At 64.5% G+C, this 54,401-nt stretch carries 58 protein-coding genes (1 of these 58 running past the window's edge); 29 read left to right on the top strand and 29 right to left on the bottom strand.

The features are described from left to right. The 3 genes from rdgB to rph form a co-directional block, all read right to left on the bottom strand. A protein-coding gene (rdgB, locus tag LB577_RS24620) for an RdgB/HAM1 family non-canonical purine NTP pyrophosphatase (RefSeq protein WP_224689282.1) crosses the window boundary here: on the bottom strand, window positions 1-236 show its 5' portion. Its footprint begins 427 nt before the window's first position; the window shows 236 of its 663 coding nt (coding positions 1-236); it begins with the start codon at window positions 234-236; the stop codon falls past the left edge of the window. Beyond that, complete coding sequence (locus LB577_RS24615; RefSeq protein WP_224689281.1) at window positions 236-646, bottom strand: VOC family protein; 411 nt, start codon at window positions 644-646, stop codon at window positions 236-238. Before LB577_RS24615 ends, rdgB begins: the two co-directional genes overlap by 1 nt. A 179-nt stretch (window positions 647-825) precedes the next feature. Further along, a complete protein-coding gene (gene rph, locus LB577_RS24610; RefSeq protein ID WP_013892034.1) occupies window positions 826-1,542 on the bottom strand; it encodes a ribonuclease PH in 717 nt (238 codons plus the stop codon). Between the two features lie 208 nt (window positions 1,543-1,750). On the opposite strand from rph, the gene hrcA reads away from it, so the two are divergent. The 6 genes from hrcA to LB577_RS24580 all read left to right on the top strand — a co-directional run bounded on the left by hrcA (window position 1,751) and on the right by LB577_RS24580 (window position 7,277). Continuing rightward, window positions 1,751-2,833 (top strand): heat-inducible transcriptional repressor HrcA, encoded by a 1,083-nt coding sequence (gene hrcA, locus LB577_RS24605; RefSeq protein WP_023765306.1) that lies wholly within the window; start codon window positions 1,751-1,753, stop codon window positions 2,831-2,833. 69 nt (window positions 2,834-2,902) lie between these two features. Then, complete coding sequence (locus tag LB577_RS24600; protein WP_013892036.1) at window positions 2,903-3,100, top strand: hypothetical protein; 198 nt, start codon at window positions 2,903-2,905, stop codon at window positions 3,098-3,100. A gap of 72 nt (window positions 3,101-3,172) precedes the next feature. Then, window positions 3,173-4,549, top strand: a complete 1,377-nt coding sequence (locus LB577_RS24595) for a PQQ-dependent sugar dehydrogenase (RefSeq protein ID WP_224689280.1) — start codon at window positions 3,173-3,175, stop codon at window positions 4,547-4,549. A 146-nt stretch (window positions 4,550-4,695) separates the two neighbouring features. After that, a complete protein-coding gene (locus LB577_RS24590) occupies window positions 4,696-5,313 on the top strand; it encodes a LysE family translocator (protein ID WP_224689279.1) in 618 nt (205 codons plus the stop codon). 181 nt (window positions 5,314-5,494) lie between these two features. Continuing rightward, a complete protein-coding gene (cysK, locus tag LB577_RS24585) occupies window positions 5,495-6,475 on the top strand; it encodes a cysteine synthase A (protein WP_224689278.1) in 981 nt (326 codons plus the stop codon). 175 nt (window positions 6,476-6,650) lie between these two features. Beyond that, on the top strand, window positions 6,651-7,277 hold the full coding sequence (locus LB577_RS24580) for a glutathione S-transferase family protein (protein WP_224689277.1): 627 nt from the start codon (window positions 6,651-6,653) through the stop codon (window positions 7,275-7,277). A 3-nt stretch (window positions 7,278-7,280) separates the two neighbouring features. Here LB577_RS24580 and LB577_RS24575 read toward each other — a convergent pair whose 3' ends face one another. Both LB577_RS24575 and LB577_RS24570 read right to left on the bottom strand, forming a co-directional pair. Then, the gene (locus LB577_RS24575) at window positions 7,281-8,540 is read right to left on the bottom strand and encodes an RNA polymerase sigma factor (RefSeq protein ID WP_224689276.1); all 1,260 of its coding nucleotides are present in this window, start codon (window positions 8,538-8,540) and stop codon (window positions 7,281-7,283) included. A 25-nt stretch (window positions 8,541-8,565) separates the two neighbouring features. After that, entirely contained in the window at window positions 8,566-8,934 is a 369-nt protein-coding gene (locus LB577_RS24570) for a YciI family protein (RefSeq protein WP_013892042.1), read from the bottom strand. A gap of 258 nt (window positions 8,935-9,192) precedes the next feature. On the opposite strand from LB577_RS24570, the gene LB577_RS24565 reads away from it, so the two are divergent. From LB577_RS24565 to LB577_RS24555, 3 genes are all read left to right on the top strand, one after another. Next, on the top strand, window positions 9,193-10,152 hold the full coding sequence (locus tag LB577_RS24565) for a TAXI family TRAP transporter solute-binding subunit (RefSeq protein ID WP_140572346.1): 960 nt from the start codon (window positions 9,193-9,195) through the stop codon (window positions 10,150-10,152). 227 nt (window positions 10,153-10,379) lie between these two features. After that, entirely contained in the window at window positions 10,380-12,482 is a 2,103-nt protein-coding gene (locus LB577_RS24560) for a TRAP transporter permease (RefSeq protein ID WP_224689275.1), read from the top strand. A gap of 61 nt (window positions 12,483-12,543) precedes the next feature. Next, complete coding sequence (locus LB577_RS24555) at window positions 12,544-12,927, top strand: DUF1850 domain-containing protein (RefSeq protein WP_224689274.1); 384 nt, start codon at window positions 12,544-12,546, stop codon at window positions 12,925-12,927. Between the two features lie 38 nt (window positions 12,928-12,965). Here LB577_RS24555 and LB577_RS24550 read toward each other — a convergent pair whose 3' ends face one another. Both LB577_RS24550 and LB577_RS24545 read right to left on the bottom strand, forming a co-directional pair. Continuing rightward, a complete protein-coding gene (locus tag LB577_RS24550; RefSeq protein ID WP_411969332.1) occupies window positions 12,966-13,451 on the bottom strand; it encodes a thiol-disulfide oxidoreductase DCC family protein in 486 nt (161 codons plus the stop codon). 194 nt (window positions 13,452-13,645) lie between these two features. Then, complete coding sequence (locus tag LB577_RS24545) at window positions 13,646-13,786, bottom strand: hypothetical protein (RefSeq protein WP_013892047.1); 141 nt, start codon at window positions 13,784-13,786, stop codon at window positions 13,646-13,648. A 387-nt stretch (window positions 13,787-14,173) separates the two neighbouring features. Here LB577_RS24545 and LB577_RS24540 point away from each other — a divergent pair, with 387 nt between their 5' ends. Together LB577_RS24540 and ligD are read left to right on the top strand one after the other, a co-directional pair. After that, on the top strand, window positions 14,174-15,043 hold the full coding sequence (locus LB577_RS24540) for a Ku protein (protein WP_023768709.1): 870 nt from the start codon (window positions 14,174-14,176) through the stop codon (window positions 15,041-15,043). A gap of 47 nt (window positions 15,044-15,090) precedes the next feature. After that, the gene (gene ligD, locus LB577_RS24535; protein WP_224689273.1) at window positions 15,091-17,649 is read left to right on the top strand and encodes a DNA ligase D; all 2,559 of its coding nucleotides are present in this window, start codon (window positions 15,091-15,093) and stop codon (window positions 17,647-17,649) included. 217 nt (window positions 17,650-17,866) lie between these two features. On the opposite strand, the gene LB577_RS24530 is transcribed toward ligD, so the two are convergent. Continuing rightward, the gene (locus tag LB577_RS24530) at window positions 17,867-18,541 is read right to left on the bottom strand and encodes an ArsR/SmtB family transcription factor (protein WP_224689272.1); all 675 of its coding nucleotides are present in this window, start codon (window positions 18,539-18,541) and stop codon (window positions 17,867-17,869) included. Between the two features lie 173 nt (window positions 18,542-18,714). Here LB577_RS24530 and LB577_RS24525 point away from each other — a divergent pair, with 173 nt between their 5' ends. Then, complete coding sequence (locus LB577_RS24525) at window positions 18,715-19,047, top strand: NIPSNAP family protein (RefSeq protein WP_031258607.1); 333 nt, start codon at window positions 18,715-18,717, stop codon at window positions 19,045-19,047. Continuing rightward, the gene (locus tag LB577_RS24520; protein WP_023768713.1) at window positions 19,044-19,388 is read left to right on the top strand and encodes an antibiotic biosynthesis monooxygenase family protein; all 345 of its coding nucleotides are present in this window, start codon (window positions 19,044-19,046) and stop codon (window positions 19,386-19,388) included. Before LB577_RS24525 ends, LB577_RS24520 begins: the two co-directional genes overlap by 4 nt. 198 nt (window positions 19,389-19,586) lie before the next feature. On the opposite strand, the gene mbfA is transcribed toward LB577_RS24520, so the two are convergent. Continuing rightward, window positions 19,587-20,570 (bottom strand): iron exporter MbfA, encoded by a 984-nt coding sequence (gene mbfA / locus LB577_RS24515; RefSeq protein ID WP_224689271.1) that lies wholly within the window; start codon window positions 20,568-20,570, stop codon window positions 19,587-19,589. A 174-nt stretch (window positions 20,571-20,744) separates the two neighbouring features. Between mbfA and LB577_RS24510 the strand changes: the two genes are divergently transcribed. Together LB577_RS24510 and LB577_RS24505 are read left to right on the top strand one after the other, a co-directional pair. Next, a complete protein-coding gene (locus LB577_RS24510) occupies window positions 20,745-21,065 on the top strand; it encodes a hypothetical protein (protein ID WP_013892054.1) in 321 nt (106 codons plus the stop codon). A gap of 295 nt (window positions 21,066-21,360) precedes the next feature. Then, on the top strand, window positions 21,361-22,338 hold the full coding sequence (locus LB577_RS24505) for a threonine/serine dehydratase (RefSeq protein ID WP_224689270.1): 978 nt from the start codon (window positions 21,361-21,363) through the stop codon (window positions 22,336-22,338). 233 nt (window positions 22,339-22,571) lie between these two features. Here the strand turns inward: LB577_RS24505 and LB577_RS24500 are convergent, their stop codons facing one another. From LB577_RS24500 to LB577_RS24485, 4 genes are read right to left on the bottom strand one after another with little or no spacing between them, the layout of a single operon-like run. Then, window positions 22,572-23,708, bottom strand: coding sequence for an ABC transporter permease (locus LB577_RS24500; protein ID WP_224689269.1), 1,137 nt, complete (start codon window positions 23,706-23,708; stop codon window positions 22,572-22,574). Beyond that, window positions 23,705-24,625 (bottom strand): ABC transporter ATP-binding protein, encoded by a 921-nt coding sequence (locus tag LB577_RS24495; protein WP_224689268.1) that lies wholly within the window; start codon window positions 24,623-24,625, stop codon window positions 23,705-23,707. Before LB577_RS24495 ends, LB577_RS24500 begins: the two co-directional genes overlap by 4 nt. Then, window positions 24,622-25,575 (bottom strand): HlyD family secretion protein, encoded by a 954-nt coding sequence (locus LB577_RS24490; RefSeq protein ID WP_224689267.1) that lies wholly within the window; start codon window positions 25,573-25,575, stop codon window positions 24,622-24,624. Before LB577_RS24490 ends, LB577_RS24495 begins: the two co-directional genes overlap by 4 nt. Window positions 25,576-25,594: 19 nt before the next feature. Then, on the bottom strand, window positions 25,595-26,275 hold the full coding sequence (locus LB577_RS24485) for a CerR family C-terminal domain-containing protein (protein WP_224689266.1): 681 nt from the start codon (window positions 26,273-26,275) through the stop codon (window positions 25,595-25,597). A gap of 91 nt (window positions 26,276-26,366) precedes the next feature. Here LB577_RS24485 and LB577_RS24480 point away from each other — a divergent pair, with 91 nt between their 5' ends. Genes LB577_RS24480 through LB577_RS24470 form a run of 3 tightly spaced genes read left to right on the top strand, consistent with a single transcriptional unit; the run spans window position 26,367 to window position 28,628 of the window. Next, window positions 26,367-26,840, top strand: a complete 474-nt coding sequence (locus LB577_RS24480; protein ID WP_224689265.1) for a CYTH domain-containing protein — start codon at window positions 26,367-26,369, stop codon at window positions 26,838-26,840. Beyond that, entirely contained in the window at window positions 26,837-27,775 is a 939-nt protein-coding gene (locus LB577_RS24475) for a CHAD domain-containing protein (RefSeq protein ID WP_224689264.1), read from the top strand. The genes LB577_RS24480 and LB577_RS24475 overlap by 4 nt, the downstream gene beginning before the upstream one ends. Window positions 27,776-27,821: 46 nt before the next feature. Then, on the top strand, window positions 27,822-28,628 hold the full coding sequence (locus LB577_RS24470) for a lipo-like protein (RefSeq protein ID WP_224689263.1): 807 nt from the start codon (window positions 27,822-27,824) through the stop codon (window positions 28,626-28,628). Between the two features lie 5 nt (window positions 28,629-28,633). Here the strand turns inward: LB577_RS24470 and LB577_RS24465 are convergent, their stop codons facing one another. Continuing rightward, a complete protein-coding gene (locus LB577_RS24465) occupies window positions 28,634-29,428 on the bottom strand; it encodes a helix-turn-helix domain-containing protein (protein ID WP_224689262.1) in 795 nt (264 codons plus the stop codon). A gap of 113 nt (window positions 29,429-29,541) precedes the next feature. Between LB577_RS24465 and LB577_RS24460 the strand changes: the two genes are divergently transcribed. Next, window positions 29,542-30,402: an SMP-30/gluconolactonase/LRE family protein gene (locus tag LB577_RS24460; RefSeq protein ID WP_224689261.1), complete on the top strand. Its 861-nt coding sequence runs from the start codon at window positions 29,542-29,544 to the stop codon at window positions 30,400-30,402. Between the two features lie 138 nt (window positions 30,403-30,540). Continuing rightward, on the top strand, window positions 30,541-31,140 hold the full coding sequence (locus LB577_RS24455) for a DNA-3-methyladenine glycosylase (RefSeq protein ID WP_224689260.1): 600 nt from the start codon (window positions 30,541-30,543) through the stop codon (window positions 31,138-31,140). A gap of 129 nt (window positions 31,141-31,269) precedes the next feature. On the opposite strand, the gene LB577_RS24450 is transcribed toward LB577_RS24455, so the two are convergent. The 3 genes from LB577_RS24450 to LB577_RS24440 all read right to left on the bottom strand — a co-directional run bounded on the left by LB577_RS24450 (window position 31,270) and on the right by LB577_RS24440 (window position 32,552). Beyond that, the gene (locus tag LB577_RS24450) at window positions 31,270-31,413 is read right to left on the bottom strand and encodes a hypothetical protein (RefSeq protein ID WP_224689259.1); all 144 of its coding nucleotides are present in this window, start codon (window positions 31,411-31,413) and stop codon (window positions 31,270-31,272) included. Between the two features lie 70 nt (window positions 31,414-31,483). After that, the gene (locus LB577_RS24445) at window positions 31,484-32,185 is read right to left on the bottom strand and encodes a phosphatase PAP2 family protein (protein WP_224689257.1); all 702 of its coding nucleotides are present in this window, start codon (window positions 32,183-32,185) and stop codon (window positions 31,484-31,486) included. 28 nt (window positions 32,186-32,213) lie between these two features. Beyond that, window positions 32,214-32,552, bottom strand: coding sequence for a hypothetical protein (locus LB577_RS24440; RefSeq protein ID WP_010912538.1), 339 nt, complete (start codon window positions 32,550-32,552; stop codon window positions 32,214-32,216). 168 nt (window positions 32,553-32,720) lie between these two features. Here LB577_RS24440 and LB577_RS24435 point away from each other — a divergent pair, with 168 nt between their 5' ends. Beyond that, entirely contained in the window at window positions 32,721-34,112 is a 1,392-nt protein-coding gene (locus LB577_RS24435) for a sensor histidine kinase (RefSeq protein WP_224689256.1), read from the top strand. A gap of 2 nt (window positions 34,113-34,114) precedes the next feature. Further along, complete coding sequence (locus tag LB577_RS24430) at window positions 34,115-34,777, top strand: response regulator (RefSeq protein ID WP_023779941.1); 663 nt, start codon at window positions 34,115-34,117, stop codon at window positions 34,775-34,777. 264 nt (window positions 34,778-35,041) lie between these two features. On the opposite strand, the gene LB577_RS24425 is transcribed toward LB577_RS24430, so the two are convergent. Then, window positions 35,042-35,539 carry a hypothetical protein gene (locus LB577_RS24425; protein WP_224689255.1) on the bottom strand — a complete coding sequence of 166 codons (498 nt, stop codon included), beginning with the start codon at window positions 35,537-35,539 and terminating at the stop codon, window positions 35,042-35,044. 459 nt (window positions 35,540-35,998) lie between these two features. Between LB577_RS24425 and LB577_RS24420 the strand changes: the two genes are divergently transcribed. Together LB577_RS24420 and LB577_RS24415 are read left to right on the top strand one after the other, a co-directional pair. Continuing rightward, on the top strand, window positions 35,999-38,002 hold the full coding sequence (locus tag LB577_RS24420; RefSeq protein WP_224689254.1) for a PhoX family protein: 2,004 nt from the start codon (window positions 35,999-36,001) through the stop codon (window positions 38,000-38,002). 131 nt (window positions 38,003-38,133) lie between these two features. Next, a complete protein-coding gene (locus tag LB577_RS24415) occupies window positions 38,134-38,358 on the top strand; it encodes a hypothetical protein (protein ID WP_023779944.1) in 225 nt (74 codons plus the stop codon). A gap of 83 nt (window positions 38,359-38,441) precedes the next feature. Here the strand turns inward: LB577_RS24415 and LB577_RS24410 are convergent, their stop codons facing one another. From LB577_RS24410 to LB577_RS24400, 3 genes are all read right to left on the bottom strand, one after another. After that, window positions 38,442-39,122, bottom strand: coding sequence for a GNAT family N-acetyltransferase (locus LB577_RS24410; protein WP_224689246.1), 681 nt, complete (start codon window positions 39,120-39,122; stop codon window positions 38,442-38,444). Further along, window positions 39,119-39,604 carry a MarR family winged helix-turn-helix transcriptional regulator gene (locus LB577_RS24405; protein WP_224689243.1) on the bottom strand — a complete coding sequence of 162 codons (486 nt, stop codon included), beginning with the start codon at window positions 39,602-39,604 and terminating at the stop codon, window positions 39,119-39,121. Before LB577_RS24405 ends, LB577_RS24410 begins: the two co-directional genes overlap by 4 nt. A gap of 101 nt (window positions 39,605-39,705) precedes the next feature. Further along, window positions 39,706-40,893 (bottom strand): flavin-containing monooxygenase, encoded by a 1,188-nt coding sequence (locus LB577_RS24400; RefSeq protein ID WP_224689242.1) that lies wholly within the window; start codon window positions 40,891-40,893, stop codon window positions 39,706-39,708. 408 nt (window positions 40,894-41,301) lie between these two features. Between LB577_RS24400 and LB577_RS24395 the strand changes: the two genes are divergently transcribed. After that, window positions 41,302-42,339: a phosphatidylglycerol lysyltransferase domain-containing protein gene (locus LB577_RS24395; protein WP_224689241.1), complete on the top strand. Its 1,038-nt coding sequence runs from the start codon at window positions 41,302-41,304 to the stop codon at window positions 42,337-42,339. Window positions 42,340-42,672: 333 nt separating this feature from the next. Here LB577_RS24395 and LB577_RS24390 read toward each other — a convergent pair whose 3' ends face one another. Together LB577_RS24390 and LB577_RS24385 are read right to left on the bottom strand one after the other, a co-directional pair. Further along, window positions 42,673-43,434 carry an ABC transporter permease gene (locus tag LB577_RS24390; RefSeq protein WP_013892077.1) on the bottom strand — a complete coding sequence of 254 codons (762 nt, stop codon included), beginning with the start codon at window positions 43,432-43,434 and terminating at the stop codon, window positions 42,673-42,675. After that, window positions 43,431-44,357 (bottom strand): ABC transporter ATP-binding protein, encoded by a 927-nt coding sequence (locus LB577_RS24385; RefSeq protein ID WP_224689239.1) that lies wholly within the window; start codon window positions 44,355-44,357, stop codon window positions 43,431-43,433. Before LB577_RS24385 ends, LB577_RS24390 begins: the two co-directional genes overlap by 4 nt. Window positions 44,358-44,886: 529 nt before the next feature. Between LB577_RS24385 and LB577_RS24380 the strand changes: the two genes are divergently transcribed. Next, window positions 44,887-46,248, top strand: a complete 1,362-nt coding sequence (locus tag LB577_RS24380) for a cytochrome ubiquinol oxidase subunit I (protein WP_023768740.1) — start codon at window positions 44,887-44,889, stop codon at window positions 46,246-46,248. Window positions 46,249-46,252: 4 nt separating this feature from the next. Continuing rightward, window positions 46,253-47,257 carry a cytochrome d ubiquinol oxidase subunit II gene (locus tag LB577_RS24375; RefSeq protein WP_224689232.1) on the top strand — a complete coding sequence of 335 codons (1,005 nt, stop codon included), beginning with the start codon at window positions 46,253-46,255 and terminating at the stop codon, window positions 47,255-47,257. Window positions 47,258-47,282: 25 nt separating this feature from the next. Here the strand turns inward: LB577_RS24375 and LB577_RS24370 are convergent, their stop codons facing one another. Continuing rightward, on the bottom strand, window positions 47,283-49,871 hold the full coding sequence (locus LB577_RS24370) for an ATP-binding protein (protein WP_318013558.1): 2,589 nt from the start codon (window positions 49,869-49,871) through the stop codon (window positions 47,283-47,285). A gap of 225 nt (window positions 49,872-50,096) precedes the next feature. On the opposite strand from LB577_RS24370, the gene LB577_RS24365 reads away from it, so the two are divergent. Together LB577_RS24365 and LB577_RS24360 are read left to right on the top strand one after the other, a co-directional pair. Next, window positions 50,097-50,369 carry a DUF4242 domain-containing protein gene (locus LB577_RS24365; protein WP_224689230.1) on the top strand — a complete coding sequence of 91 codons (273 nt, stop codon included), beginning with the start codon at window positions 50,097-50,099 and terminating at the stop codon, window positions 50,367-50,369. A 342-nt stretch (window positions 50,370-50,711) separates the two neighbouring features. After that, complete coding sequence (locus LB577_RS24360) at window positions 50,712-51,215, top strand: hypothetical protein (RefSeq protein WP_224689229.1); 504 nt, start codon at window positions 50,712-50,714, stop codon at window positions 51,213-51,215. A 232-nt stretch (window positions 51,216-51,447) separates the two neighbouring features. Here the strand turns inward: LB577_RS24360 and msrA are convergent, their stop codons facing one another. The 5 genes from msrA to LB577_RS24335 all read right to left on the bottom strand — a co-directional run. Further along, a complete protein-coding gene (gene msrA, locus LB577_RS24355) occupies window positions 51,448-52,173 on the bottom strand; it encodes a peptide-methionine (S)-S-oxide reductase MsrA (RefSeq protein WP_224689228.1) in 726 nt (241 codons plus the stop codon). Between the two features lie 191 nt (window positions 52,174-52,364). After that, entirely contained in the window at window positions 52,365-52,709 is a 345-nt protein-coding gene (locus LB577_RS24350) for a hypothetical protein (RefSeq protein WP_224689227.1), read from the bottom strand. A gap of 107 nt (window positions 52,710-52,816) precedes the next feature. Beyond that, complete coding sequence (locus LB577_RS24345) at window positions 52,817-53,521, bottom strand: DUF1223 domain-containing protein (RefSeq protein WP_224689226.1); 705 nt, start codon at window positions 53,519-53,521, stop codon at window positions 52,817-52,819. Window positions 53,522-53,806: 285 nt separating this feature from the next. Then, entirely contained in the window at window positions 53,807-54,133 is a 327-nt protein-coding gene (locus tag LB577_RS24340) for a hypothetical protein (RefSeq protein WP_224689225.1), read from the bottom strand. A 34-nt stretch (window positions 54,134-54,167) separates the two neighbouring features. After that, window positions 54,168-54,401 (bottom strand): hypothetical protein (locus LB577_RS24335; RefSeq protein ID WP_224689224.1); only part of this gene is annotated, 234 nt, incomplete at its 5' end.

Below are 54,401 nucleotides of genomic sequence, written 5' to 3'. Positions count from 1 at the left end.
ACGCACAGGCCGGAATCGTCGGACAGCGCCGGCAGGCCGGTCGCCTTCGCGGCGGCCAGCGCCTTGATGTAGGCGTTTTCCTCGAATGTGGTGCCGGTTTCGTCGGGTTCCGGCAGGCCATAGTCCTTGGCCGACTTCGCCTCGAAGCCGAACGGCCGCATCAGGTCGGCGAACTCGCGCAGCTTGCCGGCATTGTGGCTGGCAACGACGATCTTCTTGCCGTCAAGATTATGCATCAAAGGCCCCAGATTCTTGGCTCGGCAAACTCGATCGAATTGCCCGAGGGGTCGCGTATATAGATCGAACGGCCGCCTTGCGGCCATTCGAATTCGCTTTCGATGGCGATCTTTTTGGCCTCCAGAAGCGCTTTCCAGCCGGCGAGTTCGTCAGCGGTCGCCGCAAAGCAGAGATGGCCTTCGCCGACCGTGCCATGCGGCGGCACCTTCAGCTTGGTATCGGGCGCGGGTGGGATCTTGGTTGCCTCGGCGTTGAAGATGAGCAGCACACCGGGTCCGCAACGGAAGAAGAGGTGGCGGCCTTCGAGCTTGCCGAGGAGGTGAAGGCCGAGGGTGTCGGAGTAGAAGGCTTCGGCCGCCGCCAGATCGGTGACGTAGAGGGCTGATTCAAGAATGGCGGAGGGCGTCACGAGGCGCCCCCCTCTGGCCTGCCGGCCATCTCCCCCTCAGGTGGGGAGATTGGCAGTTTCAACGCCTCGCATCTCACGCCGCCGGAAATTGGCGAAACCCAACCGGATAGCTGATCTCCCCCCTTGAGGGGGAGATGGCCGGCAGGCCAGAGGGGGGCGCTCAAGCTCGCCATTTGGCCCTAAGCCACCGCCATCTGCTGCAAACTCACCAGGCGCTGGATGCCTTTCTTGGCCAGGCCCATCAAATCCGCGAACTGCCCTTCGGAGAACGGCTCGCCCTCGGCGGTGCCCTGGATCTCGACGATGCCGCCCTTGCCGGTCATGACGAAATTGGCGTCGGTGCCGGCCGATGAATCCTCGATGTAATCGAGGTCGATGACCGGCTGGCCGTCATGGATGCCGCAGGAAATCGCCGCGACATGGTCCTTCAGCACCTTGGAAACGCTGGTCATCTGCCGCGCTTCCATCCAGCGCAGGCAGTCGTACAGCGCCACCCAGCCGCCGGTGATCGAGGCGGTGCGGGTGCCGCCATCGGCCTGGATGACGTCGCAGTCGACGGTGATCTGCTGTTCGCCCAGCGCCTGCAGGTCGACCACGGCGCGCAGCGAACGGCCGATGAGACGCTGGATTTCCAGCGTGCGGCCGCCCTGCTTGCCGGCGGATGCCTCGCGGCGCATGCGCTCGCCGGTCGAGCGCGGCAGCATGCCATATTCGGCCGTCACCCAGCCCTTGCCGGAATTGCGCATCCAGCCCGGCACCTTCTCCTCGAGGCTCGCCGTGCACAGGACATGGGTGTCGCCGAACTTCACCAGGCACGAGCCTTCGGCGTGCTTGGAGACGCCGCGCTCGAAGGAGATGGCGCGCATTTCGTCGAATTGGCGTTTGGAGGGGCGCATTCAGGCTTCTTTCCCGTTATTTCTTCAAAATCGGCATTTTTTCGGATTCGTGGCCGGCTTGTAGCCTCACCAAGCCTAGGGCGCAAAGGAAAATGGCCGTACACAGACGCCGGGCGATCTGACGCAGACGCCGGGCGATCTGATGCAGACACCGGGTTGCGCCCACCGTGCCGAAGTCTATATCCTGAACAAGGAGGTTTTTGGCCGTATGACCAAGGCAGTCGATCCGAGTTCGCAATCGCCCGCACTTCAATCACTCGACATGCGCTCACGCGACATCTTCCGGCGCATCGTCGATTCCTATCTCAGGGATGGCGAGCCCGTGGGCTCGCGCAGCCTGTCGCGCATCCTGCCCTCCTCGCTGTCGCCGGCTACCATCCGCAATGTGATGAGCGACCTGGAACATCTCGGGCTGATCTATGCGCCGCACATCTCGGCCGGCCGGCTGCCGACGCAGGCCGGCCTGCGTTTCTTCGTCGATGCCTTCATGGAACTTGGCGACCTCTCCGACGAGGAGCGCCGCACCATCGAGGCACAGGTGCGGGCCTCGGGCTCGGGCGCGACGCTGGAGCATATGCTGACCGAGGCCAGCCAGATGCTGTCGGGCATGTCGCGCGGCGCCGGCCTGGTGCTGGCCGCCAAGAACGAGGTGGCGCTGAAGCACATCGAATTCATCCAGCTGGAGCCGACCAAGGCACTTGCCGTGCTGGTGTCGCAGAATGGCGACGTCGAAAACCGCGTCGTCGAGCTGCCCGCCGGCATCACCGTCTCGCAATTGCACGAGGCCTCGAATTTCCTCAACGCGCATATTCGAGGCCGCACGCTGGCCGAGGCACGGACCGAGATCGCTCGCATCAAGGAAGAGACAAGGGCAGCGCTGGACACGCTGTCGCAGGATCTCGTCGAGAAGGGGCTGGCGGTATGGGCGGGCGCCGAAAGCGGCCTGCCGGCGCGGCTCATCGTGCGCGGCCGGGCCAACCTCCTCGAAAACGTCACCGCGCAGGCCGATATCGAACTGCTGCGGCACCTGTTCGAGGACATGGAGACGCAGGATGGGCTGATCCAGCTGCTTGACCTGGCCGAGCAGGGATCAGGGGTGCGCATCTTCATCGGCTCGGAAAACAAGCTGTTCTCGCTGTCGGGCTCGTCGCTGGTGGTCGCGCCCTATCGCGACAAGGATGCCCGCGTCGTCGGCGCGCTCGGCGTCATCGGCCCGACCCGGCTGAATTACGCGCGCATCGTGCCGATGGTGGATTACACGGCACAGCTGATATCGCGCATGCTGCGCTAGGTGTATTGATATTCAGCCGGCCTGCGAGCGGCGACTTCCTGCGCTTCCTGGCCGCCAAGGAGAAAAAGAATGGCGCTCGAAGAGTTCAAGGCCCGGATCAGCCTGCTGCTGGAGGAAATGGTCAACCAGCCGGAAGACCAGCACGAAATCCAGGAACAGCTGCGCGAGAAGCTGCGCGAAATGCGCGCCATGGGCCTGCCGCTGCCGGCGGATCTCGTCGCCTTGGAAAAGCGCCTCGACGACGATTTTTACGCCGCCGGGACCTGAACCCGGAAGCAAGACGGAACCCAGGGACAAACCGGCCGTTGATTTCCTTCGCGACCAGGTGGAGGGACGACAATGATCGCTGGGACCCGAATGGCCGGACTGGGGCTTTCCGCACTGCTCCTCGCGACCGCGGCGTTCGCCCAGCAGGCCGATCAGCCGGTGCTGAAGGGTCCGGCCGCCTTTGGCGACTGGCGCGCCGACAAGCCCGGCGTGCGCCGCCTGATCAAGCCGGAAGACCTGCCGAAGCCCAATGTCGCCAAGTCGGCCTCGAACAGCGCCGGCCTTGCCGAAAGGCCGGCGGACGCCAAACCCCAACTGCCGGAAGGCTTTTCAGCCGAGCTGATCGCGTCGGGCATCGACAATCCGCGGGTGGTGCGCACAGCACCCAATGGCGACCTGTTCGTCGCCGACAGCGAAGCCAACCAGGTCCGCGTCTACCGCCTGACCGAGGGCAGCGCCAAACCCGCCGAGAAAAGCATCTTCGCCGGCGATCTCAACCAGCCCTACGGCATTGCCTTCTACCCGCCGGGCAGCGACCCGCAATGGGTCTACGTCGCCAACAGCGACAGCATCGTGCGCTTTGCCTACCGCAATGGCGACCTCAAGGCATCCGCCGACCCGGAAACCATCGTCGACGACATTCCCTCGAACCATCACTGGACGCGCGACATCGCCTTTTCGCCTGACGGCAAGACGCTCTATCTGTCGGTCGGCTCGGGCTCGAACGCCGCCGGGGAAATGGGCAAGAACCCGAGAGGCGGACTCGAGGCATGGGTCAAGTCAAAGCCGCTCGGCGCCAGCTGGGGCTCCGAAGAGGGACGCGCCGACGTGCAGGCCTTCGACCCCGACGGCAAGAACGGCCGCACCGTCGCCACCGGCCTGCGCAACTGCTCGGGCATGACCGTCCAGCCGGCGACCGGCGCGCTGTGGTGCGTCGTCAACGAGCGCGATGCGCTCGGCGACAATGTGCCAGCCGAATACGCCACATCGGTCAGGGAAGGCGCCTTCTATGGCTGGCCCTGGTACTATATCGGCAACAACGAAGATCCGCGCCACAACGGCGAGCGCCCCGACCTTGCCGGCAAGGTCGATATTCCCGATGTGCTGATGCAGGCGCATTCGGCGCCGCTCAACATCGCCTTCTACGACGGCAAGGACCTGCCCGCGGACGCGGGATTTCCGAGGGAATACCGCGGCGATGCCTTCGTCGCCCTGCACGGCTCCTGGAACCGCGGCAACAGGACCGGCTACAAGGTCGTGCGCCTGCTGTTCAGGGATGGCAAGCCGACCGGCGAATACGAGGATTTCATGACCGGCTTCGTCGTCTCCAACGGCGAGGTGTGGGGCCGGCCGGTCGGCGTGACGGTGGCCAAGGATGGCGCGCTGATCGTGACCGAAGACGGCAACGGCACCATCTGGCGCGTGACCTACGATGGCGGCCGTTCCTGATCCTGCAGGGCGGCGCAGCCCCTTCACCCGGATGAGGGGGCCAGCGCGACGTATCTCGGATGTCTGGTGCAATGGATTCCGACCCCAGAGAATTCAATTCTGGCCCGTTCCATGCGACAAGGCAGGCCAATCCGGGACCACCAGCCATGACCCTCACCGGCTTTCTCGCCTACAGTGCCGCCCTCGGCATCGCCGCCGCCATTCCCGGTCCCGGCGTCACCGCGCTGGTCGCGCGGGCGCTCGGCTCCGGCTTCCGTTCATCGCTGGCCATGTCCTTTGGCCTGATGCTCGGCGACCTCACCTACCTGACCGCCGTGGTGCTCGGCCTCGCCTTCGTCGCGCAGACTTTCGGCATGGTGTTCCTGGCGATCAAATGGGCCGGCGTCGCGTATCTGGCTTTTCTCGGCTGGCGTTTCTGGACCGCCGGTATCACCGCTGAAACCGTCGAGGCGAAGAAGGGCAAGGGCGGGTTGGCGTCGAGTTTCGTCGCCGGGCTGACCGTCACGCTCGGCAATCCGAAGACGATGATCTTCTACCTGGCGATCACGCCCACCATCGTCGACCTGAAGACCATCACGCTGGCCGATTACGGCATTCTGGTCGCGCTGACGATCGTCGTCCTATTCGTCGTGCCGGTGCCCTACCTTGCGCTGGCCGCCAAGGCGCGCTGGTTCCTGAAATCGCCGCGTGCGCTGAAGGTGCTGAACCGCACCGCCGCCGGCTTCATGGTCGGCGCCGCGGCGGCGATCGCCGCCCGCCAATAGCCTCTGCTCGGCCAAAATATTCCAGATATCGGCCTTTTCGGAAAACGGTTTTCCGAGACGGAGGCGCTTTAGACATGCGCCCCACTCGGATATTCTTCGCTGACGGTCTATCTTGCGCGACCGAAGGCCCTTTGCCGCCAATTGCCTGAAATTACTTGCCTGACTCCTGGGAGCGAAACCAATGAACAAGCCTGTCACCTCCGCCCGCGCCCCCGGCCGCGGCCGCATCTATAATTCCATCACCGACACGATCGGCGACACACCCCTGGTGCGGCTCGACAAATTCGCCAAGGAAAAGGGCATCGTCGCCAAGCTCGTCGCCAAGCTCGAATTCTTCAACCCGATCGCTTCGGTCAAGGACCGCATCGGCGTGGCGATGATCGAGGCGCTGGAGGAGGCCGGCAAGATTTCTCCCGGCAAGACCACGCTGATCGAACCGACCTCCGGCAACACCGGCATCGCGCTCGCCTTCGCCGCCGCCGCCAAGGGCTACAAGCTGATCCTGACCATGCCGGAAACGATGTCGGTCGAGCGCCGCAAGATGCTGGCGCTGCTCGGTGCCGAACTGGTGCTGACCGAGGGCCCGAAAGGCATGAAAGGCGCCATCGCCAAGGCCGACGAGCTGGCCGCGACCATCCCCAACGCGATCATCCCGCAGCAGTTCGAAAACCCGGCCAACCCGGAGATCCACCGCAAGACGACGGCCGAGGAGATCTGGAACGACACGCATGGCGGGGTCGACATCTTCGTCGCCGGCATCGGCACCGGCGGCACCATCACCGGCGTCGGCCAGGTGCTGAAGAAGCACAAACCCTCGCTGCATGTCGTCGCCGTCGAGCCGGAGGCATCGCCGGTGCTGTCGGGCGGCCAGCCCGGTCCGCACAAGATCCAGGGCATCGGCGCCGGCTTCGCGCCGAAAATCCTCGACACCACGATCTATGACGAGATCGTCAAGGTCTCGAACGAGGATTCCGTCGCCAATGCCCGTCTCGTCGCCCGCCTCGAAGGCGTGCCGGTCGGCATTTCATCGGGTGCCGCGCTGCAGGCGGCAATCGTCGTCGGCTCGCGGCCGGAAAACAAGGGCAAGACCCTGGTTGTGGTCATCCCCGACTTCGCCGAACGCTACCTGTCGACGATCCTGTTCGAAGGGCTGGGGGCGTAGGCGCGCGGAACTTAAGCGCCGAGATCCTTCGCCCGACAGCATAGAAAGTTCTGCATCGACCAGCCATCTGGCCCGCTGAAAAACCAGCCGTGGCGACCGCCGCCCGCTTGAGCATAACCCTGCTTCCGGTCCATATCGCCTACGGCCTGATTGGTGCGGGCCGGGGGAGAATCCGATGTACAAACTCTACACACGGCCCGGCAGCGGCGGCTTCGTCGTCGAGGCGGCGCTGGCGCTGGCGAACGCGCCGTTCGAGCAGATCGACGTGCCGAAGACCGACCGGCCGGACCCGGCCTTCCTCGACATCAGCCCGCTGAACCAGGTGCCGGTGCTGACCTTGCCGGACGGGCAGTCGATGACCGAATCGGCGGCGATCTGCATCCTGCTGGCCGAGCGCCATCCCGAGGCCGGCCTGGCGCCGGCGATCGGCGCGCCGGCTCGCGTCGATTTCCTGCGCTGGATGGCCTTCATGTCTTCGGTGCTCTATCCGGCGGTGCTGCGTTTCTACTACGCGCCTCGCTACACGTCCGATGCCGACGGCACGAAGGCCGTCAAGCAGGCCGCGGTCGCCGAGATGGATCGTGGCTTCGCCGTTCTCGACAACGCGCTCAAAGGCCGTGACTGGCTGGTCGGCGACGGCCTGTCGCTGGCCGACATCTATCTCATCATGCTGGTGGCCTGGCATCCAGACATCGAGAGCGCGCGGATGGCATGGCCGAACATCGAACGCTTATGGGCGCGACTGCGCGGCCATCCGCTGATGAAGACGCTCAACACCTCGCACGAGATGTGGCCGGGCTGAAGGTCAATTTCGCAGCGCTGCCCGTTTGCCTTGCAGGAAGCGCCGTACCGCCGGGTCGCGCTCGAGGCCGATCGCCCGGTCATAGGCTTGGCTCGCCTGCGGCACTTGCCCGAGCCTGGCCAGAAGCCCGGCGCGCGCGGCCCAATAGGGCTGATAGTCGTCAAGGCGCTTGTCGTCACCCAGCACGTAAAGGGCCGCCAGTCCCGCCACGGCGCCCTCGGCCTCGGCGATCGCCACCGCACGGTTGATCGCCACGACGGGCGATCCGGCGATCGAAAACAGCGCGTCATAGAGCTCGCGGATCGCCACCCAGTCGGTGCGACCGGTCAGCCGTCGCGCCGCGTGCGCCGACTGGACTGCGGCCTCGAGCTGGTAACGGCCGATGACGCCACTCTGCGCGGCGCGGGACAGCAGCGCCTCCGCCTCATTGATGAGGGCACGGTCCCACAGCTCGCAATCCTGTTGCGCCAACGGCACGAAGTCGCCTTCGGCATCGCGCCGGGCAGCCCGGCGGGCCTCGGCAAACAGCATCAGCGCAAGCAGACCCAGCGCCTCCGGCTCATCCGGCATCAGCGAGGCCACCAGCCGGCCGAGCCAGATGCCTTCGATCGCCAGGTTGCGGCGTTGTGTTTCGGTGCCGGCCGGGTCCGACCAGCCTTCGGCGAAGGCGGCGTAGATGGCTTCCAGCACCGCGTCCAGCCGCTCGCCGAGTTCGGCCCGCTCCGGCACGCGGAACGGAATGCCGGTTTCACGGATTCGGGTCTTTGCACGCACCAGGCGCTGACCCATCGTCGCCGGCGAGACCAGGAAGGCGGAGGCGATGGTCGCGGCATCGAAACCCAGAATGGTCTGCAGGATCAGCGGCGCGCGGACGCTCGATTCGATCGCCGGATGGGCACATGCAAACATCAGCCGCAAGCGTTCGTCGGGCATGTCTTCGTCGGGCAAGTCTTCGTTGGTCATGCGCGCCTCCGCTTCCTCGGCGATCAGCCTGAGATGCTCGCGGCCGGCTTCGCTGGTCAGCCGCCGCCGCACCGCATCGACACGCCGCCGGCGCGCCACCGCCAGCAGCCAGGCTTCCGGCTTGTCGGGCACGCCGGTGCGCGGCCAGCGTTCGAGCGCCGCGGCAAAGGCATCGGCCAGCGCGTCCTCGGCGGCGGCTACGTCGCGCGTGCGCGCCGACAGCCAGGCGACCAGCTTGCCATAGCTTTGCCGGGCGGCCGCTTCCGCCGCCGCCCGGACGATCTCCGGACGACTGTCCATCACATCGCTATTTCCCGGCACATCGTCATTTCTTGGGCATGTAGTCGGCCATTTCCCAGATCGGCCGCAACTCGACGGTGCCGGTGCTGGCCGCCGGACAGCGCGCCGCCCATTCGATGGCGGTATCGATGTCGGCCGCCTCGATCATGTAGAAGCCGGCAAGCTGCTCCTTGGTGTCGGCATAGGGGCCGTCGATGACGTTGGTCTTGCCGTCGGCGATCCGCACCGAGGTGGTTGCCTGGGTCGGACGCAACCTTTCGCCGGCCAGCCAAGCACCGGACTTCTTCAACGCTTCGGTGTAGGCGGCATAGGCCGCGCTCATCTGTTGGGCCTTCTCGACCGGCGTGTTCGCCAGCGCGGCTTCGTCATTGTTGATCAAAAGCATGTATCGCATGGGTTTTCTCCCGTGGTTTGGAAGGCCGCGTCTTGCGGGGCCAGACGTATGTCGTGCGGTGTCGGCCGATTTCGACAGGTGCCGTGAAAATCTTTCGGCCGTGGCCGCGCCTAGCGCAAGCCGGAAGGTGTCACGCATCCACTCAACCGTTCGTCTAATGGGTAGAATTGCGGGTTGGCATTTGCGTCTCGCTGTCTAAACTCGGCCCGGTCGCATCGAGGAGGTGGTGCGGTGTCGATATTTCAGGGAGGAAACCAGATGTTCCATTTCAGGACGAGATTTGTTGCAGCCAGCGCGGTGGCGCTTTCGCTTGGCCTTGGCGTTGTTTCTGCCGGCGCGCAAGAATTCATCAACGTACTGACAGGCGGCACTTCGGGCGTCTACTACCCGCTCGGCGTGGCGCTGTCGGAGATCTACGGCAAGGGCATCGCGGGCGCCCGCACGCAGGTGCAGGCGACCAAGGCGTCGGTCGAGAACCTCAATCTGCTGCAGCAGGGCAAGGGCGAGATCGCGTTTGCCCTTGGCGATTCCGTCAAGCTCGCCGCCGAAGGCAATGCCGAGGCCGGTTTCCCCGGCAAGCTCGACAAATTGCGCGGCATCGCCGCCATCTATCCCAACTACATCCAGATCGTCGCCAGCCAGGAGTCCGGCATCAAGACGCTTGCCGACCTCAAGGGCAAGAGCCTGTCGGTCGGCGCGCCGGCCTCCGGCACCGAACTCAACGCGCGCGCCATCTTCGCCGCCGCCGGGTTGAAATACGAGGATCTCGGCCGGGTCGAATATTTGCCCTTCGCCGAATCCGTCGAACTGATCAAGAACCGCCAGCTCGACGCCACGCTGCAGTCGGCGGGACTCGGCGTCGCCTCGATCCGCGACCTCGCCACCTCAGTGCCGATCAACGTCGTTGCCGTGCCGGCCGAGGACGTCGCCAAGATCGGCGCGCCCTATCTGTCGGTGGTCATTCCCAAGGGCACCTATGAAGGCCAGAGCGAGGACGTCGCCACCGCCGCCGTCGGCAATTTCCTCATCACCCGCGCCGATGTCTCCGACGAGACCGCCTACCAGATGACCAAGCAGATGTTCGACCATCTCGACCAGCTTGCCGCCGCGCACGCCGCCGCCAAGGGCATCGATCCGGCCAAGGCGCTCGACGGCATGCCGGTGCCGCTGCATCCGGGCGCGGAGCGGTATTACAAGGAGAAGGGGCTGGTGAAGTAGCAAGGTTCGCTCGGCTTATCTGAGATGTCTTCGCTAAGCGCCCCCCTCTGCCCTGCCGGGCATCTCCCCCTCAAGGGGGGAGATTGGCCGTTGTTATGTTCTTCGCCAAACTTTGCAAAACCTGCGCCGACATCGATGCCGCTGATCTCCCCCCTCGAGGGGGAGATGCCCGGCAGGGCAGAGGGGGGCGCCTCGCGCTGCAGTTCGCTTGCTTGGGAGTGCGTCGGATGAGCGAACCAGCCGACAGCAAATCCTCCAGTACTTTCCATCTCCCTGTCGCCGAAGAGCAAGTCGAAGGCCTGCCGCCGGAGTTCGGCGATGGCATCACCGGCAAGGCGGCGTTTGTCATCGCCGTCGGCTTTTCCGCTTTCCAGATCTACATCGCCGCCTATGGCAGCCTTCCTAGCCAGGTGGTGCGGGCCATGCATGTCGGCTTCCTGCTGCTGCTCGGCTTTGCCCTGATCGCCAATCTGCGCGCCAAAAGCATGGCAGCCAAAACAATGTTCTGGACGCTCGGCGCGCTCGGCTTCGGCACCGGCCTTTACAACTGGGTGTTCTATACCGACCTCATCCGGCGCTCCGGCTTCCTGACCACGCCGGACCTGATTGTCGGCGCGGTGCTGGTGGTGCTGGTCTTCGAGGCGGCCAGGCGACTGATGGGGTTGCCGCTCGCGACAATCGCCTTCATCTTCCTTGCCTATTGTTTCTTCGGCAACCATTTGCCGGCGCCCTTCATCCATCGCGGGTACGACTTCGCCCAGCTCGTCGATACCTTCGCCTACGGCACGGAGGGCATCTACGGCACGCCGATCTACGTTTCGGCGGCCTATATCTTCATCTTCGTGGTCTTCGCCGCTTTTCTCGAACGCGCCGGCATGATCGCGCTATTCAACGATTTCGCGCTCGGCCTCGTCGGTTCATGGCGCGGCGGCCCGGCGCAGGTCTGCGTTTTGTCGTCGGCGCTGATGGGCACGATTTCCGGTTCCGGCGTCGCCAATGTGGTGGCAAGCGGCCAGTTCACCATTCCGCTGATGAAGCGCTTCGGCTTCCGCCCGGCCTTCGCGGGCGCGGTCGAGGCGACGTCCTCGATGGGCGGCCAGATCATGCCGCCGGTAATGGGCGCGGTCGCCTTCATCATGGCCGAGACGCTGAACATTCCCTATGCCGACGTCGTCAAGGCGGCGATCATCCCTGCAATGCTCTATTTCGGCGCCTGCTTCTGGCAGGTGCATCTGGAGGCCGGCAAGGCCGGCCTGCACGGCATGGCCAAGGCGGACCTGCCCAACCCGTGGGACGCGGTGCGGCAGCACTGGCCGCTGGTGCTGCCGCTGGCCGCGCTGATCTATCTGTTGTTCGCCGGCTACACGCCGGTCTTCGCCGGCACGATGGGGCTGGCGCTGACCATCGTGCTCATCCTCGGCACGCCATTGGCGGCGGCGATCGGGCCGCTCGCCTTCCGCATCGTCTTCTGGCTGGCGCTCGGGCTTGCTGCCGCCTCGTTCATGAAGTTCGGCGTCAACGTCCTAAGCCTGGTCATCGCCGCACTGATCATCGCCTGCGCCACATTCAAGGGTGGGCGCGAGACGCTGCGGATCTGCTTCGATTCGCTTGCCGAAGGGGCGAAAAACGCACTGCCGGTGGGCATCGCCTGCGCCATCGTCGGCATCGTCATCGGCACGCTGACACTGACCGGCATCGCCTCGACCTTCATCGGCTGGATCATCTCGATCGGCGAGAACAACCTGTTCCTGTCGCTGGTGCTGACGATGCTGACCTGCCTGGTGCTGGGCATGGGCATCCCGACCATCCCCAACTACATCATCACCTCGTCGCTGGCCGGGCCGGCGCTGCTGTCGCTCGGCGTGCCGCTGGTGGTCAGCCACATGTTCGTCTTCTATTTCGGCATCATGGCCGATCTGACGCCACCGGTGGCGCTGGCCGCCTTCGCGGCGGCACCGATGGCCAAGGAGAGCGGCCTCAAGATCGGCATCCAGGCAACCAAGCTGGCCATCGCCGGCTTCGTGGTGCCGTTCATGGCTGTCTACACGCCGGCGCTGATGCTGCAGGACGCCGGGGCGATCGCCGCTGAGTTCGGCTATCCCGTCGAGGTCGCCTATATCGTCGTCAAGGCGTGCATGGGCATCGTGCTGTGGGGGGCGGCCGCCGTCGGTTTCCTCGTCACCCGCATGGCATGGTGGGAACGGCTGGTCGCCTTCGCCGCCGGCGTGCTTCTGGTCGCGGCGCTGCCGCTCACCGACGAAGCCGGCTGGGCGCTGTCGCTTGCCTGGATCGGCTGGCACTGCTGGCGGGCGCGACGGGCCAGAGCATGATCCCGAAAAGTGGAATCCCGTTTTCGGAAGAGATCATGCTCAAGCAAAGAAATAGCACCACATGAGCCTGTGCATCCTCGCCGCCGGCAAGACGGTGACGCTGGCGGTCGCCGCCTTCACGCTGTCCTGGACGCATTCGGTGGAACGGACGCGATGGGAGGAAGACTGGAAGGTGACGCCGTCCGGCCTGCAAGTGGTCGAGGCGCGCATCAAGGGTTCGGGCGCCGGCATGGAGCCACCGGAGGGCGCGGTGCTGAAAGACGGCTGGTGGGCCTATGCCCCGAAGGTTGGGCCGCAGCGTCACGTCTCTCTCGCCGCCTCCGGCGCAACTGGCAACGGCTGGACACTGTGCACGGTTCAGGGCTGTCGGGAACTTGGCAAGGAGGCCGGCGGCTCCATCGCGCTGGAGCCGTGCGCGGCGGATGGCACGAGCCAGCCGCAATAGCGTGTCAGGCGACGCCAATTGCGCGGCGCGATCGCCGTCTAGCCAAGGAACCGCCCACGCAGTTCGGCGGATGGGACGTCGCAGCTGTCCTTCCTGCCGAACAGGGCGTAGCGATTCTTGGCGACGCGCTCGTAAAGCCAGTCGCGCAGCGGGCGCGGCAGCAGCAACAGCGCCTTGGCCGCACGCCACGGCCAGCCGAGTTCCGCCATGACGGCGACAAAACTGTCGAGCCGCGTGAAGGCGGCACCGTCGACAAGGACGAGATTGGTTTCGTAAGCGTCAGTGCGCAGCCCGTGCTTCCTGAACAGCGCTTCGCCGATAGGCGACTGGGCGGTGGCGAAGCGGAAGCGGCTTTTGCGGTCGAGCCTGACCACCATGCGCACGAAGCCGGAGCAGAGCACGCAGACGCCGTCGAAGACGATCAGCTGACGGCTTGTACCTGACGGCTCAGAGGGGCTGGATTTGGGTCTCTGGACTTTGGGTCGATTGAACGGGGGCAGACTTGACTGGGGAAGATCGGTCACGCTGGCCTCGGCTGCTCGTGTTCCCAGACACTAAGCCAGCCGCAGGCGGGATCAAAGACGCGGCGATGTCGCACGCCGTCCGTCACTGAGGACCCGGTCACCCAGAACGGGGCGCTCGGCGCGATAGGTGGTGGCACGCGCGTTGGCACCGGGCCTGCAGATGCGGCTGTTGTGGCGGCTCTCGAACGTCATGGTCAGTGAGCGCCCAGCGACGTGCCGCGACGGGCGCAAGCCGGACCGGGGCCGCGCATGTAGTAGCGCTCGGGCCGGTAGGTCGGCGCGACGAATTCGCGGATGGCGGCGGCATAGCCGATGAGGTGCGTGAGGAAGTTCATTTACCCTGTCCCTGTCCCGATTTTCGGATGTCCCTTCCGAATTGCGAGAATGATAGCATCGAGGCGTGAATAGTCGGTGAACGTGATGTTAATTTCTGGTCGAAAACCCGTTGCTTCGTGGCCGGAATGCGGCTGATTCGGGGTGTTTCGGTGCCTTTTGTCGCCATTTCACCCAGTGTGACTTTTGCATCACATATGTTTCGTTTGAATGTCGCCCGCGCGCGGTTCTGTTTCAATTTCCGCCACGCCTGGGAAATTTCCGTTCGGGACGCTTCGATGCGGGCCCGACCTCAAGGTGCTCGAACATCAAGCAATCAGGAACTGGCAAAGGAACTGGAGCGCGCGCCATCCGTTCTCACCTTCATCGCGTTCCTAAAGGGAGTTGTCATGGCGCCGCGTCCTGCCTGGAGGGGCTATCTGAAGCTGTCGCTGGTCACCTGCGCCGTCGAACTGACCAATGTCGTCACCCACACCGAAAGGGTGTCTTTCCGCATCCTCAACCGCAAGACCGGCAATACGGTGAAGCGCATTTATGTCGACGCCGAGACCGGCGAGCCGCTTGGCGACGATGACGAGATCAAGGGTTATGAACTCGACGACGGTGAATTCATCCATATCGAGGAAGACGAGATCGAGGCGGTGCAGATCGAATCCTCGCACACGATGAGCCTCGACGGTTTCGTCGACAAGGCCTCGATCCAGCAGGTCTATCTCGATACGCCCTATTATGTCGCGCCGGGCGACAAGGTGTCGGAAGAAGCGTTTGCCGTCATTCGCGACGCCATGGCGGGCAAGAAGATGGCCGGGCTGGCGCGCATCGTGCTTTACCGACGCGAACGTCCCGTGGTCATCGAGCCGCTCGGCAAGGGCATGGTGCTGACCACGCTGCGCTATGACAACACAGTGCGCCAGCCCGATACCGTGTTCGGCGAGATCGAGGCGGTGAAGACCGACCAGGAGATGACCGATCTTGCCGAACTCATCATCGACAAGAAGAAGGCGAAGTTCGACCCGTCGAAATTCGACGACAAATATGAGGACGCGCTGCTCGAGCTGATCCGCGCCAAGAAGGCCGGCCACAAGGCGCCGAAGGCAAAGGCCGCGCCAAAACCTTCCAATGTCATCAACCTGTTCGACGCGTTGAAGAAGAGCTTGTCGGACTCCGGGTCATCGAAAGCATCTTCGTCAGCGAAACCCAAGCCGGCAGCCAAACGCGCCAAGCCGAAAACGGCCGCGCCCAAACGCAAATCGGCCTGAGGACCAGAGAAGCCTGAGGACCAGGGAAGCTTGAGGACCAGGGAACAATGGCCGGACTCGAACAGTATCATTCCAAGCGCGACTTCAAGAAGACGTCCGAACCGGCCGGCAAGGTCGCGCGCGGCAAGAAGGGCGAGGTCGGTGGCGGTCTCTTCGTAATCCAGAAGCATGCGGCGACCAGGCTGCATTACGATTTCCGCCTCGAGCATGACGGGGTGCTGTGGAGCTGGGCGGTGACGCGCGGCCCGAGCCTCGATCCGCATGAAAAGCGGCTCGCCGTCCATGTCGAGGACCACCCGATCGACTATGCCGGGTTCGAAGGCACCATTCCCAAGGGCGAATATGGCGGCGGCTCTGTCATCGTCTGGGACGAGGGGACATGGGTTCCCGAGACCGACCCGGCCAAGGCGATGAAGAAGGGACATATCAACTTCGAGCTCAAGGGCCATAAGCTGCATGGCTCATGGCATCTGGTGCGGCTGAGGCCGCGCCCGGGGGAGAAGCGCGACAACTGGCTGCTGATCAAGTCGGACGATGCGGCGGCGCGTCCGGGCGAGGATATCCTCGAAGAGGCACCACAATCGGTGAAGTCGGGCCTGACGATCGAGGAGGTGGGCGCGGGCAAGGCCGCCAGGGGCGAGAAACCGAAAGTCTGGCATTCCAACAGGCCGGCCGCCAGCAAGGCGAAGGCCGCGGGCCAGAAACTCGACTTTGTCGAACCGCAGCTTGCCACGCTGGAACGGGAAGCTCCGTCGGGCGAGGACTGGCTGCACGAGGTGAAGTTCGACGGCTATCGCATGCAGGCACAGATCGCCGGCACGGAGGTGCGGCTCTTGACCCGCGCCGGCCTCGACTGGACGGAGAAATTCGGCGGCGAGATCGTTGCCGAACTCGCTCGCCTGAAGTGCAGCGACGCCATCATCGACGGCGAGGTCGTCGTGCTGGCCGACAGCGGTGTCTCGTCCTTCGCATTGCTGCAGCAGGATCTGTCGGCGAAACGGACAAACCGCTTCATCTACTATGTCTTCGACCTGATGCGCCTCGACGGCAAGGATTTGCGCCGCGAGCCGCTGGTCGAGCGCAAGCAGGCCCTGCAGGAACTGCTCGGCAAGCTATCCGAGAATGCGGCGGTGCGTTTTTCCGACCATTTCACCGAGCCCGGCAAGATCATGCTGGAACATGCCTGCCGCATGGGGCTGGAGGGCGTCGTCTCCAAACGCGCCGATGCGCCCTATCGCAGCGGGCGCGGCCCTAGCTGGGTGAAGTCGAAATGCACGGCGCGGCAGGAATTCGTCATCGGCGGCTATTTGCCGTCGGACAAGACCGGGCGCGGGCTGCGCTCGCTGCTGGTCGGTTATTACGAGGGCGGCAAACTGCACTATGCCGGCCGCGTCGGCACCGGCTTCTCCACCAGGGGTGCCAACGATCTGAAGAAGAAACTCGATGAGCTGAAGGCGAATACCTCGCCGTTCGACGCAGCCGTTCCCAAGGGCAAGGGGCTGGTCTGGGTCAAACCCGAGCTTGTCGGCGAAGTGGAGTTCCGCAGCTGGACATCGGACCGTATAATACGCCATGCCTCGTTCCAGGGGCTGCGCGAGGACAAGCTGGCGGAGGAAGTCGTGCAGGAAAAGCCCAGGGCGGCGACACCCAAGGAACCAGAGGGCAAGACATCAGGGGGCAAGGAACCAGGAGGCAAGAGCTCAGCCAGGGCGAAATCCGCGCCCAGCGGCGCTGGCAAACCTGCCGGGGAGATGACAACCACGGTAAAACTCTCCCATCCCGACAAGCTGCTGTGGCCCGACGAAAAAATCTCCAAGCAGGGCCTGCTTGATCACTACGCGCAGGTTTGGCCGCGCATGGAGCGCTTCGTGATCAACCGGCCGCTCAGCCTGGTGCGGGCGCCCGATGGCGTCGGCGGCCAGCGCTTCTTCCAGAAGCACGCCTCGGCCGGGATGAGCGACAAGATAGCCCGGATGAAGGACCCGACGGACGGCGAGGAGATCCTGTTCATCCGGGATTTCGACGGCATCGCCGCGCTGGTCCAGTACGGCGTCGTCGAAGTTCATATCTGGGGCTCTACCGTCGACGAGATCGAGAAGCCCGACCAGATCATCTTCGATCTCGATCCCGACGAAGGCGTCGACGTCAAGAAGGTGCACGAGGCGGCGCTCGACATCAGGGGCAAGCTCGACGAGCTGTCGCTGCCGAATTTCGTCAAGACATCGGGCGGCAAGGGTTATCATGTGCTGGTGCCGCTGAAGCCCTCGGCGGACTGGGACGAGGTCAAGAATTTCGCCCATGATTTCGCCAGGGCGCTCGAGCAGGCCGCCCCCGACCGTTATACGGCGACACTGTCGAAAAAGGCGCGCACCGGGAAAATCTTCGTCGACTATCTGCGCAATGGCAGGGGCGCCACAACAGTCGCGCCCTATTCCTCGCGCGCCAAGAAGGGCGCCACCGTGTCGATGCCGGTGACCTGGGCCGAAATCGAGGCCGGACTGGCGCCCAACGCCTTCCCGATCGGCGACAGGACGACAACGAAGCAGTTGAAGGAAGCCGACCCGTGGAAGGAGTTCAAGAGGGGGAAGGTGTTGAAGCGGGGGTGATCCATCCGCAATTTGCAACCGTTGCGATCCTTGGCGCCCCCCTCTGGCCTGCCGGCCATCTCCCCCTCAAGGGGGGAGATTACGCGCTCAAGCGCTTTCGCCAACTATCGACGCTTAAAGGTGAGCGAGACAATGAAGCCGCCAATCTCCCCCCTTGAGGGGGAGATGCCCGGCAGGGCAGAGAGGGGCGCTGTCCCGCCGACGTCTCCGTATAACATCAACCCAGAAACACCCTCTCGAACGCCTGCTTGCCCGGCGGCGAAAACACCACCGCGCGGCTGTCCTTCTCGCGGCGGGCCCATTTCTCCGAAAGGATCTTGTCGAGGATGGCGGCGCCCAGCGTGCCGGCTAGGTGCGAACGGCGCACGCTCCAGTCGAGGCAGGCGCGGCAGACCGGGCGGCGTGGCCTGGCGCCGACATCGATGCCTATTGCCGCGAAATGCGATGCGGCCGACGGCCCGAGCCTGATTTCCTTGTCGTCGCGGATCAGTATGTCTTTTTCGACCAGACGATCGAGCATCGCCACGGCCTGCTCGCCGGCGAGGTGATCGTAGCAGACACGGGCCACGCGCATGGCGCCGTCGCGCGGGCCCGGCCGAACGCGCTTCGGGCCGACGGCTTCGGCGACCCCGGTGATGGCCTCGATCATGCCGGCCACCTGCGGCCCGGCGAGGCCGTAATAGCGATGGCGGCCCTGGCTGGCCAGGGTCAGCAGGCCACCCTCCATCAGTTTCGACAGATGCGAGGAAGCGGTCGGCAACGAGACACCGGCTTCCAGCGCCAGTTCGCTCGCGGTCAGCGCGGTGCCGCCCATCAGCGCGTTCAGCATGTTGGCGCGGGCCGGATCGCCGACCAGGCTGGCGATGCGGGCAATGTCGGGTCCTTCACGCATAGTTCGTTCCTCATCGAAGCATTCTCGTCAGATAAGCATTATTCTCCGATCGGCTCAAGGAGGCGGCGAAGCACGCCACGACGGCTCCTGACACGAAACGGCCTAGCATAACCCAAGTGCGCGACGTTTCGACCGGGCTCGAACTATTGATGCAACGATCCGAGGAGACGACCATGACCATCACCTGCTTCATCCGCTATGAGATCGACCCGTTCGGCAAGGCTGCCTTCGAGGAGTATGCCCGCAACTGGGGCCAGGCCATTCCGCGCTGCGGCGCCGACCTGATCGGCTATTTCGCGCCGCATGAGGGCTCGGCCACGACGGCGTACGCCGCCTACAACATTGAAAGCCTGGCGGCCTACGAAGCCTATCGCGCCCGGCTTGCGGCTGATCCCGCCGGCAAGGCAAACTACGCGTTCGCCAAGCGTGAACGATTCATCCTCAAGGAGGACCGCATGTTCCTGAAACTGGCTTCCGGCCCGCATGCGAAGCTGGTGTTGCCGTGATCGCGGTCATCTTCGAGGTCGAGCCGGCGGAGGGCAAACGCGATGTCTATCTCGGCATCGCCGCCAAGCTGCGTCCGCTGCTCGATGGCATCGATGGGTTCATCTCGATCGAGCGCTTCCAGAGTTTGGCCGACCCCGACCGCATCCTGTCGCTGTCGTTCTGGCGCGACGAGGAAGCGGTCAAGGCCTGGCGCAATACGGAAGAACACCGGCAGGCCCAGAAGGCAGGCCGTGGTGGCATCTTTGCCGGCTATCGGCTGCGCATCGCGCATGTGGTGCGGGACTATGGGCTGACGGAAAGGGACGAGGCGCCGGTCGATAGCCGGGCGGTGAATGGGTAGCGGTTTTTCCTTCCCCCTTGTGGGGAAGGTGGCCGCGCGAAGCGCGGTCGGATGAGGGATGCTCCAGCTTGGCGATACTCCTCATCTAGACTGTAGGCCTAAATCGCCGACGTCTCACTCCGCTGGAACACCCCTCATCCGTCTCGGCGCTATGCGCCGATCCACCTTCCCCCACAAGGGAGGAAGGGAGAAAGTCGCTCAGGCATTCCCGATCAGCACGCCCGCGGCGAACACCAGCGCGCCGCCCAGCACCACCTGGAAGGCAGCGCGCAGGAAAGGCGTCTGCATGTAGCGGTTCTGGACGAAGGCAATGGCCCATAGCTCGAAGAACACCACCACGGCGGCAACGCCGGTCGCCGTCCAGAAATGCGGGATGAGATAGGGCAGCGCGTGGCCGAGGCCGCCTGCGGCCGTCATGACGCCGGTCGTGACGCCGCGCTTTATCGGTGAGCCGCGTCCCGAGAGCTTGCCGTCGTCGGAGGCGACTTCGGTGAAACCCATGGAGATGCCGGCGCCGATCGAGGCGGCAAGTCCGACCAGGAAGGTCTGCCAGGTATCATGTGTGGCAAAAGCCGCGGCGAAGATCGGCGCCAGCGTCGACACAGAGCCGTCCATCAGGCCGGCAAGGCCCGGCTGCACATAGGTGAGGATGAATTGGCGCTGCTCGGCCGCCGCTTCTTCGTCCTTCACTTCGCCAGGAACGTGCTTCTGCTCCAATTGCTGAGCCAGCGTCTTGTGGCCTTGCTCGACCGCCGCCAGATGGTCGAGCAGTTTGCGCGTCGAAGCGTCGGTGGTGCGCTTTGCCGCCTCGACATAAAACAGGTAGGCTTGCCGCTCCATCACCTCGGCCTGGCTGCGCACATTTTCGATCCCGAGCGGCCGGACAAGCCAGTCGGGCTTGCGCTCGTAGTAGCCTTTCACATGTTCGCGCCGGATCAGCGGAATGCGCTCGCCGAAACGCTTGCGATGAAGCTCGATCAGCGCATCGCGGTGGCCATCCTCCTCATGCGCCATCTCCTCGAACATCTTCGCCGATTGCGGATACCTATCCGCCAGCCCATCGGCATAGGCCCTGTAGATGCGTCCGTCGTCTTCCTCGGATGAAATGGCCAGCGCCAGGATCTCCTGTTCGGACAGCGATTCGAAGGGACGGCGGCCGAAGCCGAAAACGCGGGAAAGCATGAGGAAATCACCCTAGTTTAGAATGGTTCTAAACTAGGGTTTGACGGACCCCGGGTCAATCGCGCGCTTGCTCACGGCTCAAGAATTGTTGAAGCCGGCGCCGGAGCGCGCCCTTCATTATTGGCAAAGGTTAACCTATATAATTGAACCCAAGACAAGGATGAGGATCAACGCATGACGAAGCCGCACGCAGAGCATTTCGACCCAAAGCCCGTTCTCGACCTCATTGCCAGCATCGAGGCCGACCTGCAGCGCCTGAAGGGCCTGGTCGAGCAGCAGGTCGAGAAGTTCGACCCCGCCAATCCGCACAACAAGGCCCCGGACGGCAAGCTGACCGAGGAAGGCGTCGAGTGCTGCTACCGCATGTTCGACGAGGGCAAGTCGCGCTATTCGGTCGCCCAGCAGATGAAAATCTCCTTCGCCGCCGCCACCCACCGCTTCAACAACTGGCGCAAGCTGGGCGGGACCAAGAGGCAGCGGACGCTGTTGGGATGAAATTGCGATAGGTTGGCTGGACAGCGCCCCCCTCTGGCCTGCCGGCCATCTCCCCCTCAAGTGGGGAGATCGACGGTTGTCTTTGCTTTCGCCAATCTCCAACGCAGGAGAAGAAACGCCGCGCATGAAACAGCCAATCTCCCCCCTTGAGGGGGAGATGTCCGGCAGGACAGAGGGGGCGTGCAGCCGTGACGTTGGTGACCATCCGCCAAATTTTGTGACGGTCACATCTTTTCGTTGGCGTCGCGCCGGCCTTTGCGTGCACCATGACGGGCCACATTTCGCAGGATCCGTCATGACCACCCTTCCCGGCATCGCCGACATCCACGCCGCCGCGGCCCGGCTCTCCGGCTTGATCGTCGAAACACCATTGATCGAATCACAGGAACTGAACAAACGCTTCGGCGCGCGCATCCTGTTCAAGCCGGAGACGCTGCAGCGCACCGGTTCGTTCAAGTTCCGCGGCGCCTACAACAAGCTGTCGTCGCTGAGCGAGGCGGAACGCAGCCGGGGCGTCGTTGCCTTCTCCTCGGGCAACCATGCGCAAGGCGTCGCCGCTTCGGCCGCCATGTTCGGCGTCAAGGCGGTCATCGCCATGCCCGCCGACGCGCCGGCGATGAAGGTCGGCAATGTCCGCAAGATGGGCGCGGAGGTGGTGCCGTTCGACCGTTTTCGCGATGATCGCATGGCCGTGGTCCGGCCTTACATCGAGAAGGGCATGGTGCTGGTGCCGCCCTTCGACGATCCAGCCATCATCGCCGGCCAGGGTACGATCGGCCTCGAACTGATGCGCCAGGCGAGAGCGCTTGGCGTCGGCCTCGACGCGGTGATCGTTCCCTGCGGCGGCGGCGGCTTGTCGAGCGGCATCTCCGTCGCCGTCAAGGATGCTTCGCCCGACACCGCCGTCTGGGCGGTCGAGCCCGAGCATTTCGACGACACGCGCCGCTCGCTGGCCGCCGGTACCAGGGTTTCGAATGAGCCGGGCCATGATTCCATCTGCGACGCGCTGCTGACCGCCGAGCCCGGCGTGATCACCTTCGAGATCAACCGCCGGAACCTCGCCGGGGCCATCGCCGTCTCGGACCAGGCGGCGGCGCAGGCGATGCGCGACGCCATGGCCTATCTCAAGCTGGTGGTCGAACCCGGCGGCTGCGTCGGGCTGGCGGCGCTGTCGTCGGGCGAGATCGAACTGGCCGGCAAATGCATCGCCGTGGTGCTGTCGGGCGGCAATGTCGATTTCGGGACGTATGCCGGGATCATGGCGGCGGCGTAGGGTGGCGGCGCTCCACGCGGAAGCGTCGCGCTTGAGCACCCCCCTCTGTCCTACCGGACATCTCCCCCTCGAGGGGGAGATCAGGTGTCACCCCGGCTTTCGCTAATCTCCAAAGTCACCAGAGAGACCGAGCGCCAAAGCTGCCGATCTCCCTCCTTGCGGGGGAGATGGCCGGCAGGCCAGAGGGGGGTGCTGTCCCGCCGACATGAAAAGGTTCCGCACCGCAAAAACGCTCAATCCAGCGTACGCCTGAATCGCACCAGTGCGACGCCGGCAAACAAAGCGACGAAGACCACCAGCCAGCCGATCTCGGTTGCCACCGCCGGCAGTTGCGCACCCTTCAGCATCACCGCGCGGGTGATGCGCAGGAAATGCGTCAGCGGGAAGATCTCGCCGAAGGTCTGCGCCCAATCCGGCATGCCGCGATAGGGGAACATGAAGCCGGACAGCATGATCGACGGCAGGAAGAAGAAGAAGGTGAGCTGCAGGGCCTGCATCTGCGTGCGCGCGATGGTCGAGATCGTGTAGCCGAGCAGCACCAGCGACAGCACGAACACCAGCACCGCCGACAAAAGCAGCGACATCGACCCGGTGAAGGGGATGGCGAACAGAAGCTTCGCCGCCGCCAGCACCACCACCACCTGCACGGCGCCGACCGCCAGATAGGGCAGCACCTTGCCCATCATGATCTCGAGCGGGCTCGACGGCATGGCGAGCAGGTTCTCCATCGTGCCGCGCTCGGTCTCGCGTGTCAGCGCGATCGAAGTCATCATCACCATGGTCATCTGCAGGATGACGCCGAGCAGGCCGGGCACGATGTTGTATTGCGAGATGCCTTCGGGATTGTAGCGCCGGTGCACCACGACATCGAGCTGCCCCCTGGCGGCCTCGGCGGCGGCTTCCTGCATGCCCTGGGCCCTGAGCAAGGCCTGGCTGGCGACGGTGCCGAGCGTGGAGATGGCGCCGCTGGCGACGGCGGGATCGGTGGCGTCGGCCTCGATCAGGATCTGCGGGTTGTCGCCACGCTCGACCCGCTTGGCAAAGTCGGCCGGGATGGTGACGACGAAGGCGACGTCGCCGCGCGCCATCCGGAACTCGGCCTCCTCGGCGCTTTGCGCGACGTGATCGAAGCGGTAATAGCCGGTGGTCTGCAGCGCCGCGACAATGGCGCGCGTGTAGGGGTCGCTGCTGGTCGCCACCAGTGCGGCAGGCAGGCTCTTCGGATCGTTGTTGATGGCGTAGCCGAACAGCACGAGCTGTATCAGCGGCACGCCAAGCATCATGGCGAAGGTGATGCGGTCGCGCCGCATCTGGATGAATTCCTTGATGAGCAGCGCGCCAAGCCTGGCGAAGGAAAAGATGCCGTTCATGCCATGTTGTCCTTCGACCCGGACATGAACTGGATGAAGACGTCCTCCAGGCTGGTTTCCCCCGGCGCCACCGTCACGCCGTTGTGCTCTTTCTCGACGTCGGCAAGTGCCGCTTCGAGCTTCTTTTTGTCGGAGCCGACAACATGCAGCGTGGCGCCGAACGGCGCCACCTGGTCGACGCCGGGGCGCCCTTGCAGTGCTTCGGCCACCTCATCGAGTTGCGGACCCTGCAGCACGAAGGTGGTCAGCCCGGCATTCCTGACCACCTCGGCCACGGTGCCGGTGGCCAGCATCTTGCCGTAGGAGATGTAGCTGATGCGGTGGCAGCGCTCGGCTTCGTCCATGTAGTGGGTGGAGACCAGCACGGTCAGCCCACCGCTGGCGAGGCGGTGGATCTCGTCCCAGAATTCGCGCCGCGCCTTGGGGTCGACGCCGGCCGTCGGCTCGTCGAGCAAAAGCAGTTTCGGCTTGTGCATGATGCAGGCGGCCAGCGCCAGCCGCTGCTTCCAGCCGCCGGACAAGGTGCCGGCCAGCTGGTTGCGGCGCGTGGCGAGGCCGAGCTCTTCCAGCGTCCTGGCGACATGCTCCTCGACCGGCTTCAGCCGGTAGAGCCGCGCCACGAATTCGAGATTCTCGCCGATCGTCAAATCCTCGTAGAACGAGAATTTCTGCGTCATGTAGCCGACTTCGCGTTTGATCCTGAGCGAGTCGGTGCGGATGTTGAAACCCAGCACCGTGCCTTCCCCCTCGTCCGGCGTCAGCAGACCGCACATGATGCGGATGGTGGTGGTCTTGCCCGACCCGTTGGGGCCGAGGAACCCGACGATCTCGCCTTCCGCGACCGACATCGTCACGTGGTCGACGACGGTCTTGTCGCCGAAGCGCTTGACCAGGCCATGAACGTCGATGACATTCATTTTGCCGTTTCCGCAAGATCGACATCGACAATCTGGCCGGGCTGCAGCGGACCCGCATCGCCCTCCGGCCGCGCCTCGACGAGGTAAACCAGCTTCTGCCGGTTCTCCAGGGAATAGATCACCGGCGGGGTGAATTCGGGATCGGGCGAGACGTAGCTGACGCGCGCTTTCACATCCGCGCCGCAGCCGTCGCAATGAACGCTGAGCAGGCTGCCGACCTTGACCGAGGAGAAGGCGGCCTCCGGTATATAGACGCTGAGCTTCACCGCCCCGTCGGGCAGTACCGAAATCACCGGCGCGGTCGGACCCGCCGTGTCGCCGGGATTGCGGATGACGTCGTTGACGCGGCCCGGCGATGGCGCCGCCAATATGCGCTTGGACAGCCGCCACTCGGCCTGGTCGAGCGCGGCCTGCGCTTGGCCGACCTGATTGTCGGCGGCCTTGATCGTCTCGGCGCGTGCCGGCAGGCCGCCGACGGCGAGATTGGCCTGCGCCTGCCCGACCTGCGCGTTGGCGGTTTCCAACGTCGCCGAGGCGGTGTCGTAGTCCGCCTGCGTGCCGGTACCGCGCTTGAACAGGTCGGCGGCGCGGTCGTATTTGCGCTTGGCGTCGTCGGCCTGCGCCTTGGCCATGTCGACCTGGGCCTTGAGCGCGGCGATTTCTTCCGGCCGCTTGCCGACCTGGAGGTCGGCGAGTTGCGCCTGCGCCTGGGCGAGGCTTGCCTTAGCTTGCGCCACCGCGATCTTGGCATCGGCGCTTTCCAGCGTCACCACCGTCGCGCCTGACGTGACGCGATCGCCGCGCTTGACAGTGACGGTCTCGACCTGCGCCACCTCAATCGGCGCCAGCAGCACATAGTCGCCTTCGACATAGCCGACGGCCAGCGGCGGCGCCGGGGCGCAGGCACCGAAAAGCTGCACGGCGAGCGGCAGCGAACACAGAAAACTCATGGTCTTTGCCCCTTCATTTCTACTTCTTCCTGGCGGCCAGAATGGCGCTGAGATTGTCGGCCGTGACCGCCACGACCTTTGCCGCCTCGGCGCTGCCGATGTCGTGCCAGCCCATGCGGCGCATCACCGCCTCGCGGCCGATGCGGAAATAGATGACCTGGCCGATCAGCGTGAACACGGTGAGCCGGGTCCGTTCGCTTTCGGCCGGCTCGCCGGTCGCCTGCTCCCAGATCAGGCACAGCCGGCGATGCGTCGGCTCGAAGACGCCATCATAGATGCGGTCGAGCGCAGCGGTGGGATGCGACAACTCGCGCAGCACGAATTGCACGATCTCGCCGGCCTGCGGCTGCGCCACGATGAAGCCGACCATCCGCTCAAGCGCGGCGAAGAGCTGCGTCCTTGCCGCCTCGGGATCGGTTGGAGCGGCGGCCTGGCTGTTGCCCAGCGCCTGGCCGGCAACGGTCTGGATGGTCTCGACGATGAAGTCGGCGGCGGCGGCGCGAAGGCCTTCCTTGCCGCCGAAATGGTAGGCGATCGAACCTATATTGGCCTGCGCCTCCGCCGCGATCTCGCGGGTCGAGGTGCCGTCGAAGCCCTGCCGCCCGAACAGTTTCAGCGCGGCGCGGACGAGCGCGGCACGCGTCAACTCCGCCGGCGGCGTGTCGCGGCGCGGATTTTTGACGTCGGGCGTCTTGATCATGATCCATTCTTTAATCAATCGATTGATTAAAGTCAACTTGTGTGCGTGGCCGTCTTGCCATCGCCTGCGGCAACCGCTTTAGTGCGCGGCCATGGGCAAGGAAGTCGAGCGCAAGTTCCTGGTATCCAGCACCGCATGGCGGAGCCTAGTCGAGGCGGATATCCGCATTCGCCAGTTCTATCTTGCCGCCGCGCCCGGCCGGACGGTGCGTATCCGCATCAGCGACAGCGCGTCCGCCAAGTTGACGCTCAAATTCGGCAGCAAGGCGCGCGAGCGCGACGAATACGAGTATCCGGTGCCTCTTGCCGAGGCCGAGGAGATGCTGGCCTTCGCTCTAGGACGTGTCATAGAGAAGACACGCCACCATGTTAGGCATCGCGGCTATCTCTATGAAGTCGACGTCTTTGGCGGCGCGCTGGCAGGACTTGTGGTGGCCGAACTCGAGACGCCGGAAGACGTGCCGGACGAAATGCTGCCAGACTGGCTCGGCCGTGAAGTCACCGGCGAGCAGAAATTCTACAACGCGTCGCTCGCCCTCGGGGGGATTCCGGAGATCGCCGCATGAGTTTTCGCATCGACCCGCGCCTGCCGCTGACCGGTGAGGTCAGACGCATCCTTGCCGAGGAAATTAGCAAGGCACTGCTGCATCTGGACGCGGCGCAGAGCCGGCCGGAACAGGGACTGCACAAATGCCGCAAGCGGCTGAAGGGCGCGCGTGCCTTGCTGCGGCTGGTTCGTTCCGGAGACGAAACTTTCTGCACGACCGAGAACCAGTGCTATCGCAATGTGGCGGCGCTGCTTGCAGGCCCGCGTGAAGCAACGGCGCTGATCGAAACCATCGACCGGCTGGCGGCAGGTTTTCCCAAGGAGAGCGCCGATGGCGGGCTCGATGCCGTGCGCGACAGGCTGGTCGCCCGCCAGCATGATCTGCACGAAGGCGCCGGCCTCCAGGCGGCAATCGGCGCGGCGACCGCCGCTTGCCAGGACGGCATGAAGCGGATCGAAAGCCTTGCCTTGCCCGATCAGCCGGAGCAGGCCGCCGACGTGCTCGCCGAAGGCGCCCGCGTCACCCTGCGCCGTGCCAGGAAGGCGCTCGACAGGGCTGGCGCGCATGGCGAGGCCGACGATTTCCACGACCTGCGCAAGGCGGCCAAGACGCATGGCATGCACCTGTCGCTGCTGGGCCGGCTTTGGCCGACGCCGATCAAGGCGCGGCGCAAGGCCGTCGACGAACTGGGCGAGCGGCTGGGCGAACTGCATGATGTGTTCGTCATCCGCGCGCTGCTCGAGGCCGACGACCAGCCGCTTGGGCCGCGCGAGGACACGAAGCTTCTCGGCAAGCTGCTGAAGCGGTCGGAAAAGAGCCTGAGGAAATCCTGTCTTGCCGAGGCCGCCGAACTGTTCGGCGACAGCCCCAAGCACGCGACGAAAAGACTGGCCCGCAAGGCGCGCGACGATCTGGCCGGCCCGCAGGAAGACGCCAGCGCATTGGCCGGCTAACCGCGGCTGGTGTCCGCACGCCAGCCTGTGTTAATCACGTTCTGCTATGACCGCGCCGGCCGACACGCTTCTCGACCGCCTTGGCCGCTGGCTTGCCGGCCGGCTGCAGGAAGAATCCTCGGGCTATGAGCCCTACACGCCATCCGATGCCGAAACGCTGCGCCGCACGCTGGAGCCCGGCGACATCCTGCTGGTCGAGGGCAACCAGAGGATCTCGGCAGCGATCAAGTACCTTACCCAGTCGACATGGTCGCATGCGGCCTTTTATGTTGGCGATGCCTTGCCCAAGCCGGAAGACGGAGCGGAGCGGCCGCGGCTTATCGAGGTCACCATGGGCGAAGGCTGCGTCGCCGTGCCATTGTCGCGCTACCGCACCTACAACACCCGCATCTGCCGGGCGAGCGGCCTGTCGCCGGAGGACCGCGACATGGTCGTCGCCTTCATGGTCGGCAAGCTTGGCCTGAAATACGACCTCAAGAACATCTTCGACATGCTGCGCTATTTCCTGCCGACGCCGCCGGTGCCGGTGCGCTGGCGCCGCCGCATGCTGGCCTTCGGCTCCGGCGATCCGACGCGCGCCATCTGCTCGACGCTGATTGCCGAGGCCTATGGCCAGATCCGCTATCCGATCCTGCCTGAGATCACCCGCGCGCCCGGCCGCGCCTCGGCGCAGTCAAGCTATTCGCGCAAGGAAATCCTGCACATCCGCCACCACTCGCTGTACACGCCGCGCGACTTCGACCTGTCGCCCTATTTCCGCATCGTCAAGCCGACCCTGGAATATGGCTTCGATTATCGGGCCGTGACCTGGGACGACAGGGCTGCGGACGCGGAGACGAAGGCCGCCGAATAGTCTTTTCAAGCCGGAAGCGGGCGCCGCCCTTTTGCGGCGGACTGCTCTCGCGCACTGGCATCGCGCGGATGCGAGCCGATCGGCATGATCGCCGGAAACGGCGTCGCCCCGAAGGCGAACGTCCATTTGTAACCGGTGAGCCCGTCCTCGGGCGTGGTGTGCTGGTCGTGATGGGCAAGCAGCCTGGCGCGGTCGGCCAATTCCTCGGCTTCGCGCCGCACCATCTCGGCGGTCTCCGGCCGCATCCGCCTGGAGAAGCTGACGAAAGTCGCCTCCTTCTCGATGTGCGTGATGGCCCAGCCGATGAAGTTCTTGTTGGTCATCTCGAACAGCGGCCTGAGCGGCCCCTCGAAATTCCACTGGATCGGCGTCTCGACCAGCAGCCTCGCCGTGAGTCCCCGCCCGAGTGCGACAAGGCCGAGTTCCTCGAGATCGCGCAGATAGAGGAACATCGAGGCCTCGCTCAGGCCTTGCGAGCGCATGATGCCTTGCGGCGTGAATTTTTCCGACAGCATGACGAAGATGAACAGCAGCGCCGGCCGGCCGGCGAGCCTGCGCTCGATCTCGGGCGCGATGTGGTTGACCGGCCCCGGCCCCCGGTTCATCGAGCCGAGCACGTTTTCCAGCTCGACGCCGGCGGCCGCGCAGATCTCGACCAGCCGGTCGAGCTTGCAGTTCTTCTCATGGAAGATGCGCTTCACCGTCGGCTCGGAAACGCCCATGCGCTCGGCAAGCTGGCGATAGGTGACGCCCTTCGCCTTCAGCGTCCGCTTCAGCGCCTCGAAGATCAGACCGTTCATGGGATGCACCTCTTGCCGGTAGTTTCGTATCGATATTAGATACTAGCGGCAATATGGCTTCCCGAGAAGTATCGAAAATCTTAGCTCTCCGCCATCATCACAGGAGACCAGCCATGAACCGCCTCATCATTTCCGCCTTTGCCGCCACCATCGGCATCGCCGCCACATCGATCGCCCAAGCCGGCGAGCTGTGGCGCGCCAAGGGGCTCGAACAGCCGGAATCGGCGCTGTTCGACGCCGCCAACAACCGCATCATCGTTTCCAACATCGTCGGCAACCCCGGCGATGCCGACGGCAATGGCTATCTCAGTGTGCTGTCCCCGGACGGCAAGACGGTGACTCAACACTGGAGCGACGGCATGGACGCGCCCAAGGGCATGGCGATATCGGGCGGCAAGCTCTATGTCGCCGACATCACCAAAATCCGCGTCGTCGACCTCGCCAGCGGCAGGCTGGTCGCCAGCATCGCCGTGCCGGACGCAGTCTTCCTCAACGACATGACATCGGATCATACGGGCAAGGTCTATGTCACCGACATGCTGGCCGACACGATCTACCGCATCGACGGCGACAGGCCCGAGCTGTTCACTGGGGATCCGATGCTGGCCTCGCCCAACGGCGTGTTCGCCGATGGCAACCGGCTGATCGTCGCCTCCTGGGGCAAGGGCATCAAGCCCGACTTCAGCACCGCGGAGCCGGGCGGGCTGCTGGCCGTGGACCTCGCCAGCCGGGCGGTGTCGCCGTTGCCTGGCGCGCAGGAATTCGCCGACCTCGACGGCGTCGTCGCCATCGGCGACACCATCTATGCCACCGCCTACATGACCGGGACGCTCTACCGATACAGGGCCGGCGGTGCGCCGGAAGCGGTGGCGCATTTCAAGCCAGGCAGCGCCGACATCGGCACCGACGGCAAGTCGATCCTCTACGTGCCGCTGATGAACGAGGGCGAGGTTGCTGCATTGAAGCTCGATTGAGCACCGGCGCTTCGGGGCTATCCTGCGCCATCCGCTCGACGTTCGCTAACGGCCGTGAGGTGGACCGTGGTAGGACGGTCCATCGAACAACAGTCAGGGAGGTCTGGCATAGATGGGCCCCCTGAGAACCCGGCCGCCATGACCTCCTACCGCCCGATCGCCCGTTCGGAATTGCCTGACGATACCGCCGCTCTCGCCCGCATGCTCATCGGCAAGCTGGTGGTACGGGAATTGCCCGAAGGCATTGCCAGCGGCCGCATCGTCGAGACCGAGGCGTATGTCGTCGGCGATGCCGCTGGGCATGGCTACCGGGGCATGACCCCGCGCAACCGTTCGCTGTTCCTCGAGCCGGGGCACGCCTATGTCTATCTCGCCTATGGCATCTCATACATGCTGAACGTCTCGAGCGGGATGGAGGGCACCGGCACCGGCGTTCTGATCAGGGCTCTCGAGCCGCTCGAAGGCATCGCGATCATGCGACGGAACCGCAGTGTCGAGCGCCTGCGCGATTTGGCGCGCGGGCCGGGACGGCTGGCGATGGCGTTGCGGATCGATCGTTCGCTCGACGGGCTCGATCTTTGCCGGAAGGGCCCGCTATGGCTCGCAAGCGATAATCACGCACCCGGCGAAATCGGGCAGAGCATCAGGATCGGCATTTCGAAGGATGCCGACCGGCTGCTGCGGTTTTATGTCAGGGGCAACCCATTCGTCAGCGGTCCAAGGTCGCTCAATCGATAAGGACGCGGCAGCTCTCTTCCTCCTGATGGAAGTTGGAAGCGAAGAGACTTCCCCGCCAATTGCACTCGGCGCGTGTCTTCTGGTCGATACCGGCCAAGGCCGATGCGGCATGTATCCGCGCGGCAGCGATCATTCGCCGGCCCCCTTTTCCATTTTTCTGATACTTCCCGGAAATTGCAGGCTAGGGTGTTTTGGGTTTGGGCAGGGGGTAATGCGATTGACCATTTTCAGGGCATTGATGACATCGGCATGCCTGGTGTCGACAATTTTCATGCTGACGGGATGCGGGCACGTGATCAACCGATTGATCTGACGCACAGCCGAGGCGCTCGGTCAGGCCCCGTCAGGCATCGTCGCTCACCACCTTGCGCCGCTGCAGGAACCGCGCCACCAACCAGCATAGCATCGCCCAGGCGAAGCCCGCGCACCAGCCCGCCAGCACATCCGACGGCCAGTGGACGCCGAGATAGATGCGGCTGACGCCGACCAGCACCGCCGTCAGCACAGCGAGCGACAGGACGTAGATCTTGGTCGCTCGGCCATGCAGGAAGCGCGCCGCCAGTGAGCCGAGCGTGAGGTAGGTCACCGCCGACAGCATCGCATGGCCGCTCGGGAAAGAGAGCGACGTCTCGTTGACCAGATGCGAAACGAGTTCGGGCCGGGGCCGGTCGACGCCGACTTTCAACAGGCTCGACAGAAGCTGGCCGCCGGCCACGGCGACGAAGATGAGAAGTGCGGTTCCCGGCCTGCGGATCAACAGCAGATAGATGATCGTCGCCGTCGTGATCAGCACCAGCACGCTGGTGCTGCCGAGGCTGGTGATGTCGCGCATCGCCCCTTCCAGCCATAGCGGGCCGAGCGGAACGCCGGGCTGCCCCGCTTGGCGGAAGGCAAGCAGGATCTCGGTGTCGAAGGCATGCGGCTCGGTTGTCCGCGCCAGTTCCATCAGTTCCACGAAGCCCCATAGCCCGCCGGCGATAACCAGGCCGGCCAGCAGGACCGGGAATTCGATCCGGTTGAGCAAGGTGGTGGCGGTGTCTTTCATCGGATCGGTATCGCAGCCGTCATCTCTATCATCGTCCTTGCAGATAGGGCCCGAGCGTGATCAGCGCCACCGCGGCGATCGCCAGCATGATGCCGGTCGCCTGCAGTGCGTTGACGCGCTCGCCGAAGAACACCAGCGCCACGACGTTGACAGAGACCAGCTGGATGACCGCCGAGAGGCTGAACGACACCGACATGCCGAATTCGCGGATCAGCCGCAGCATGATCAGATTGCCCAGCGAATAGAGCGCGAGTGTCAGAAGGATCTTGCCCAGGCTCGGCGCCAATCCCCATTGCTTGGCCGCGGTCGCCGCCAGAAGGAAGATGACCGTCGAAAAGCCAAGCTGCAGCAATCCCGAAAAACTCAACGTCCCCTCCCTAGAAGCGGCGCCCGCCGCGTGTGCCGCGGCCCTTGTTTCCGAAGCGCGCCGGGACGTCAAGCGGCCTCGTTCAAACGAAGGCCTTGGCAACGGCAAGACGGAGGCTCAATGTACCGACGCCGCTCAGCCTGTCGATCGAAGGGCGGTCAGGGGCTCATGATACGCAGCATCTTTCAGAACTTGGCGCGGCGCTGGAGCGAGCTTTCGCTCGCTGTGCAATTCCTCGTTGCCGGCGGTTTTGGCCTTCTGGTCGTCATGCTGCTGGTGGGTGCCTGGGTGACGACGCAGATTCGGGACGGTGTCACCCGCAATTCGGCCGCCACGACGGCGCTTTATGTGGACAGCGTGATCGCGCCGCTGCTGCCCGACCTGCGCAAGAGCGAGGAGCTCAGCGACTCCGTCAAGCAGGCGCTCGACGAAACGCTCGGCCAGGGCGCGCTCGGCAAGCGCCTGGTCTCGTTCAGGCTCTGGCGCCGCGACGGCACCGTGCTCTATTCAAAAGACTCCTCCTTGATCGGCCGCCGCTTCGATCTGAACGACCACCTGCGTTTCGCCTTCCAGGGCAACGTCGCTGCCCAGTTCGACACGTTTGACGAAAACGAAGAGAAGGAGCGGGCTTCGGGCGAACCGTTGCTGGAGATCTACAATCCCGTGCGCGAACCCTGGTCCGGCGATGTGGTGGCGGTCACCGAATTCTACGAAATCGCCACCGATTTCAAAGCCACGCTGGCCTCCGCCCTGCTGTCGAGCTGGCTGATCGTGGCCGGCACCACCTTGACGGCATTCCTGCTCCTGTCGGGGATCGTGCTGCGCGGCAGCCGCACCATCGACGACCAGCGCGGAGCGCTGCGCCGCCAGGTGTCGGAGCTGCAGGGCCTGGTGGCGCAGAACAGCGCCTTGCGGCAGCGCGTGCAGCGGGCGTCCCGCCGCGCCACGGCTCTCAATGAAAGATATTTGCGCCGCATCGGCGCCGACCTGCATGACGGGCCGGCCCAACTCGTGGCCCTGGCGGCGCTGCGCATGGACAGCCCGGTGTTTACCGGCGATGACCATTGGGAGGGGAACCGCGCGACCGAAGTGGCAATGATCCGCAAGACGCTCGAGGATGCGATGCAAGAGATACGCGGCATCTGCAACGGCCTTGTCCTGCCACAGATAGAGACGGCCGCGGCAACGGAAATATTGCGGCTGGCCGTCAAAGAGCACGAGCGCCGAACCGGAACGTCGGTGGCGCTCACGCTGCCAGGGCAGTTGCCCGAACCCGGCGCTTCGGAGAAGATCAGCATCTATCGTTTCGTACAGGAAGGGCTGAACAATGCCTATCGCCACGGCCGGGGCAAGGATCAGGCGGTGGCCGCCGGAATGAAAGGCGGCCGGCTCTTCGTCGAAGTATCGGACGGCGGACCAGGCTTCGACCCGGCGACACGGGTCGAGGGATTGGGGCTCGCCGGCCTCAGGGAGCGGGTCGAAAGCATTGGCGGCCAGTTCGAAACCTTGACCGGACCGCAAGGTACGCGCTTGGTGATCAGTTTATCGGTTGAGGAGTAAGCATGACCGAGACCATTCGTATCGCCATCATCGACGATCACCCGCTCTTCCGGGAAGGCGTGACGCGCAGCCTGTCGGAGATCGGCGGCTTCGAGATGGTCGGCGAAGGCGCGACCGCGCAGGACGCCGAACGCATCGCGTCGACGGCGCGGCCCGACATACTGCTGCTCGACATCTCCATGCCGGGCGGCGGCCTGACTGCGGTTGCAGGCATCCTTGCCAACCATCCCGCCCAGAAGATCGTCATGCTGACCGTTTCGGAGGCCAATGCCGACGTGACCAAGGCCCTGAACGCCGGGGTACACGGCTATGTCCTCAAAGGTGTCGGGTCGCGTGCGCTCGCCGACATCCTGCGCAACGTGGTGGCAGGCGAGAGCTATCTTTCGCCGATGCTGTCGGCGCGGCTGCTTTCGGATCTCCAGTCCCAGCAGCCCGCCGACGGCATGGCGGACCGGCTGCGGCAACTCACGGAGCGGCAGAGCGAGATCCTGCGGCTGGTGGCGGAGGGGCTCAGCAACAAGGAAGTTGCCCTGCGGCTGGATCTGCAGGAGAAGACCGTCAAGCACCATATGACCGGCGTGCTGTCGAAACTCAACGCGCGAAACCGCACCGAGGCGGCCCTGATGATGCGTGAGTTTCGCGACCGCGACCGGAACCGTGCATAGACGCCGTCGCTATGCCGGCGCCATGCGGGAAACCGCGCGAGAGCATTTCACCGTTTCAAGGAAACGGCGAACCGCTCTATCTCTTTGTTTTTACGCAATTCCCAAGGGAAAGCGCTACGCGCTTTTCTCGAGAGAAAACCGTGTCACACTTTTCCTGGAATTGCTCTAGGTAGGCCGGATAAACGAGGTCACCTCCGCCGGGGGCGGCGGAGGTGACATGCGAAGCCGGCCGTTGCCTGTTGACCAGCTCCACAAGGCCCGGATTCACAAAGCACTAAGACGTTTGACATCGGCCGGCGTGGCCGGGCGGTCGACGATCGTTCGGTCGAGCGCATCCTGCATTCTGAAACGGCCGTTCTCGATCTTTTCCGTCAAGCCGTCCGGGTGCTCGACCGTGATCGTGCTGCCATTGATGTCGACCTTGTCGCCGGTCGCCGCGTTGACATGGCTGCCGCTCTGGCCCTTGCCGGAGGCGGCGCCGCCTTTTCCGGAATTGCCGCCGCTATTGCCGTTGCCGTTCCCGCTGTTGCCATTGCCGCTGTTGCCGCCGCTATTGCCACCACCGTTGCCGCCGCCATTACCACCGCCGTTGCCACCGCCATTACCGCCGCCATGGCCGCCGCCGGCGGCCTGTGCGCTAGCGGCGTCGATTCCAAGGGCGGAGCCGTGAAAGGCAATCTGATAGGGGGCGAGAGTCAGCGCCAGGAAAGCCGCCGATCCGAGCGTCAGCCGTCGGCGCCGGGCCGTGATCGATCCGTACATCCTGATCTCCGTCGATTGAGCCGGCGTGCCCATCCCAACGTTGCAGTGCAACCAACATCGCCGAAAGACGTGGTGACCGGAAGCAACCTCCGACCGTTGCGTTTGTCACCCAAGACCTTTGCAAGCGCACGCTTGGACTAAAGTCCCATCTCGGATGCCTGAGAACCCGCCTCGCGGGCAATGGAGCGGCCGCGCCGCGCATCACCGCCGACGGGAGACAACAGCAGTCGAGCCTGAAGGTCACCTCTGGCGGGAGTGGCGGAGGTGACGGAAAGAACCCCTTGCCTGGCCTGTTCGGGAACCCATTTCGCGGCTCCCCGGCACAAGCGGATACGGCCGCCTTGCCGGCCTTCGCGGAATGTCGTTTAAAAGTGACTTCTCATGTCACGAAAATGTGACCGGCCGACTGTAAGGGGTCGAAAGACACAAGCTCCAGCCACTCCAAAGCCAGAGGCCCCAATGACCGAACATCGCGCCCCCGACGCCAAATTCCGCACCAGCCTGCTCGAGGAAAACGACGGACCGGCCATCAATCCCACCGACAACCGCACCATGGGCGAGATCATCGCCGCGCGGTTTTCGCGCCGGGGGTTCCTGAAGGGATCGCTCGCCGTCTCGGCGATTGCCGCCACCGTCAGCCCGCTGGCGCTTGTCAGCGCCGACGAAGCCCGTGCCGCGGAGGGCTCCGCCTTCAAATTCGACGAACTCGAGGCTGGCATCGACGACAAGCACCATGTCGCGCCGGGCTATGACGCCGACGTGCTGTTGCGCTGGGGCGATCCGCTGTTTGCCGATTCGCCGGAGTTCGATCCGGCCAAACAGTCGGCCGAAGCCCAAGCCAGGCAGTTCGGCTACAACAACGACTATGTCGGCTATATCCCGATCGACGGCTCGGCCGAGCATGGCCTGCTGGTGGTCAACCACGAATACACCAACCCGCATCTGATGTTCCCCGGCATCGTCAAGATCGTCGACAAGGACGGCAAGAAGGCGGCCGAAGTCGCGCCGCTCACCAAGGAGCAAGTCGATGTCGAAATGGCCGCGCATGGCGGCACCATCGTCGAGATCCGCAAGGTCTCGGGAAAATGGCAAGTGGTGCGCGACGGCAAGCTCAACCGCCGCATCACCTCGAACACCGAAATGGCGCTGTCGGGCCCGGTCGCCGGCCATGACCGCGTCAAGACCAATGCCGATCCATCGGGCACCAAGGTCATCGGCACCATCAACAACTGCGCCGGCGGCGTCACGCCCTGGGGCACCTATGTGATGTCCGAGGAGAACATCCACGGCTATTTCTCCGGCGAACTGCCGGAGGGTCACAAGGAGGCCGCCAACTACAAGCGCCTCGGCATCCCTGAAGGGGCTTACGAATGGGGCGCGCATTACGACCGCTTCAACCTGGCCAGGGAGCCTAACGAGGCCAATCGTTTTGGCTGGATCGTCGAGGTTGACGTCAACAATCCGACTTCGACGCCAAGGAAGCGCACCGCCATGGGCCGCTTCAAGCACGAGGGCGCCGAATCGATCGTCGCCAGGGATGGCCGCGTCGTCTTCTATCTCGGCGACGACGAGCGCTTCGACTATGTCTACAAGTTCGTCACCAAGGGCACCTTCAATGCCAATGACCGCGCCGCCAACAAGGACCTGCTGGACGACGGCACGCTGCATGTCGCCAAGTTCGCCGAGGACGGTTCGGTGGAATGGCTGCCGATCGTCTTCGGCCAGGGGCCGCTAACGGCCGAAAACGGCTTCACCGGCCAGGCCGACGTGCTGATCGAGACGCGACGCGCCGCCGACCTGCTCGGCGCCACCAAGATGGACCGCCCGGAGGACATCCAGCCCAATGCCGTCAACGGCAAGGTCTATGTCATGCTGACCAACAATTCCAAGCGCAAGGCCGACCAGGTCGACGCCGCCAACCCGCGCGCCGAAAATGCCTTCGGCCACATCATCGAAATATCGGAAGAGGCCGGCGATTTTGCCGCTGCCAAAGGCAGGTGGGAAGTGCTGCTGAAATGCGGCGATCCCTCGGTGGCCGATGTCGGCGCCACCTTCTCGACGTCGACGACGGCCAATGGCTGGTTCGGCATGCCCGACAATTGCGCGGTCGATTCGGCCGGGCGCCTGTGGGTCGCCACCGACGGCCAGGGGCCGAAGGCCACCGGCCGCACCGACGGCCTGTGGGCGGTCGACACGGAGGGATCTGCGCGGGCGACCTCGAAACTGTTCTTCCGCGTGCCGATCGGCGCCGAAATGTGCGGCCCGCTGTTTGCGCCCGACGACCAGACCGCCTTCGTCGCCGTCCAGCATCCGGGCGACGGCGGCGAGGACTGGGAAGCGTTCGGTCGCCCATCCTATTATGAGGATCTGTCGACCCGCTGGCCGGATTTCAAACCGGACATGCCGGTACGGCCGGCGGTTGTCGCGATTACGAAACAGGGTGGCGGCAAGATCGCTGTCTGATATCAGGCGCCGGTTTGCAATTGCGGGATAGGCCTCGGCGATCTGGGGCCCATCCGGCCTGAACCGTTCAAGCCTCGGGAAAGATTGGCAATTTAGGAATGGCGCCCTAACTCTTCCTTCAGGAGACCGCCATGCCTAAGTCCGTTTATGACCGTGGCCTGCTCAAACCCGATGATATCGCCAGGCTGCAACGCGTGTTCGACGAGGCCTGCCGACGGCGCGAAGCGCATCCCGAATCCACCGAGGCGCGCGAGTTGGCTCTTACCCTGCTTGCGCTTCACAATGCCGGCATGGTCGATGAGGATATGCTGATGGAAGCCGTCGGCTTCCGGCGGCTGGAACCGAAATCGGCGTGAACGCCAGGGGCAAGGAACTGCTCGGGCTTTTTGGGGTGGCCGGTTCCTGGCGGAATGCCGTTTCACATTTTCCTGGGGTCGCTCTATCTGGCACGCTGAGCGACAGCCACATTGATCGTGCTTCTAAGTCTGAAGCCGATGGATTCGTACAGCTTTATCGCGCCTGTGTTGGTGGCATATGCGTGAAGATAAGGGATTTCGCCGCGGGCTAAAATCTGATTCGCGACGAACACGGACAACAGCCGGCCGAGGCCGGCGCCGCGAAATTCCGGATGCGAACACACGCCGCTGAGTTCGCTATAGCCAGGCTGCTTCATGCGCTCGCCGGCCATCGCCACCAGCCTGCCCTCAACCTTCACGCCCCAGAAGTCGCCGAGGCTCAGCGCCCCTGACGTGAACGGGCCGGGCTTGGTGAGCGTGGCCAGTGCCAGCATCTCGGCCACATCATCGTGCGTCAGGCGCTGCACGCGCTCATCAGACACGGCCTGCACCGGCGCGTCGGCGAGCATCTGAACGGCGGTCGCCGACAGTGTTGCCGAGAGGCCGGCCGGAAGGACAATCGCGTCGGCCTGTAGCATGATCACGCTTTCGCTTGGATCGACAAGGTCACTGAGCGCCCGCAGGCTTTCAGCATCGTCCGCTGCGGTAGCGGCAAAGAGGGCGATCGACGGCGAATATCGCCTGGCGAGCTTGCCGCCTTGCGCGAAAGCCCGATGCCGCGTCTCCAGCGCGCTCCAGACGGGCCGGTCGAGAACATGTTTCATTGCGCTGCGCCCTTTTTCACACGCCGATCGAGCGGGGCCATGGCCAGGCCGTCCTCGATGGCGGCGAGTTGATCGAGAAGCGGCCCCGAAAGATCCCGGCACAGATCCGCGATGGCGCGCTCGATGCGTGGCCAGACGTCCTGCTTCGCAACGTCGACCAGGTGCTGGCCCTTCCTGGTCAGCGAGACCATCTTGCGCCGCTGGTCGCCGTCCGACTGGATGGCTTCGACCAGGCCCAACTCGGCCAGAAGCGACACGCTTCGCGTCACGCCGGGCTGCGTGAGCCCGAGCGACTGCGCCAGTTCGCCGACAGCCAATGGCCCCAGCCTGTCGAGCGCGGCCAGCAACGGGTACTGGCTCGACTGAAGCGGAACCTCCAGGCCATCGAGCACGCGCTGCGCATCGGCCTGCAATTGCTCGCCTATGCGCTTCAGCCGGCTGCCCAGGCAGAGATATCCAAGGGATCGCAGAACATCTTCCATGATCAATCCGTTCGATGCATAACCATAACACGTTATATAACAAGGCAAGTAAATAAGTCAAGGCGCGAATATCCGACGTTTTTCCGTCGCCTCGACCTGAATCAGCCCGATGCGCCGGATACGAGGGAGGAGCCGGCAATTCGCCTGGCGATCGCCTTGGCCAGTATGGCGGCATTGGCGAAACAGCCGCGAATGCTCGGCCGCATGCCGGTGAACCAGAGGCCCGGCAGTTTCGGATCGGCCTCGCCGCCGTTGAAGAGCGGAACGCCCTTGTTGTCGAGCACGCCGAGATTGCCGACCATGCTCTCCAGCCCGGTGCGGTAGCCCGTCGCGGCAATGACGATGTCGGGACCGATCAGGCTGCCATTGGCCAGGATCACGCCGTCGCGGGTGAACTCCCGTATCGCCGGCACCACGACGATCTTGCCCGATTTGATGGCGTCGACGGCGCCGTCATCCGCGGCGATCGCGATGTAGTCCGAGGTCAACCGGCTGACGCCGCCCGACGGCGCGGGCGGCATGCCGAATTTGGTGAGGTCCCCGAAAACCAGGCGCTGTGTCGCCGCGATCACCGCATCGGCAATGCGGGTCGGCAAGCGCGCCATGAGCGGCGAAAGCCGGTGCACGGCAATCTTGCCGATCCGCTTGGGCAGAAGGGCGGGGCCGTTGCGGGCCGACAGCCAGATCGCGGACGTATCCACGTCGGCCAGATGATTGAGCGCGTCGAAGCCCGAATTGCCGGCGCCGACGACCAGCACCTTCTTGCCCGCATAGGTCGTCGCGTCGCCAAAATCCGCCGAATGGACGATCCGGCCCGCGAAGGCCTGCATGCCCTTCCACTGCGGCGTGAAGGGCTGCCTGTCGCGGCCGGTGGCGACAACGACATGACGCGCCAGGCGCGAGCCGGCGCTGGTGCGTACGGCCCAATGATCGCCCCTGAAGACGATGGTCTCGACGGCAACGCCAAACTCCACCGGCAGGCGGTTCGCCTCCCTGAAATCGTTCATGTGGCGGATGACGACCTCCCTTGGCGGAAAGGCGGGCGTACCCGTCGGATAGGCAAGGCCGGGCAGCGTGGAGAGATCGCGGTGGGTGTTGAGACGCAGCTGCCGGTGCCGCCGGTGCCAGGGCTCGGCCAGCCGGCTTTCCTTTTCCAGGATCGACGTCGGCACGCCAGCTCTGATCAAAGCCCGCGCGACAGCCAGTCCGGCGGCGCCGGCGCCAATGACGATTGCCGGCTCGACCGCCGCCATCTGTTCCATCATCTGTCTGGTTGTCGCATCAGCCATTCATTCTTCGGTCCCATTCAACCACTATAGCATCCCCGCAACGCTCGCAGGGCGCTGTAACCGTCTGATCGCGGGTAGGATCCCCCGATACAGCGGATCGGCAGCGATTTTCGAGGCCCGCGCCAAGCCGCGGCTGCGCTCCGGAGCATTCCACCGCCACGCCGGCCGGAGCCGATTGCCGGCTTCTGTCCCAATACATCGCGCCCTATATGGCATATCGGCGGCATCGGCGATAATCAGGTCGCGGCAATGTGATTGATTCGAGGTCCGGGGGCGGATCCCGTTACCGACGCAGGAATTCGAAACCGGCAACCGATTTCGGCTTCCCGCGAAAAAACAAGGCGCCGTGGCGCGTCCTGCGTGTCGACAGACACGTCGCGCCACAGACGGCACGCGGAAATCTCGACCATGCCCTCCTTGCGGATCTATTTCGACAAAATCCTCGAGGGTGCCTCGCCCAAGGTCGAGCGCCAGGAACTGACGCATGTCGAACGCCTGGCGATCGTGCGCCGCCACGGCGATTTCTCGCTCGCCTATTCCACCGCCGTGCAAGCGAAGCTCTCCTATTTTGGCGACGCCGACGGCTACATCGCCTTCGGCACCAAGATGAAGCATCATTTCGCGCTTGGCGACCCGGTGGCGGCGCCGGCCCGGCGCGCCGACTACATCAGGCGCTTCGTCGAGACCGCCGGCGACCCGTGGTTCGTGCAGATCGGCGAAGAGACCGCACGCGTGCTGGCCGGGCTCGGCTACAAGGTCAACCGGCTGGGCATCGATACTCGCCTTGTCCTGCCCGAACATGATTTTTCCGGCAAGCGCAACGAGACCGTGCGCTATTCCGAGCGCTGGCTTTTGAGGAAAGGCTTTTCGTTCGACGAGGACAAACGCACGGTCCATCTCGACGAGATACAGCGGCTCTCCGACAATTGGCGCGGTGACCGCATCGTCAAGCGCTGGGAAATGGGGTTCCTCAACCGTCCGTTTTACGATCAGCTCGGCACCGACATGCGCCGCTTCGTCCTGCATGGCCCGGACGGCGACCTTATTGCCTTGCTCGATTTCGATCCGATATTTCGCGACGGCAAGGTCATCGGCTACACCACAGCCTTCAAGCGCAAGCATATCGATGCCTCGCCGCACGCCGAGATCGGCCTGACCAAATTCGCGGTCGACCGTTTTCGCGAGGAAGGCATCTCAGTGGTCACGCTTGGCCTGTCGCCGCTCGTCGACGTGACCCAGAGCGGGTTTGCCGAAAGCGATTTCTGGCGCAACACCTTTCAGCGCACCTATTCGTCGCCATGGGTCAACCGCCGCAGGTTCAACCTGCAAGGCCAGGCGGCCTTCAAGCGCCGTTTCCATGGCATCGAAGAGCCGGTCTATGTCGCCTTCCGCAAGGGGACCTATATCGAGATGCTGGGGCTGCTACGGCTGGTCAAGGCCATTTGAACTCTACAGGGCTTGGGTCCTCGCCCTCACTTCGGTCTACGCTAGGCAAACATTTTCTGTGATTGGCGTGACTGATCGGCCCGAGGCTTGATTGCCACGTGGTTCCCCCAATCCGTCGCTGCTTCGCAGCGCCACCTTTCCCCCCTCCGGAGGGAAAGGAAGCGAGCGTTGCTGGACGAGCGTTGACGGCAAGAGCTTGGCGCCTTTCCTCTACCCCGTCGATCGGGGGAGAGGTGGCTCGGCGAAGCCGAGACGGAGTGGGGTCGACCAGCGCAGCATAAGACAATGCATTCGCCAGGCCGCCATGCACGCTATCGCCAAACACCAGCCGCCTCAGTTCCTCAGTCGATAACCCGTCCGGAAGATCCAGGCGACGATCGCTATGCAGACGGCCAGGAACACCAGCGTCATGCCGAGGCTGACGCCGACCGAGACGTCGGCCTTGCCGTAAAAACTCCAGCGGAACCCGCTGATCAGATACACCACCGGGTTGAACAGCGTGATCGTCTTCCAGATGCCGGGCAGCATGTGGATCGAATAGAAGCTGCCGCCGAGGAAGGTCAGCGGGGTGACGATCAGCAGCGGCACCAGCTGCAGCTGCTCGAAACTCTTCGCCCAGATGCCGATGATGAAGCCGAACAGGCTGAAGGTCACCGCCGTCAGGATCAGGAAGGCGAGCATCCAGAACGGGTGTTCGATGTGTAGCGGCACGAACAACGAGGCGGTAGCCAGGATGATCAGGCCGAGGATGATCGATTTGGTGGCCGCGCCGCCGACATAGGCGATGACGATCTCCAGATAGGAGACCGGTGCCGACAGAAGCTCGTAGATCGAGCCGACGAATTTGGGAAAGTAGATGGCGAAGGAGGCGTTGGAGATCGACTGCGTCAGAAGCGACAGCATGATCAGCCCCGGCACGATGAAGGCGCCGTAGCTGATGCCGTCGATCTCGGTGATGCGCGAACCGATGGCCGAGCCGAAGACGACGAAATAGAGCGATGTCGAGATGACCGGCGAGACGATGCTCTGCAGCACGGTGCGAAAAGCACGTGCCATTTCCATCCGGTAGATCGCCCATACAGCGCGGAGGTTCATGGCTCCCTCCTCACCAGATTGACGAAGATCTCCTCGAGCGAAGAGTTCTGCGTGTCGATGTCGCGGAACTGGATGCCGCCGGCCTCGAGGTCGCGGATCAGCGAGGCGACGCCCGGCCGCTCGGCCTGGTTATCATAGGTGTAGGTCAATTGCCCGCCATCCGGCGACAGTTCCAGCGCATAGTGCGAGAAGGCTTCCGGGATCGTCGTCAGCGGATTGCGCAGTTCCATCACCAGCCGCTTACGGCCGAGCTTGCGCATCAGTTCGGCCTTGTTCTCGACCAGGATGATCTCGCCGCGGTTGATGACGCCGACGCGGTCGGCCATCGCCTCGGCCTCCTCGATGTAGTGGGTGGTGAGGATGATGGTGACGCCGTCCTCGCGCAGCCGGCGCACCATCGCCCACATATCCTGGCGCAATTCGACGTCGACGCCGGCGGTCGGCTCGTCGAGGAACAGGATGCGCGGCTCATGCGACAGCGCCTTGGCGATCATTAAGCGCCGCTTCATGCCGCCCGAGAGCGTGATCGCCTTGGCGTCCTTCTTTTCCCACAGCGACAGGTCCCGCAGCACCTTCTCGACAAAGGCGTGATTTGCCGGCTTGCCGAACAGGCCGCGGCTGTAGTTGACCGTCGCCCAGACGCTCTCGAAGGCGTCGATGGTCAGTTCCTGCGGCACAAGGCCGATCAGGCTGCGCGCGGCGCGGTAGTCCTTGCCGATGTCGTGGCCGTCGACGGTGACGGTGCCGGTCGAGCGGTTGACGATGCCGCAGACGATCGAGATCAGCGTCGTCTTGCCGGCGCCATTGGGGCCGAGCAGGGCGAAGATCTCGCCGCGCTGGATGTCGAGATTGACTTCCTTGAGCGCCGTGAAGCCGGTGGCGTAGGTCTTGGAGACCCCGGAAATGGTCAGGATGGAGGGCATGAGTGAAAAAGGCTGCTTGAGAGAGGTTCTCTGATATAGGGCGAATGTCGTTGCATGCAACCGCAAGTCAATGGCTGCTGACAGTTCTGGACAAAGACACGCCGTTGCATCGGCCATGACCTGTGTTTTTCTGCACGTCGTTCTCCCAAAACCGAGGGCTTTTGGGCGACATCAATCGGTAGAACAGTGCCGGCCCCGGGCGGACCAGGCAGTGTTTGCAGCTGGAAGTGGCTATTCGTGCGAAAAGAGCATCCGGTCCAGCTCTCGCTGGCTGTCCTTGACGTAACATTTGCCGTCAGCCGCCAGCTTGCCAAGCGCCGCCGATCGGCGTGTGCGCGAAGCCGTGATCAGTCTGAAGATGCGCAAGTTCGCGGACGCGCTTGGCGAGGTGCCCGAAACGACGGCGTAGAGCCGCATGCGTCATATTGGCGGGGCGCTGCGGCGTTCCGCCTCGCGGCGGGACGCCGCTTTGACCGACCGGCGCGACGGGCCTATCCTTCGCGAATATTGGAAGCAGCCGGAGCCTGCCATGGACCCGCTCATACTGTCGCGCATGCAGTTCGGCGCGAATATTTCGTTCCACATATTGTTTCCCGCGATCACCATTGCGCTTGGCTGGGTGCTGCTGTTCTTCAAGCTGCGCTACAACGCGACCAATGATTCCGCCTGGATGCGGGCCTATTTTACCTGGGTGAAGGTGTTCGCGCTGTCCTTCGCCATGGGCGTGGTCTCGGGCGTCACCATGAGCTTCCAGTTCGGCACCAACTGGCCGGGCTACATGGAAACGGTCGGCAACATCGCCGGGCCGCTGCTGGCTTACGAGATCCTCACCGCCTTCTTCCTGGAGGCGGCCTTCCTCGGCATCATGCTGTTCGGCTTCCGCCGCGTGTCGAACCGCATCCACACGCTGGCGACGGTGCTGGTGGCCGGCGGCACCACCGTCTCGGCCTTCTGGATCATCGCGCTCAATTCCTGGATGCAGACGCCGACCGGCTTCGAGATGATCGACGGCAAGGCACACGCCGTCGACTGGTGGGCGATTGTCTTCAATCCGTCGATGCCCTACCGGCTGGTGCACATGCTGCTGGCGTCGGGCCTGACGGTGTCGTTCCTGATCGCCGGCCTTTCGGCGCTGCGCTACCTCTATGGCGACCGTTCGGAATCGATGTGGAAGGCACTGCGCACCGGCGTCTTCACCGCCGCGATCCTGATCCCGATCCAGATCCTTGCCGGCGACCAGCATGGGCTGAACACGCTGGAACACCAGCCGCAGAAGATCGCCGCGATGGAAGCCAACTGGAACACCGGCCCCAACGTGCCGCTGGTCCTGTTCGCACTCCCCGACGAGGCGGCAAAGGAGAACAAATTCGAGATCACGATTCCGGATGGGGCGAGTCTGATCTTGCGGCACTCGACCAGCGGCGTGGTGCCGGGGCTGAACGACTATCCCGGCAATCATCCGCCGGTCTTTCCGATCTTCTGGAGCTTCCGCATCATGGTCGGCACCGGCCTGCTGATGCTTGTCGTCTCGTGGTCGGCCGCCTTCTTCCTCAAGCGCCGCCACAGCCTGCCGAAACCGCTCGCCTTGCTGATGGTGCCGATGGCGCTGTCGGGCTGGCTGGCGACGCTGGCCGGCTGGTACACCACCGAGATCGGCCGCCAGCCCTGGCTGGTGACGGGCGTGCTGAAGACCGCCGATGCCGTCGGTCCGGTCGCCGGCAGCCATGTCGCGCTGACGCTCGCCATCTATCTCATTCTCTACGTGCTTTTGCTGATCGCCTATCTCGGCGTGCTGGTGCATCTGGCGCTGAAGGCGGCGAAGGACGGCGATAGATCGCCGCTGCCGGGCGTGCTCAACGCACCGATGTCGCAGCCGGCGGCGGGGGAGTAAGAAAATGACCTACGACTGGCCAACCCTGCTTCCCCTCATCTTCGCCGGCCTGATGGGCCTCGCCATCCTGATCTACGTCGTCCTCGACGGTTTCGATCTCGGCATCGGCATCCTGTTCGCAGCCGCCGAGGATGCCGAGCAGGACACGATGATCGCCGCGATCGGTCCGTTCTGGGACGCCAACGAGACCTGGCTGGTGCTGGCCGTCGGCCTGCTGCTGGTCGCTTTCCCGATGGCGCATGGCATCATCCTGACCGCACTCTACATCCCGGTGTTCGTGCTTCTGGTCGGGCTGATCCTGCGCGGCGTCGCCTTCGATTTCCGCGCCAAGGTGCCGACCGAGCGCAAGCACCGCTGGAACCGTATTTTCTTCCTGGGATCCATCATCGCCTCCCTGGCGCAAGGTTATATGCTGGGCGTCTATGTGCTCGGCCTCGATGTCGGCCTGGGCGGCATGGCGTTCGGCGTGCTGGTGGCGTTCTGCCTGGCCGCCGCCTACGCGGCGATGGGCGCGGCCTGGGTGATCTACAAGACCGAAGGCGAGCTGCAGAAGAAGGCGGTGCGCTGGCTGCGCACCGCGCTGGTGCTGACCGCGCTCGGCATGGTGGCGGTGTCGCTGGCGACGCCGTTTGCCAGCCCGCGCATCTTCGACAAATGGTTCGTCTGGCCGCAGATGCTGTATCTCTCGCCGCTGCCTATCCTGTCGGCGCTGCTGTTCCTGTGGCTGTGGCGGCAGACCTTCCATCTGCCGAAGCCCGACGACCGCCATGCGCTGACGCCGTTCCTGACCTTGGCCGCGATCTTCATGCTCGGCTTTGCCGGCCTTGCCTGGTCGTTCTATCCGTTCGTGGTGCCCGACAGACTGACCATCTGGCAGGCGGCCTCGGCGCCGGAAAGCCTGGCCATCATTCTGGCCGGCACCGTGGTCGTGCTGCCGATCATCATCTTCTATTCCTTCTATGCCTACCGTGTGTTCGGCGGCAAGGCGACGGACCTGACCTACGACTGACGCACCGGCGCCGGTTGCCGGAGTTTCAGATCAGTCCGGAATCGCGTGCCGCCGCCGTCGCCTCGCCACGGGAAATGGCGTCCAGTTTTCCCAGAACCGCCGAGACATGGTGATCGACCGTCTTCGGCGAAATGGCGAGGTGCTCGGCAATCCGCTTGTTGGAGAGGCCGCGCTCGATCAGCTGCAGCACCTCCATCTGGCGCTGCGTCAGGCCGGCGCTGTTGGCGCGCGTGGTCTGGCGCGGACCGCGCGCGATGTTGTTGACGCCGTTGCGCCGCATGATCTCGCGTACCTTGTGTGCCACCGCCCCGGCGCCGAGGCGCTCGAAAATCTCCAAGGCCGACCGCTGCGCCGGCTCGTCCCCCTGCATCAGCGCGAGCCCGCGCTCGAAGGAAGCGCCCATTCCGGCCCACACATCAGCCGCCCCCGGCCAGTCGCCGCCCAGCAGCATCCGGTAGGGTTCGGCCATGCCCGTGGTGTCGCCGGGGTCGCAATCCGGCGCCAGCATCTGCCGCCAGCAGGCCAGTTCGGCGAACACGGCCCGCGTCGGCGACAGGCTCTCGGCCGCGTCGATCAGGTCCAGCGCCTCGTCCGTATCGGCTTGCCCGAGCCATGCCCGCTCGGCCATCAGCAACGCATAGGGCGCCAGCCTTTGCAGTTCCCCGCCCCTTTCCAGGAAGCGCATCATCTCCTCGAAAAGCGGCGCGGTGCCGGGGTCGCCGCGCCGGACCCGCAACCTGGCCAGCGCCACCACGGCGGGATAGCGTACAAGAGCCGTCGCCTGGTCATTGGCAAGAAGGTCGAGCGCCTCGGCCTCCGCCAAATCCCATTGTCCCTGACGCAGCCGCAGCTGGGCCAGCACGCCGCGCATGTAATCGCGCCAGGTGACGAGGTCGTTTTCGACGCAATAGTTGATGCCGCGCTCGAGCAGGGATCGCGCCTCGCTATAGCCGAGCTGGTTCATCTCGACACAGGCGCTGTTGGTGAAGGCCCGCGCCGCGTGCTCCTGAAGATTTTGCTTGATGGCGATTTCGAGGCTCTGGGCGAGGCGCTGGCGGCCGCTGGCCAGATCCAGCCATTGCTCGGCTGATCCGACATTGTTGAGCGCGTGGCAGAAGATGTCGGGCCGGTCCAGCAGCCCGGCCAGCTTGATCGCCTTGTCTCCCAGCGACAATGCCACGTCGAGCCTTTCGGACAGCATCGCCAGCTGCGAGAGATTGGAATAGGCCATCGCCAGTTCCGGGCCGGCGGTCGCGGTCTCCAGCAACGCGACCGCCTGGGCGCCTAGCAAATCCGCGCTCTTTCGATCTCCGAGCAGATAGGCGAAGCGCGACAGGCACCGGAGGCTGTTGCCTTCCTTCAGCACGTTGCCCAGGTCCCGCTGCAGCTTGCGCGCGTGTTCCTGCGCCGCGATGGCGTCGTCGATGCGGCCGATCAAGTGGCATTCGAAGGCATATTGCTCGTAAAGCGCGGCACGCTCTTCGGCGGGCAGGCCGTCCGCCTGGCGCAAGGCAACTTCATAGTAACCGGCGGCGTCGCGATGGGCGCCAACCCTTGATGCCTCGCGCGCCGCGAGCGGCGCCAACTCCCGCACCACCTCGAAATTGCTTGCCTCGACCGCGTGATGCACCAGACGCGCAGTGGCGATGTCTCCCCGTTCGAGCAGCGCCGACAGAGCCCGCTGGTTGAACTGCCGCCTGTGGCTGGTCGTCAGCGTCATCTCGATGGCGCGGCGGGCGATCTCATGGCGGAAAGCATAGGCATCGCCCAGATCGTCCAGCAGCCCGTTCGATACGCATTCGGCCAGCTGGCCGGCGCTGGCGACGCCGCACAGGCCCTGCAAGGCCCAGGCGTCGGCACGGCGCGGAAATACCGACACTGCGTCCAGCATCGAACGCGCGCCGGCGGACAGGCGCTCGGCGCGCGCCAGCACGGCGTCGCGCACACTGGCGGGCGGCATCGTCTCGTTGTCGGCGCACAAAAGCTCGGTGACGAAAAAAGCGTTGCCGGCGGTGGCCCGGTAGATGGCCTCGCCATCGCGCCCGGCGTTCGCGGCCAGCGACCGCACCGCGGCCTCGCTCAGCAACGGCACCTCGATGCGGGTAATGCTACCCGCCGGGATTTCGCCCAGCGCCCGGCGCACGCGCATCTGGCCCTCGCTGCGGTCGGTGCGCGCCGTCAGGAGCAGCAGGATGTGGGTGTTGGCAATCCGCCGGCCGAGGAACCTGATGAAATCGAGGGTCGCGTCGTCGGCCCAGTGCAGATCCTCGATCACCAGCAATGTTGGCCGGCCCTTGCTCTCGAACACTGCGAGGGCGTCGGAAAACAGGGGCAGTCTTTGGCCCTGCCGGGCATCGATCGCCTGCGGCAGCGGCCATTGCGCCTCGCGCGCCAGATCGTAGAGCGGGCCAAGCGGATCAGGGATCGACAGGTCCTCGCAGGCGCTGCGCAGGATGCGCGCCCGCTCGTCGGCTTCGGCGATGAAGGCCTCGACAAGCGCCGACTTGCCGGCGCCCGCCTCGCCCGACAGGGCCGCTACGTGGCCGTGGCCGCGCATGGCTTCCGCCAACAGGCCATCCAGGTGCTCCAGCTGTGTCTGCCGTTCCAGAAGCATCATCATCCGCTCGATTGTGCCCTGATTTGCCGTCGTGTCGCGTTCAGCCGCCACTATAGGTGGGTTCGGTATCCGCTGTGTGGCTCCGGACAACCAACGTTGCAAACATGGGGAATCGTCCCGGCAAATATGGGGAATGGTTCCGATGCGCGGGTTTGGCGAGCGTGATCAAAGGCCCCAGCGCTCGAAACCGAGTGTCAAATCCATGAAAAAGGGAAACCCGATATGCCTCGCTATGTTGTTGAACGTACTTTTCCGGATGGTCTCAACGTGCCGATGAATGAAGCCGGCGCCGATGCGATGGGCGGCGTCATCATGCGCAACGCCGAGAAGGGCGTCACCTGGGTGCAGTCCTTCGTCTCGACCGACAAGAAGCAGAGTTTCTGCATCTATGACGCGCCCTCGCCGGAGGCGATCCGCGCCACCGCCCAGAAGAACATGCTGCCGGTCGACAAGATCACGGAGGTGCGGGTTCTTGACCCTTACTTTTACCGTTGATGCCGACAATGAGCATCCAACTGCCCTTCGCGGTTATGGCGGCTTGTCTGACCACGCGTCCAGCGAGATGTGGGCGGCCTCGAGGCCGGTCGGACGCGGCCCAGTACTGGGCCGCGTTCTCCGACGGCTCGCCTCGTTGCTGTTGCCACCATTGCGCCCGCGCCGGCGCCGCTTGCCTCCGCAGGGCGACTATCTGAGACGCGACATCGGCCTGCCGGAGCTCGTGGAGCTGCCGCAATATTGGGACTTCACCCGGTCGAACCGCTGATCCAGTCCAGATCCGACTTCGCAGCGGGGCGGCAGGCCGCTCCTGGTGCACCCTCAATAATGAATGGAGAGACAATGAACATCCATCTGTGGACCAAGCACCTCATCAACCTGTCGGTCCTGTCGATCGCAGCCACGGCGGCCAGCGCCCATGACAGCGGCGCGCTGGACGAGAAGGTGCGCAAAGCCAACAGCCGTTTCGAGAACGTCGCGATGGCCACCGCGGAAGGCTATGCGCCGATCCCTTGCGCCAGCGGCATCACCGGCGGCGCCATGGGCATCCATTATGTCAACGCGGCCTACCTGAAGGACGATGCCGTCGATCTCGCAAAGCCCGAGGCCGTGATGTACGAGCCGATGGCGGACGGCAAGCTGAAGCTGGTGGCGGTGGAATACATCACCTCGAAAGGGCCGGCCTCGCTCGAAGGCCAGCTGTTCAACTTCAACAGCGCGCCCAACCGCTATGGTCTGGGCGCCTTCTACGAGCTGCATGTCTGGGCGTGGAAGAAGAACCCGACCGGCACCTTCGCTGACATGAACCCGAACGTGTCGTGCGACGCGGTGACGATGAGCGACTGAACCGGATGCCGGCATCGCGCCCGGCTCCATCGCTTGTCTGACGCTTTTCCTGGAATTGCTTCAGCCCTGGTGTGGGACGATCCCAAGCGTGCCCGCGCCAGGCCAAGGACCGATCGGCGTCAGCCCATATACTGGGCTGGGGGCGGGTGGCATACCGGTTGGTCCCGGGGGCGCGGGGAGTGTTAGCTCCCCGCGCAAATTTTCACCTGTTGCCTGCAAACCGCTGGATGCCTCAGTTGCTGGCGGCCTGCACCAGCACCGGCTTGTCGCTGTAGAGATTGGGGAACAGCGCCTTCAGGTTCGCCACCTTGGGCAGATCGTTGTAGGCGATATAGGGATAGGTCGGGTTCAGCGTCAGGAAGTCCTGGTGATAGTTCTCGGCCGGGTAGAAGGTCTTGCCGGTCTCGATCGTGGTGACGATGGGCTTGGGATACAGCTTGGCCTGGTCGAGCTGGGCAATGTAGCTCTGCGCGATCTTCTTCTGGGCGTCGTTTTCGGCGAAGATCGTCGAGCGGTACTGGGTGCCGGAATCCGGACCCTGGTAGTTGAGCTGGGTCGGGTTGTGGGCGACCGAGAAATAGACCTGCAGCAGCTGGCCGTAGGTGACCTTCGACGGGTCGTAGGTGATCTCGACGGATTCGGCGTGGCCGGTGCGGCCGGAGCCGACCGTCTCGTAGACGGCGTCGTCCTTGGCGCCGCCGGTGTAGCCGGAAACGGCCATGCTGACGCCCTTGACGTGCTGGAACACGCCCTGCACGCCCCAGAAGCAGCCGCCGGCAAAGATCGCCTTTTCGCTGCCGCCGGCGGCCTTTTCGTCCATTGCGGGCGGCGGGATCACCACGGCGTCCTCCGCCGAGACGGCCGGCGTCAGCCAGAAGGTGGCGCCCACGGCGGCGAGCGCCAAGGCTGCCAGCGCGCCCCTGGCAAAGCCGATCGAACGGTTCTTGGTATTGATCATGGTTGCACTCCTTGTGGCTTGCATTGGGACCAGTCTATTGGATCAGATACGACGGCGCGATGCGTGAGTTGCGGAATGGGCTCACATTCATGTGCGCCATGCACTTTACCGGACATGCACTTTACGAGAACTCCAGGGACTGTCCCCGGCTGGACAGGGAGCCCGCCAGGGACAGCGGCCACGGCCAATGTTCAGTTGGCCGGAGCCATGGCATCCGCCGCCGGCTTCATCGCGTCGGCAGCGGGTTTCATGGCGTCCGCCGCCGGCTTCATCGCATCGGTTGCCGGTTTCATGGCATCGGCGGCGGGCTTCATGGCGTTGTCGGCGGGCTTCATGGCGTTGGTGGCCATCGGATCGGCCGGCTTCATCGCATCGGTTGCCGGCTTCATGGCGTCGGCCGCGGGCTTCATTGCATCGGCGGCCGGCTTCATCGCGTTGGTGGCGTCGTCGGCGCGGGCGATGCCGCCGGCCAGCAGCGCCGTCGAGCACAAAGCGAGAGCGAGCGCCGGCAGCGTCAGGCGGGAAAGAACGGTCATGGTGGTCTCCTTGGGTGGGCTCGCGCTTCGGCGGCCGGGGTCTTGCGGCGCCGCTCGTGCGGCGTTGCGCAAATTCTGCGGGAGCGTGATCTCCGCTCCGGTGAACTCTAATTGGTCGCTGCGGCCAGGATCGGCCCGCCGCCCGGCGATTGCACCAGCACGGCGGTGCTCAAGCCGCCGGAAGCCGCCGGCAGATCGAGCGCGGTGGCGTCACCAGTCCAGCTGCCGAGCCTTGTCAGCGCATGCACGACATTGGCGTGCGGCAGCGTGCGGCCGGTGTTTTCGCCGCGCGCCACCGGCACCTCGACGACGCCCTTGGTGTAGCGCACCAGCCAGACATCGGCCTTGCCGCCCGGCACCGAACCGGCGCCGATCACGGCCTTGCCGCCATCGAGCGACAGCGACGGGCCCTTGGTGCGGCCGGCGCTGGAGATCAGGCGCTGGATTTCGCCGGACGCGGCGCCGACGCCATCGGCATGGCCATTGACCACCACTTGCGGGGTGAACGGCCCGTCGCGACCGAGCGCCGGCTCGTAGCGGACCTGGCGCTGGGTGAATTCCTGCCTGCCGAACGTGTCCTTCCAGCCGAGGTAGTCCCAGTAGGTGACGTTGAAGGACAGCGCCAGCACGCCGGGCTGGTCCTTGACCTTGATGAGGTTGGCGTTGGCCGGCGGGCAGGAGGAACAGCCCTGGCTGGTGAACAGCTCGACCACGGTGAGCGGCTGCGCGGCCGCCGCACCGAGGCTAGCCGCGAGCGCAAGCGCGCCCAGGCTGGACAACAGGGCGAACCTTCCGGCTGATGATCTCGGCATCGACTTTGCTCCGTGCGGACGGCGCTGCGATGCGCCGCCGATATCCCCACTTCGCCGCCCTCCGCCGCTTCGTTACAGCGCTCACCGGTTTGTGATCGGGAGGCAGGGTTCTTCCCTTCTCCCCTTGCGGGAGAAGGTGGATCGGCGCGCTAGCGCCGAGACGGATGAGGGGTGTTCCAGCGGAGTGAGACGTTGGCATTCCCTGGAGCACCCCTCATCCGACCTCGCTTCGCGAGGCCACCTTCTCCCGCAAGGGGAGAAGGGAGAGGGAGCCATTACTCAGGCTTATGCGAACTGCCCAAAACGCCACACAGGCGTGTAGTGCATGATCGGCCGCTCGAACGTTGCGCCTTCCGCGACAAATCGTTTTCCTGCATCCAGCATGGGCTGGAAGGTATCGAGTTGCCTGGCATGCTCCAGCGTGTCCCACACACTGGTGTTGATCAGCGACGATGTCGCTTCGTCGGCGCCAGCGTAAAAGTCCAGCAGCCCGGGCATGGCCTCGATGCCGGGCCGCAGCGCTGCCTCGTCGTCCAGCATCATCCCTCGCAACAGCGCGAACTTCGTGGCATCGCAACGCAAAATGGACACACGCAGCACGGGGCCTGACATCGCGTTCTGCTCCAAGAGCCGAGATACTGGCACGTTAGACCATGCCGACCCACGCCGCCAATACCTTGCCGCTTACAGCGCTCACCGGTTTGTGATCGGAGCTGGAGTTCTTCCTTCTCCCCTTGCGGGAGAAGGTGGATCGGCGCGACAGCGCTGAGACGGATGAGGGGTGCTCCAGCGGAGTGAGGCGTTGGTGTTCCCTGGAGCACCCCTCATCCGTCGCCTTCGGCGACACCTTCTCCCGCAAGGGGAGAAGGAAGAACGCTCC

This window comes from Mesorhizobium sp. B283B1A, from assembly GCF_020165735.1.
GTDB classification, from domain to species: domain Bacteria; phylum Pseudomonadota; class Alphaproteobacteria; order Rhizobiales; family Rhizobiaceae; genus Mesorhizobium; species Mesorhizobium opportunistum.
The sequence above is the reverse complement of the archived record's forward strand: the minus strand, read 5'-3'. Positions and strand labels throughout refer to the sequence as shown.

What these genes read in the sequence shown, in the direction of transcription:
- rph (WP_013892034.1), bottom strand. Translation starts at nt 1,542, where the DNA reads ATGCGCCCCTCCAAACGCCAATTCGACGAAATGCGCGCCATCTCCTTC.
- hrcA (WP_023765306.1), top strand. Translation starts at nt 1,751, where the DNA reads ATGACCAAGGCAGTCGATCCGAGTTCGCAATCGCCCGCACTTCAATCA.
- LB577_RS24600 (WP_013892036.1), top strand. Translation starts at nt 2,903, where the DNA reads ATGGCGCTCGAAGAGTTCAAGGCCCGGATCAGCCTGCTGCTGGAGGAA.
- LB577_RS24595 (WP_224689280.1), top strand. Translation starts at nt 3,173, where the DNA reads ATGATCGCTGGGACCCGAATGGCCGGACTGGGGCTTTCCGCACTGCTC.
- LB577_RS24590 (WP_224689279.1), top strand. Translation starts at nt 4,696, where the DNA reads ATGACCCTCACCGGCTTTCTCGCCTACAGTGCCGCCCTCGGCATCGCC.
- cysK (WP_224689278.1), top strand. Translation starts at nt 5,495, where the DNA reads ATGAACAAGCCTGTCACCTCCGCCCGCGCCCCCGGCCGCGGCCGCATC.
- LB577_RS24580 (WP_224689277.1), top strand. Translation starts at nt 6,651, where the DNA reads ATGTACAAACTCTACACACGGCCCGGCAGCGGCGGCTTCGTCGTCGAG.
- LB577_RS24575 (WP_224689276.1), bottom strand. Translation starts at nt 8,540, where the DNA reads ATGGACAGTCGTCCGGAGATCGTCCGGGCGGCGGCGGAAGCGGCCGCC.
- LB577_RS24570 (WP_013892042.1), bottom strand. Translation starts at nt 8,934, where the DNA reads ATGCGATACATGCTTTTGATCAACAATGACGAAGCCGCGCTGGCGAAC.
- LB577_RS24565 (WP_140572346.1), top strand. Translation starts at nt 9,193, where the DNA reads ATGTTCCATTTCAGGACGAGATTTGTTGCAGCCAGCGCGGTGGCGCTT.
- LB577_RS24560 (WP_224689275.1), top strand. Translation starts at nt 10,380, where the DNA reads ATGAGCGAACCAGCCGACAGCAAATCCTCCAGTACTTTCCATCTCCCT.
- LB577_RS24555 (WP_224689274.1), top strand. Translation starts at nt 12,544, where the DNA reads ATGAGCCTGTGCATCCTCGCCGCCGGCAAGACGGTGACGCTGGCGGTC.
- LB577_RS24545 (WP_013892047.1), bottom strand. Translation starts at nt 13,786, where the DNA reads ATGAACTTCCTCACGCACCTCATCGGCTATGCCGCCGCCATCCGCGAA.
- LB577_RS24540 (WP_023768709.1), top strand. Translation starts at nt 14,174, where the DNA reads ATGGCGCCGCGTCCTGCCTGGAGGGGCTATCTGAAGCTGTCGCTGGTC.
- ligD (WP_224689273.1), top strand. Translation starts at nt 15,091, where the DNA reads ATGGCCGGACTCGAACAGTATCATTCCAAGCGCGACTTCAAGAAGACG.
- LB577_RS24530 (WP_224689272.1), bottom strand. Translation starts at nt 18,541, where the DNA reads ATGCGTGAAGGACCCGACATTGCCCGCATCGCCAGCCTGGTCGGCGAT.
- LB577_RS24525 (WP_031258607.1), top strand. Translation starts at nt 18,715, where the DNA reads ATGACCATCACCTGCTTCATCCGCTATGAGATCGACCCGTTCGGCAAG.
- mbfA (WP_224689271.1), bottom strand. Translation starts at nt 20,570, where the DNA reads ATGCTTTCCCGCGTTTTCGGCTTCGGCCGCCGTCCCTTCGAATCGCTG.
- LB577_RS24510 (WP_013892054.1), top strand. Translation starts at nt 20,745, where the DNA reads ATGACGAAGCCGCACGCAGAGCATTTCGACCCAAAGCCCGTTCTCGAC.
- LB577_RS24505 (WP_224689270.1), top strand. Translation starts at nt 21,361, where the DNA reads ATGACCACCCTTCCCGGCATCGCCGACATCCACGCCGCCGCGGCCCGG.
- LB577_RS24500 (WP_224689269.1), bottom strand. Translation starts at nt 23,708, where the DNA reads ATGAACGGCATCTTTTCCTTCGCCAGGCTTGGCGCGCTGCTCATCAAG.
- LB577_RS24495 (WP_224689268.1), bottom strand. Translation starts at nt 24,625, where the DNA reads ATGAATGTCATCGACGTTCATGGCCTGGTCAAGCGCTTCGGCGACAAG.
- LB577_RS24490 (WP_224689267.1), bottom strand. Translation starts at nt 25,575, where the DNA reads ATGAGTTTTCTGTGTTCGCTGCCGCTCGCCGTGCAGCTTTTCGGTGCC.
- LB577_RS24485 (WP_224689266.1), bottom strand. Translation starts at nt 26,275, where the DNA reads ATGATCAAGACGCCCGACGTCAAAAATCCGCGCCGCGACACGCCGCCG.
- LB577_RS24480 (WP_224689265.1), top strand. Translation starts at nt 26,367, where the DNA reads ATGGGCAAGGAAGTCGAGCGCAAGTTCCTGGTATCCAGCACCGCATGG.
- LB577_RS24475 (WP_224689264.1), top strand. Translation starts at nt 26,837, where the DNA reads ATGAGTTTTCGCATCGACCCGCGCCTGCCGCTGACCGGTGAGGTCAGA.
- LB577_RS24470 (WP_224689263.1), top strand. Translation starts at nt 27,822, where the DNA reads ATGACCGCGCCGGCCGACACGCTTCTCGACCGCCTTGGCCGCTGGCTT.
- LB577_RS24465 (WP_224689262.1), bottom strand. Translation starts at nt 29,428, where the DNA reads ATGAACGGTCTGATCTTCGAGGCGCTGAAGCGGACGCTGAAGGCGAAG.
- LB577_RS24460 (WP_224689261.1), top strand. Translation starts at nt 29,542, where the DNA reads ATGAACCGCCTCATCATTTCCGCCTTTGCCGCCACCATCGGCATCGCC.
- LB577_RS24455 (WP_224689260.1), top strand. Translation starts at nt 30,541, where the DNA reads ATGACCTCCTACCGCCCGATCGCCCGTTCGGAATTGCCTGACGATACC.
- LB577_RS24450 (WP_224689259.1), bottom strand. Translation starts at nt 31,413, where the DNA reads ATGAAAATTGTCGACACCAGGCATGCCGATGTCATCAATGCCCTGAAA.
- LB577_RS24445 (WP_224689257.1), bottom strand. Translation starts at nt 32,185, where the DNA reads ATGAAAGACACCGCCACCACCTTGCTCAACCGGATCGAATTCCCGGTC.
- LB577_RS24435 (WP_224689256.1), top strand. Translation starts at nt 32,721, where the DNA reads ATGATACGCAGCATCTTTCAGAACTTGGCGCGGCGCTGGAGCGAGCTT.
- LB577_RS24430 (WP_023779941.1), top strand. Translation starts at nt 34,115, where the DNA reads ATGACCGAGACCATTCGTATCGCCATCATCGACGATCACCCGCTCTTC.
- LB577_RS24425 (WP_224689255.1), bottom strand. Translation starts at nt 35,539, where the DNA reads ATGTACGGATCGATCACGGCCCGGCGCCGACGGCTGACGCTCGGATCG.
- LB577_RS24420 (WP_224689254.1), top strand. Translation starts at nt 35,999, where the DNA reads ATGACCGAACATCGCGCCCCCGACGCCAAATTCCGCACCAGCCTGCTC.
- LB577_RS24415 (WP_023779944.1), top strand. Translation starts at nt 38,134, where the DNA reads ATGCCTAAGTCCGTTTATGACCGTGGCCTGCTCAAACCCGATGATATC.
- LB577_RS24410 (WP_224689246.1), bottom strand. Translation starts at nt 39,122, where the DNA reads ATGAAACATGTTCTCGACCGGCCCGTCTGGAGCGCGCTGGAGACGCGG.
- LB577_RS24405 (WP_224689243.1), bottom strand. Translation starts at nt 39,604, where the DNA reads ATGGAAGATGTTCTGCGATCCCTTGGATATCTCTGCCTGGGCAGCCGG.
- LB577_RS24400 (WP_224689242.1), bottom strand. Translation starts at nt 40,893, where the DNA reads ATGGCTGATGCGACAACCAGACAGATGATGGAACAGATGGCGGCGGTC.
- LB577_RS24395 (WP_224689241.1), top strand. Translation starts at nt 41,302, where the DNA reads ATGCCCTCCTTGCGGATCTATTTCGACAAAATCCTCGAGGGTGCCTCG.
- LB577_RS24390 (WP_013892077.1), bottom strand. Translation starts at nt 43,434, where the DNA reads ATGAACCTCCGCGCTGTATGGGCGATCTACCGGATGGAAATGGCACGT.
- LB577_RS24385 (WP_224689239.1), bottom strand. Translation starts at nt 44,357, where the DNA reads ATGCCCTCCATCCTGACCATTTCCGGGGTCTCCAAGACCTACGCCACC.
- LB577_RS24380 (WP_023768740.1), top strand. Translation starts at nt 44,887, where the DNA reads ATGGACCCGCTCATACTGTCGCGCATGCAGTTCGGCGCGAATATTTCG.
- LB577_RS24375 (WP_224689232.1), top strand. Translation starts at nt 46,253, where the DNA reads ATGACCTACGACTGGCCAACCCTGCTTCCCCTCATCTTCGCCGGCCTG.
- LB577_RS24370 (WP_318013558.1), bottom strand. Translation starts at nt 49,871, where the DNA reads ATGCTTCTGGAACGGCAGACACAGCTGGAGCACCTGGATGGCCTGTTG.
- LB577_RS24365 (WP_224689230.1), top strand. Translation starts at nt 50,097, where the DNA reads ATGCCTCGCTATGTTGTTGAACGTACTTTTCCGGATGGTCTCAACGTG.
- LB577_RS24360 (WP_224689229.1), top strand. Translation starts at nt 50,712, where the DNA reads ATGAACATCCATCTGTGGACCAAGCACCTCATCAACCTGTCGGTCCTG.
- msrA (WP_224689228.1), bottom strand. Translation starts at nt 52,173, where the DNA reads ATGATCAATACCAAGAACCGTTCGATCGGCTTTGCCAGGGGCGCGCTG.
- LB577_RS24350 (WP_224689227.1), bottom strand. Translation starts at nt 52,709, where the DNA reads ATGACCGTTCTTTCCCGCCTGACGCTGCCGGCGCTCGCTCTCGCTTTG.
- LB577_RS24345 (WP_224689226.1), bottom strand. Translation starts at nt 53,521, where the DNA reads ATGCCGAGATCATCAGCCGGAAGGTTCGCCCTGTTGTCCAGCCTGGGC.
- LB577_RS24340 (WP_224689225.1), bottom strand. Translation starts at nt 54,133, where the DNA reads ATGTCAGGCCCCGTGCTGCGTGTGTCCATTTTGCGTTGCGATGCCACG.